Origin of the sequence: Mycobacterium sp. (assembly GCF_035274705.1) — a bacterium.
Taxonomy (GTDB): Bacteria; Actinomycetota; Actinomycetes; order Mycobacteriales; family Mycobacteriaceae; genus Mycobacterium.
This window is the reverse complement of the sequence record NZ_DATENY010000065.1, coordinates 1-55,376: the sequence shown is the minus strand read 5'-3', so window position 1 is coordinate 55,376 and position 55,376 is coordinate 1. Positions and strand designations below refer to the sequence as shown.

Annotated in this window: 60 protein-coding genes and 1 pseudogene (1 of these 61 running past the window's edge); 38 read left to right on the top strand and 23 right to left on the bottom strand. The window is 65.7% G+C overall.

The window, feature by feature from the left end; all coding sequences use genetic code 11:
• The 3 genes from VJV41_RS15400 to VJV41_RS15390 form a co-directional block, all read right to left on the bottom strand.
• A protein-coding gene (locus VJV41_RS15400) for a TMEM165/GDT1 family protein (RefSeq protein ID WP_325335144.1) crosses the window boundary here: on the bottom strand, positions 1 to 579 show its 5' portion. It extends 123 nt beyond the left edge of the window; the window shows 579 of its 702 coding nt (coding positions 1-579); the start codon lies at positions 577 to 579; the stop codon falls past the left edge of the window.
• A 256-nt stretch (positions 580 to 835) separates the two neighbouring features.
• Entirely contained in the window at positions 836 to 1,369 is a 534-nt protein-coding gene (locus VJV41_RS15395) for a peptidase (protein ID WP_325335142.1), read from the bottom strand.
• A 141-nt stretch (positions 1,370 to 1,510) separates the two neighbouring features.
• Entirely contained in the window at positions 1,511 to 1,843 is a 333-nt protein-coding gene (locus VJV41_RS15390) for a S26 family signal peptidase (RefSeq protein WP_414684965.1), read from the bottom strand.
• A 22-nt stretch (positions 1,844 to 1,865) separates the two neighbouring features.
• Here VJV41_RS15390 and sodN point away from each other — a divergent pair, with 22 nt between their 5' ends.
• Complete coding sequence (sodN, locus tag VJV41_RS15385; protein WP_325335140.1) at positions 1,866 to 2,288, top strand: superoxide dismutase, Ni; 423 nt, start codon at positions 1,866 to 1,868, stop codon at positions 2,286 to 2,288.
• A 111-nt stretch (positions 2,289 to 2,399) separates the two neighbouring features.
• Here the strand turns inward: sodN and VJV41_RS15380 are convergent, their stop codons facing one another.
• Positions 2,400 to 2,561: a hypothetical protein gene (locus tag VJV41_RS15380; protein ID WP_325335197.1), complete on the bottom strand. Its 162-nt coding sequence runs from the start codon at positions 2,559 to 2,561 to the stop codon at positions 2,400 to 2,402.
• Positions 2,562 to 2,990: 429 nt separating this feature from the next.
• On the opposite strand from VJV41_RS15380, the gene VJV41_RS15375 reads away from it, so the two are divergent.
• The 3 genes from VJV41_RS15375 to VJV41_RS15365 are packed head-to-tail and all read left to right on the top strand — an operon-like array spanning position 2,991 to position 5,257.
• A complete protein-coding gene (locus VJV41_RS15375; protein WP_325335138.1) occupies positions 2,991 to 3,332 on the top strand; it encodes a rhodanese-like domain-containing protein in 342 nt (113 codons plus the stop codon).
• A gap of 49 nt (positions 3,333 to 3,381) precedes the next feature.
• Positions 3,382 to 4,431, top strand: coding sequence for a DUF4328 domain-containing protein (locus VJV41_RS15370; protein ID WP_325335136.1), 1,050 nt, complete (start codon positions 3,382 to 3,384; stop codon positions 4,429 to 4,431).
• Positions 4,432 to 4,435: 4 nt separating this feature from the next.
• The gene (locus VJV41_RS15365; protein ID WP_325335134.1) at positions 4,436 to 5,257 is read left to right on the top strand and encodes a glycerophosphodiester phosphodiesterase; all 822 of its coding nucleotides are present in this window, start codon (positions 4,436 to 4,438) and stop codon (positions 5,255 to 5,257) included.
• Here the strand turns inward: VJV41_RS15365 and VJV41_RS15360 are convergent.
• From VJV41_RS15360 to VJV41_RS15350, 3 genes are read right to left on the bottom strand one after another with little or no spacing between them, the layout of a single operon-like run.
• Positions 5,254 to 6,444 carry an LCP family protein gene (locus VJV41_RS15360; protein ID WP_325335132.1) on the bottom strand — a complete coding sequence of 397 codons (1,191 nt, stop codon included), beginning with the start codon at positions 6,442 to 6,444 and terminating at the stop codon, positions 5,254 to 5,256. The genes VJV41_RS15365 and VJV41_RS15360 overlap by 4 nt on opposite strands.
• Positions 6,445 to 6,475: 31 nt before the next feature.
• Positions 6,476 to 7,243 (bottom strand): CPBP family intramembrane glutamic endopeptidase, encoded by a 768-nt coding sequence (locus tag VJV41_RS15355; RefSeq protein WP_325335130.1) that lies wholly within the window; start codon positions 7,241 to 7,243, stop codon positions 6,476 to 6,478.
• A 26-nt stretch (positions 7,244 to 7,269) separates the two neighbouring features.
• Positions 7,270 to 8,058, bottom strand: a complete 789-nt coding sequence (locus tag VJV41_RS15350; protein ID WP_325335189.1) for a DUF2470 domain-containing protein — start codon at positions 8,056 to 8,058, stop codon at positions 7,270 to 7,272.
• A 114-nt stretch (positions 8,059 to 8,172) separates the two neighbouring features.
• Between VJV41_RS15350 and pheA the strand changes: the two genes are divergently transcribed.
• Complete coding sequence (gene pheA, locus VJV41_RS15345; protein WP_325335128.1) at positions 8,173 to 9,093, top strand: prephenate dehydratase; 921 nt, start codon at positions 8,173 to 8,175, stop codon at positions 9,091 to 9,093.
• The gene (locus VJV41_RS15340; protein WP_325335126.1) at positions 9,090 to 9,776 is read left to right on the top strand and encodes a histidine phosphatase family protein; all 687 of its coding nucleotides are present in this window, start codon (positions 9,090 to 9,092) and stop codon (positions 9,774 to 9,776) included. The genes pheA and VJV41_RS15340 overlap by 4 nt, the downstream gene beginning before the upstream one ends.
• Before the next feature lie 52 nt (positions 9,777 to 9,828).
• Here VJV41_RS15340 and VJV41_RS15335 read toward each other — a convergent pair whose 3' ends face one another.
• Entirely contained in the window at positions 9,829 to 10,017 is a 189-nt protein-coding gene (locus VJV41_RS15335) for a hypothetical protein (protein ID WP_325335124.1), read from the bottom strand.
• Positions 10,018 to 10,140: 123 nt separating this feature from the next.
• Here VJV41_RS15335 and VJV41_RS15330 point away from each other — a divergent pair, with 123 nt between their 5' ends.
• Complete coding sequence (locus VJV41_RS15330) at positions 10,141 to 11,115, top strand: pirin family protein (protein ID WP_325335122.1); 975 nt, start codon at positions 10,141 to 10,143, stop codon at positions 11,113 to 11,115.
• On the opposite strand, the gene VJV41_RS15325 is transcribed toward VJV41_RS15330, so the two are convergent.
• Complete coding sequence (locus tag VJV41_RS15325; RefSeq protein ID WP_325335120.1) at positions 11,112 to 13,253, bottom strand: FUSC family protein; 2,142 nt, start codon at positions 13,251 to 13,253, stop codon at positions 11,112 to 11,114. The genes VJV41_RS15330 and VJV41_RS15325 overlap by 4 nt on opposite strands.
• 237 nt (positions 13,254 to 13,490) lie before the next feature.
• On the bottom strand, positions 13,491 to 14,057 hold the full coding sequence (locus VJV41_RS15320) for a TetR/AcrR family transcriptional regulator (protein ID WP_325335118.1): 567 nt from the start codon (positions 14,055 to 14,057) through the stop codon (positions 13,491 to 13,493).
• A gap of 166 nt (positions 14,058 to 14,223) precedes the next feature.
• Between VJV41_RS15320 and VJV41_RS15315 the strand changes: the two genes are divergently transcribed.
• The 7 genes from VJV41_RS15315 (at position 14,224) to VJV41_RS15285 (ending at position 20,539) form a co-directional block, all read left to right on the top strand.
• A complete protein-coding gene (locus VJV41_RS15315) occupies positions 14,224 to 14,862 on the top strand; it encodes a TetR/AcrR family transcriptional regulator (RefSeq protein WP_325335116.1) in 639 nt (212 codons plus the stop codon).
• Between the two features lie 114 nt (positions 14,863 to 14,976).
• Complete coding sequence (locus VJV41_RS15310) at positions 14,977 to 15,909, top strand: class I SAM-dependent methyltransferase (RefSeq protein WP_325335114.1); 933 nt, start codon at positions 14,977 to 14,979, stop codon at positions 15,907 to 15,909.
• A gap of 137 nt (positions 15,910 to 16,046) precedes the next feature.
• Positions 16,047 to 17,483 carry an aldehyde dehydrogenase family protein gene (locus tag VJV41_RS15305; RefSeq protein ID WP_325335112.1) on the top strand — a complete coding sequence of 479 codons (1,437 nt, stop codon included), beginning with the start codon at positions 16,047 to 16,049 and terminating at the stop codon, positions 17,481 to 17,483.
• 36 nt (positions 17,484 to 17,519) lie between these two features.
• Positions 17,520 to 18,383 (top strand): SDR family oxidoreductase, encoded by an 864-nt coding sequence (locus VJV41_RS15300; protein WP_325335110.1) that lies wholly within the window; start codon positions 17,520 to 17,522, stop codon positions 18,381 to 18,383.
• A gap of 7 nt (positions 18,384 to 18,390) precedes the next feature.
• Positions 18,391 to 19,353 carry an NADPH:quinone oxidoreductase family protein gene (locus VJV41_RS15295; protein WP_325335109.1) on the top strand — a complete coding sequence of 321 codons (963 nt, stop codon included), beginning with the start codon at positions 18,391 to 18,393 and terminating at the stop codon, positions 19,351 to 19,353.
• A complete protein-coding gene (locus VJV41_RS15290; RefSeq protein WP_325335106.1) occupies positions 19,353 to 20,057 on the top strand; it encodes a haloacid dehalogenase type II in 705 nt (234 codons plus the stop codon). Before VJV41_RS15295 ends, VJV41_RS15290 begins: the two co-directional genes overlap by 1 nt.
• Positions 20,054 to 20,539: a DUF456 domain-containing protein gene (locus tag VJV41_RS15285; protein ID WP_325335104.1), complete on the top strand. Its 486-nt coding sequence runs from the start codon at positions 20,054 to 20,056 to the stop codon at positions 20,537 to 20,539. The genes VJV41_RS15290 and VJV41_RS15285 overlap by 4 nt, the downstream gene beginning before the upstream one ends.
• Here the strand turns inward: VJV41_RS15285 and VJV41_RS15280 are convergent.
• From VJV41_RS15280 to VJV41_RS15265, 4 genes are all read right to left on the bottom strand, one after another.
• Positions 20,533 to 20,706 carry a (2Fe-2S)-binding protein gene (locus VJV41_RS15280; RefSeq protein ID WP_325335102.1) on the bottom strand — a complete coding sequence of 58 codons (174 nt, stop codon included), beginning with the start codon at positions 20,704 to 20,706 and terminating at the stop codon, positions 20,533 to 20,535. The two genes, VJV41_RS15285 and VJV41_RS15280, sit on opposite strands and share 7 nt — an antisense overlap.
• Positions 20,706 to 21,341 carry a fatty-acid--CoA ligase gene (locus tag VJV41_RS15275; RefSeq protein WP_325335100.1) on the bottom strand — a complete coding sequence of 212 codons (636 nt, stop codon included), beginning with the start codon at positions 21,339 to 21,341 and terminating at the stop codon, positions 20,706 to 20,708. Before VJV41_RS15275 ends, VJV41_RS15280 begins: the two co-directional genes overlap by 1 nt.
• 104 nt (positions 21,342 to 21,445) lie before the next feature.
• A complete protein-coding gene (locus VJV41_RS15270; protein WP_325335098.1) occupies positions 21,446 to 22,243 on the bottom strand; it encodes a tyrosine-protein phosphatase in 798 nt (265 codons plus the stop codon).
• Complete coding sequence (locus VJV41_RS15265) at positions 22,243 to 23,466, bottom strand: acyl-CoA dehydrogenase family protein (protein ID WP_325335187.1); 1,224 nt, start codon at positions 23,464 to 23,466, stop codon at positions 22,243 to 22,245. Before VJV41_RS15265 ends, VJV41_RS15270 begins: the two co-directional genes overlap by 1 nt.
• A 78-nt stretch (positions 23,467 to 23,544) precedes the next feature.
• On the opposite strand from VJV41_RS15265, the gene VJV41_RS15260 reads away from it, so the two are divergent.
• Positions 23,545 to 24,006, top strand: coding sequence for a nuclear transport factor 2 family protein (locus tag VJV41_RS15260; RefSeq protein ID WP_325335096.1), 462 nt, complete (start codon positions 23,545 to 23,547; stop codon positions 24,004 to 24,006).
• 55 nt (positions 24,007 to 24,061) lie between these two features.
• Here VJV41_RS15260 and VJV41_RS15255 read toward each other — a convergent pair whose 3' ends face one another.
• The 3 genes from VJV41_RS15255 to VJV41_RS15245 all read right to left on the bottom strand — a co-directional run bounded on the left by VJV41_RS15255 (position 24,062) and on the right by VJV41_RS15245 (position 25,609).
• On the bottom strand, positions 24,062 to 24,304 hold the full coding sequence (locus VJV41_RS15255) for a hypothetical protein (RefSeq protein ID WP_325335094.1): 243 nt from the start codon (positions 24,302 to 24,304) through the stop codon (positions 24,062 to 24,064).
• 163 nt (positions 24,305 to 24,467) lie between these two features.
• A complete protein-coding gene (locus VJV41_RS15250; protein ID WP_325335185.1) occupies positions 24,468 to 25,322 on the bottom strand; it encodes an LLM class F420-dependent oxidoreductase in 855 nt (284 codons plus the stop codon).
• A gap of 65 nt (positions 25,323 to 25,387) precedes the next feature.
• Positions 25,388 to 25,609 carry a hypothetical protein gene (locus VJV41_RS15245; protein WP_325335092.1) on the bottom strand — a complete coding sequence of 74 codons (222 nt, stop codon included), beginning with the start codon at positions 25,607 to 25,609 and terminating at the stop codon, positions 25,388 to 25,390.
• A gap of 184 nt (positions 25,610 to 25,793) precedes the next feature.
• Here VJV41_RS15245 and VJV41_RS15240 point away from each other — a divergent pair, with 184 nt between their 5' ends.
• Both VJV41_RS15240 and VJV41_RS15235 read left to right on the top strand, forming a co-directional pair.
• The gene (locus tag VJV41_RS15240; RefSeq protein ID WP_325335090.1) at positions 25,794 to 26,435 is read left to right on the top strand and encodes a response regulator transcription factor; all 642 of its coding nucleotides are present in this window, start codon (positions 25,794 to 25,796) and stop codon (positions 26,433 to 26,435) included.
• A 1-nt stretch (position 26,436) separates the two neighbouring features.
• Complete coding sequence (locus VJV41_RS15235) at positions 26,437 to 27,645, top strand: sensor histidine kinase (protein ID WP_325335088.1); 1,209 nt, start codon at positions 26,437 to 26,439, stop codon at positions 27,643 to 27,645.
• Between the two features lie 50 nt (positions 27,646 to 27,695).
• Here the strand turns inward: VJV41_RS15235 and VJV41_RS15230 are convergent, their stop codons facing one another.
• The 3 genes from VJV41_RS15230 to VJV41_RS15220 are packed head-to-tail and all read right to left on the bottom strand — an operon-like array spanning position 27,696 to position 31,817.
• Positions 27,696 to 28,835: an acyl-CoA dehydrogenase family protein gene (locus tag VJV41_RS15230; protein WP_325335086.1), complete on the bottom strand. Its 1,140-nt coding sequence runs from the start codon at positions 28,833 to 28,835 to the stop codon at positions 27,696 to 27,698.
• A 6-nt stretch (positions 28,836 to 28,841) separates the two neighbouring features.
• Positions 28,842 to 30,284: a Re/Si-specific NAD(P)(+) transhydrogenase subunit beta gene (gene pntB / locus VJV41_RS15225; RefSeq protein ID WP_325335085.1), complete on the bottom strand. Its 1,443-nt coding sequence runs from the start codon at positions 30,282 to 30,284 to the stop codon at positions 28,842 to 28,844.
• Between the two features lie 3 nt (positions 30,285 to 30,287).
• On the bottom strand, positions 30,288 to 31,817 hold the full coding sequence (locus VJV41_RS15220) for a Re/Si-specific NAD(P)(+) transhydrogenase subunit alpha (RefSeq protein ID WP_325335083.1): 1,530 nt from the start codon (positions 31,815 to 31,817) through the stop codon (positions 30,288 to 30,290).
• A 274-nt stretch (positions 31,818 to 32,091) separates the two neighbouring features.
• Here VJV41_RS15220 and VJV41_RS15215 point away from each other — a divergent pair, with 274 nt between their 5' ends.
• Genes VJV41_RS15215 through VJV41_RS15205 form a run of 3 tightly spaced genes read left to right on the top strand, consistent with a single transcriptional unit; the run spans position 32,092 to position 34,740 of the window.
• Positions 32,092 to 32,955, top strand: a complete 864-nt coding sequence (locus VJV41_RS15215; RefSeq protein WP_325335081.1) for an ABC transporter permease — start codon at positions 32,092 to 32,094, stop codon at positions 32,953 to 32,955.
• Positions 32,952 to 33,977, top strand: coding sequence for a glycine betaine ABC transporter substrate-binding protein (locus tag VJV41_RS15210; RefSeq protein WP_325335079.1), 1,026 nt, complete (start codon positions 32,952 to 32,954; stop codon positions 33,975 to 33,977). The genes VJV41_RS15215 and VJV41_RS15210 overlap by 4 nt, the downstream gene beginning before the upstream one ends.
• On the top strand, positions 33,961 to 34,740 hold the full coding sequence (locus VJV41_RS15205; protein WP_325335077.1) for an ABC transporter ATP-binding protein: 780 nt from the start codon (positions 33,961 to 33,963) through the stop codon (positions 34,738 to 34,740). Before VJV41_RS15210 ends, VJV41_RS15205 begins: the two co-directional genes overlap by 17 nt.
• Positions 34,741 to 34,743: 3 nt before the next feature.
• On the opposite strand, the pseudogene VJV41_RS15200 reads toward VJV41_RS15205, so the two are convergent.
• Positions 34,744 to 34,851, bottom strand: a pseudogene (locus tag VJV41_RS15200) (CAP domain-containing protein); the annotation flags it as partial.
• 143 nt (positions 34,852 to 34,994) lie between these two features.
• Here VJV41_RS15200 and VJV41_RS15195 point away from each other — a divergent pair.
• Complete coding sequence (locus VJV41_RS15195; protein ID WP_325335075.1) at positions 34,995 to 35,651, top strand: TetR/AcrR family transcriptional regulator; 657 nt, start codon at positions 34,995 to 34,997, stop codon at positions 35,649 to 35,651.
• A 102-nt stretch (positions 35,652 to 35,753) separates the two neighbouring features.
• A complete protein-coding gene (locus VJV41_RS15190; RefSeq protein ID WP_325335073.1) occupies positions 35,754 to 37,520 on the top strand; it encodes an acyl-CoA dehydrogenase in 1,767 nt (588 codons plus the stop codon).
• A gap of 138 nt (positions 37,521 to 37,658) precedes the next feature.
• Here the strand turns inward: VJV41_RS15190 and VJV41_RS15185 are convergent, their stop codons facing one another.
• On the bottom strand, positions 37,659 to 38,765 hold the full coding sequence (locus VJV41_RS15185) for an alcohol dehydrogenase catalytic domain-containing protein (protein ID WP_325335071.1): 1,107 nt from the start codon (positions 38,763 to 38,765) through the stop codon (positions 37,659 to 37,661).
• Between the two features lie 35 nt (positions 38,766 to 38,800).
• On the opposite strand from VJV41_RS15185, the gene VJV41_RS15180 reads away from it, so the two are divergent.
• Together VJV41_RS15180 and VJV41_RS15175 are read left to right on the top strand one after the other, a co-directional pair.
• Positions 38,801 to 39,262, top strand: coding sequence for a thioesterase family protein (locus VJV41_RS15180; RefSeq protein ID WP_325335069.1), 462 nt, complete (start codon positions 38,801 to 38,803; stop codon positions 39,260 to 39,262).
• A complete protein-coding gene (locus VJV41_RS15175) occupies positions 39,237 to 39,677 on the top strand; it encodes an SRPBCC family protein (RefSeq protein WP_325335067.1) in 441 nt (146 codons plus the stop codon). The genes VJV41_RS15180 and VJV41_RS15175 overlap by 26 nt, the downstream gene beginning before the upstream one ends.
• A 27-nt stretch (positions 39,678 to 39,704) precedes the next feature.
• Here the strand turns inward: VJV41_RS15175 and VJV41_RS15170 are convergent, their stop codons facing one another.
• Positions 39,705 to 40,397, bottom strand: coding sequence for a GntR family transcriptional regulator (locus VJV41_RS15170; protein WP_325335065.1), 693 nt, complete (start codon positions 40,395 to 40,397; stop codon positions 39,705 to 39,707).
• Between the two features lie 121 nt (positions 40,398 to 40,518).
• Here VJV41_RS15170 and fadD5 point away from each other — a divergent pair, with 121 nt between their 5' ends.
• From fadD5 to VJV41_RS15100, 14 genes are all read left to right on the top strand, one after another.
• Positions 40,519 to 42,162: a fatty-acid--CoA ligase FadD5 gene (gene fadD5, locus VJV41_RS15165; protein WP_325335063.1), complete on the top strand. Its 1,644-nt coding sequence runs from the start codon at positions 40,519 to 40,521 to the stop codon at positions 42,160 to 42,162.
• 212 nt (positions 42,163 to 42,374) lie between these two features.
• Positions 42,375 to 43,172 carry an ABC transporter permease gene (locus VJV41_RS15160; protein ID WP_325335061.1) on the top strand — a complete coding sequence of 266 codons (798 nt, stop codon included), beginning with the start codon at positions 42,375 to 42,377 and terminating at the stop codon, positions 43,170 to 43,172.
• 1 nt (position 43,173) lies between these two features.
• Entirely contained in the window at positions 43,174 to 44,043 is an 870-nt protein-coding gene (locus VJV41_RS15155) for an ABC transporter permease (RefSeq protein ID WP_325335059.1), read from the top strand.
• A gap of 3 nt (positions 44,044 to 44,046) precedes the next feature.
• Positions 44,047 to 45,258 (top strand): MCE family protein, encoded by a 1,212-nt coding sequence (locus VJV41_RS15150; protein WP_325335057.1) that lies wholly within the window; start codon positions 44,047 to 44,049, stop codon positions 45,256 to 45,258.
• Positions 45,255 to 46,286 carry a virulence factor Mce family protein gene (locus tag VJV41_RS15145; RefSeq protein ID WP_325335055.1) on the top strand — a complete coding sequence of 344 codons (1,032 nt, stop codon included), beginning with the start codon at positions 45,255 to 45,257 and terminating at the stop codon, positions 46,284 to 46,286. Before VJV41_RS15150 ends, VJV41_RS15145 begins: the two co-directional genes overlap by 4 nt.
• Entirely contained in the window at positions 46,283 to 47,854 is a 1,572-nt protein-coding gene (locus VJV41_RS15140) for an MCE family protein (RefSeq protein ID WP_325335053.1), read from the top strand. Before VJV41_RS15145 ends, VJV41_RS15140 begins: the two co-directional genes overlap by 4 nt.
• A gap of 4 nt (positions 47,855 to 47,858) precedes the next feature.
• A complete protein-coding gene (locus VJV41_RS15135) occupies positions 47,859 to 49,487 on the top strand; it encodes a virulence factor Mce family protein (protein ID WP_325335051.1) in 1,629 nt (542 codons plus the stop codon).
• A gap of 2 nt (positions 49,488 to 49,489) precedes the next feature.
• Complete coding sequence (locus VJV41_RS15130) at positions 49,490 to 50,632, top strand: virulence factor Mce family protein (protein WP_325335049.1); 1,143 nt, start codon at positions 49,490 to 49,492, stop codon at positions 50,630 to 50,632.
• Positions 50,633 to 50,635: 3 nt separating this feature from the next.
• Entirely contained in the window at positions 50,636 to 52,216 is a 1,581-nt protein-coding gene (locus VJV41_RS15125; protein ID WP_325335048.1) for an MCE family protein, read from the top strand.
• Positions 52,186 to 52,854 carry a hypothetical protein gene (locus VJV41_RS15120; RefSeq protein ID WP_325335046.1) on the top strand — a complete coding sequence of 223 codons (669 nt, stop codon included), beginning with the start codon at positions 52,186 to 52,188 and terminating at the stop codon, positions 52,852 to 52,854. The genes VJV41_RS15125 and VJV41_RS15120 overlap by 31 nt, the downstream gene beginning before the upstream one ends.
• Entirely contained in the window at positions 52,851 to 53,825 is a 975-nt protein-coding gene (locus tag VJV41_RS15115) for an RDD family protein (RefSeq protein ID WP_325335044.1), read from the top strand. Before VJV41_RS15120 ends, VJV41_RS15115 begins: the two co-directional genes overlap by 4 nt.
• A complete protein-coding gene (locus VJV41_RS15110) occupies positions 53,822 to 54,373 on the top strand; it encodes a mammalian cell entry protein (protein ID WP_325335042.1) in 552 nt (183 codons plus the stop codon). Before VJV41_RS15115 ends, VJV41_RS15110 begins: the two co-directional genes overlap by 4 nt.
• Positions 54,340 to 55,023, top strand: coding sequence for a mammalian cell entry protein (locus VJV41_RS15105; protein WP_325335040.1), 684 nt, complete (start codon positions 54,340 to 54,342; stop codon positions 55,021 to 55,023). Before VJV41_RS15110 ends, VJV41_RS15105 begins: the two co-directional genes overlap by 34 nt.
• Positions 55,024 to 55,039: 16 nt before the next feature.
• On the top strand, positions 55,040 to 55,376 hold a 337-nt coding region (locus VJV41_RS15100), incomplete at its 3' end, for a YoaK family protein (RefSeq protein WP_325335038.1).

The window sequence follows — 55,376 nt, the reverse complement described above, 5'->3', positions numbered from 1 at the left end:
CCACTTCAAGCCGAACGCGCTGTCGAAGAGCAACCACAATCCGAATAGCAGAAACAGCACACTGGCCAAGTAGTGAAGGAAGCGCTCAGGCAACCGTTTGTGCATCACCGCACCCACTGCGATAGCCACGCCGTCGGCCAGCACCATGCCCACAGTGGCTCCGATCCACACCCCGGCCCAGTCGTGGTCGCTGGCCAGGGCGACGGTGGCAAGCATCGTCTTGTCGCCAAGTTCAGCCAGGACGAACGAGGAGATGACAGCCAGCAGCACGTGCCGAGGCTCGGCGACGGGCCGAGCCGCATCGTCGCCGCCTTTGTGGCCGTCGCGCCATGTCCACACCGCGAACAGCAAGAAGGCAATCGCGGCGGCGAATGCGATAGGCCGCTCCGGCAGTGTCAGGCCGACGAAGTGGCCGATGGTCACCGAGAGGCCGTGCACCATGAACGAGGCGATACCGACCCCGGAGAGCACCACCCACCAGCGATGGCGGAGCGCGTAGGTCATCGTCATCAACTGGGACTTGTCGCCCAACTCGGCGACAAAGACCACGGAGAGACTGACCAGAGCTGCGGTGAGCATGGAAACGACCTTTCGACGCGTCGCCGACGGGCCAGAAGCTCACGGTCCGTCAGGCTTCGGTCGAAGGTCTCGCCCACCGCGTTGCGGTTCGCCGGCCGGGCTGTACGCCAGTATGTCGACACGACGATTGGGGGCTACTCCCCTTCGCTGACGTCATCGACGATAGCGGCCGTTGAATGCGCGCGCCACTCGGCCAAGCAAGTTCGGGTGCCCGAATCGAGCGTTCCCGAGGTCGAATCAAATGCTTCGAAAAGCCTTATGCCGCAAGCAGCATGGCCAAGATCGCAGTGTCGGGGTGGCTGATGGGGTCGACGCCGACCCGGCTCACCATCGAGGTCACTGTGCCGTCGGATTCAGCCTCCACCCATGCGGCCCGATGTTCCAGGCCCAGGTGCGGCAGGCCTGGCAGCAGCACACAGCCCGATGCAGCGCCCATGCATTCCGGCAGTGACGGCATGGTTTCCGACGGCGGATGCAACATCAACAAGGCGGGCGGCTGGTGATCGGCGAAATAGCCTGGCGGAACCGCAGATTCACCGACTACGGTGCCCTCGGCGACCACCAGCCCGACGGTGCCGGGTTCCGGCTCGTCTGGCAATTCTTCCCGCGCACCGAAAATAGTTGTGGTGGCGAGCAATCCAGGCAACGACGCAACGCGCACGGCGACCATCAACAGCTGCGCCCATTCTTTCGTCGAATTGGGCCACCGGCCGGATACCACGAAACCCTTGAGTGATCCACGTGAATGAAACGGGGCGATCTCAATCGCCCGACCGGACCCCATCTCCATTTCGCCTCCGCGCCATCGGTGTTCGGATTCGTTCCCCCCGACACGCCTGTGGGTCGATTCGCTCAGGATGCGGTAGATGAGGCCTGGCACGCAAGACGACACGAGTGCTAACAGCGAGTTAACGTAGAAGGCCGGGCGGGATTACTGCCCTCGCACGGTCCAGACCACATGGTAGGAGCCGGCCGCAGGCACCCAGCCAAACTGCCGGGAGTCGACGACACCGGGCGCTTGGGGGTTGTCCGAGCGGGCCTCGAATTGCGTGCCGCGACCGGCGCCGCGCACGTCGCCGACGCGCTTGACGAGCCACCTCGAAGGCAGTGTCGGGTCAGGGAACACACGCAACTGACCGCGCCGGGGGGTGCCGCCGCGCAGCGCGAGCAGGCCATCACCGGGGCGCAGCGCCGGACGCATCGAGTCCTCGACGACGGCGAACCGGCGGAGCGGCCAGCCTCGTAGAGGATGGTTGCGGCGCATGCCCAAAGGGTAAGTTAGGGCCATGCTGCATCGACTCTTCGCGAACGCCACCCCTGCCCATGCTCACTGCGACTTGTACTGCGGCGTCTATGACCCCGCTCAGGCCAAGATCGAAGCGCTGTCTTGCCTGAAGACTCTTCAGAAGTACCACGACTCCGACGACGAACATTTCAAGACTCGCGCGATCATCATCAAGGAGCAGCGCGCCGAGGAGGTCAAGCATCACCTGATGGTGCTGTGGGCGGACTTCTTCGCCAAGGACCACTTCGAGCAGTTCCCGAATCTGCACCAGTTGTTCTGGGACGGGGTGCACGGTGCGGGCGATGTCAAGAAGTCGCTCGACGTCGCCGTCGCCGAGAAGCTGCTCAAGACGATCGACGAGATCGCCGACATCTTCTGGCAGACCGACAAGGCCAAGCAGATGGGCGTCTACCCACCTGCCTGAGAACGCCGCCTGAACTCATAACCGTGAAACGGGGTCGCCCAATGTGGCGGCCCCGTTTTGTCGTCTCGATAGGGCGCGTCTGGCGCACTCACCCGGCAGCGTGCAGGGGATTCAGAACAAGACGATCAGCGCGAGGATGCCCAGCAGGATGAGCGCTATAACGCCGGCCCGCATACAAGCCATGAGCTGTCCGCGCGTATAGGCATGCGCGGAGGCGTGCCATTCAGAAGGCGGCAAAGCAGAACCCGGGCCCATCGGATGCGACGCCATCATCAAACGCTCCTGACCTGCAAGATCGATGCCCTACCCCAGTGAGATCCATCACAACGTCTCGTGTGACGGTGATCATAGCCCTTCCTGTGGCCGCGTGAAAATCGGTGCAGGCATGTGCGCGCCGAGCCGAGAACGAATCAGCAAATGCACCGCGCATGTCGGCGCGGGGCTGAAAAGTTAGTCCATCAAGCCATTTCGCTCAGCCAGACCTGCCCTGTTGATCAGCTGGCCGATACGACGCCAGGTTATGCACAGTAAATTTCAGCGACCACACAGATTCAGCGGCTCACGCGGGGTTTCCGCCGATGGCGGCCTGTGGATGAATCTGTGGAAACTGTGGATAGCGCTGCATTGCTGACGGAGCACAGACCGGGCCCTCGCGACCTGCATGCCGGTGTGTTGCCAGTGCCGCCGTGTCAGCATGGGGAGGTGGACGAACTAGAGGTCGTGCAGGCACAGATCGGCGATGTTCCGTCGGCGTTCGACGAATCGGTCGTGCTGCTCGACGTGCGTGAGGACGACGAGTGGCAGCGTGGCCATGCACCGGGCGCGCGGCATATCCCGATGGGCCAGATTCCCTCGCGCCTCGCCGAACTCGACCCGAACGCCATGTTGTTCGTGGTGTGCCAGGTCGGTGGGCGATCGCAACGGGTCGCGCAGTACCTGGCACACAACGGCTATACGCCGCTCAACGTCGTCGGCGGGATGCAAGCCTGGGCGGGCGCGGGGCGTCCGGTGATCACGGATAACGGCGACGCCGGCGTCGTCTGAAGAACCGTCGCTAGGCTGGTCGGATGATCGCGCGCACGCGAGGAGCGAAATGATCCAGGTGTGTTCCGCGTGCCGAACGCGGTGGAACGTGCGGGATCGGCGCCGGGTGTGGTGCCCGCGCTGCAACGGCACACTGCTGCCGCCGTCGGGTCCCGATGCCGGTTCGGAGTGGAGCGCCCGTCCGTCGGCGCCCGCGCTGACCCCGAGTACGCAGAGAACTCCGTCGCGGCTGCCCCCGGGCTACCGCTGGATCGCGGTGCGACCGGGAATGGCTCCGCCGCCGCGCATGCGCCGCCGGCCCCTGGGCCCCACCCCGCGCTATGGCGTGATCCCTCGTTGGGGGTTGAGCGACCACTTCGACACCACCGAACAACCTCAGGCGGCTCCGCGCAATGGGCCGTCGCCGGCGATGGTGCGGGGGACGTTGATCGCGACGATCATGGTGCTCGGCATCGCGGCGCTGGTGCATGTGGTGCGTTACGCGTTGCTCATCGTGAATCGAAGCGTGCTGCTGAACCCGTGGGTGGCCGGTGTGGCCACGTGGCTCGGCGTTGCGGTCAGCGTGCTCGCGGTCTTCACGGTCGTGGCCAGTGCCGTGGTGTTGACGAACTGGCTGATCGCACGACGGGCCGCGGCATTCGCACGCCACGGGCTCGCCGAGCACCGTCCTACTTGGGCCCTGCGCTTGGGATGTCTATTGCCGTTGTCGAACCTGCTGTGGGCACCCGTCTTCGTGATCGAGCTGGCCGGTGTCGAGGGACGCTTGGAATGGCTGCGCCGCTCGATCGTGGTGTGGTGGCTGGTCTGGGTGGCCAGCACGGCGGTGTCAGGGTGGTCGATCGCCACGAGCTTCGCTACCGATTCGCAGGGCATCGCCGACAACACCGTGACGACGATCGTGGCCTACCTGCTGGCGCTGGCTGCCGTGCTTCTGGTCATGAAGGTGTTCCTTGGCTTCGAGCGTCAGCCCGTCGAACGGGCGGCCAAGCGCTGGGTAATCGTCGCCGACGAGAAGGCCACGCCCGCCGAAAATCCACACGTCGCCGAACCGGAACCCGCCGCTGCGGTTGAGTCCGAAGGGCAGAACCCGGCAGCATAGCCGTATGAACTCGGGCGACGGCACGCTCGCCGGCCATCCGTTCGTGGTGGCTCACCGGGGCGCATCGGCCGAACGTCCGGAGCACACGCTGGCGGCGTATGAACTGGCGCTGACCCAGGGCGCCGACGGCGTCGAGTGCGATGTGCGACTGACCCGTGACGGGCACTTGGTGTGCGTACACGACCGCCGGGTCGATCGAACCTCGAGCGGCAGTGGCCTCGTCAGCGAGATGACCCTGGCGCAACTACGCGAATTGGATTTCGGCTCATGGCATCCCAGTTGGCGCGCCGACGGCAGTCAGGGGAACACCGGCCTGTTGACGCTCGATGATCTCGTCGCCTTGGTCCTGGACTGGAGTCGGCCGGTCAAGATCTTCATCGAGACCAAGCATCCCGTCCGATACGGGGCGCTTGTGGAAAGCAAGGTGCTGGCTCTGTTGCACCGGTACGGCATTGCGTCGCCGGCGTCGGCTGACCTGTCGCGTGCGGTGGTGATGTCCTTCTCGGCGGCCGCGGTGTGGCGGATCCGGCGTGCGGCGCCGATGTTGCCGACCGTGCTGCTCGGCGAGACGTCGCGCTATCTGGGCGGCAGTGCAGCCACCACGGTCGGCGCGACCGCCGTCGGGCCGTCGATCGCGACGCTGCGTGAGCACCCCGAGTTGGTCGACAGGGCCGCCGCCCAGGGACGGGCGTTATACTGCTGGACGGTCGATCACTACGAGGACGTCCGCTATTGCCGTGACGTCGGCGTCGCCTGGGTGGCGACGAACCACCCCGGCCGCACCAAGGACTGGTTGCAGAACGGGCTGAAAGGGGCGACTAGCTAGCGTTGCGCAGCGGCGTCGAGCACGTCCTGCGGCACCGGCGAGTCCGACGACAGCGCGCCGAACAACTGTCCTGCGGCATCGCTGTTCCAGACGACGACCGACCCTGAGTCGCTGCCCGTGAATTCGCCGATCGGAACGGTCGTCGTGGTGATGTTGCCCCGCAGTGCCCACGCCAGCCGGGTCAGATCCCAGATGTGGGCGCCCTGATCGACCGCCAGCGCGCCGGTGGCCGCGTGCGCCATCGGGTACCAGCGCAGCGGGTTGAGCAGCACGGCGGGGCCGGCGGCACGATGCAGCAGGGCTGACATGAAGTTCCGCTGATTGATCATCCGGTCGAGGTCGGCACGCGGGGTTGCGCGGGTCCGCACGTATCCGAGTGCGTTGCGGCCGTCGAGTTTCTGGCAGCCGGCCGGCAGATCGATTCCGGCGAGCGGATCGCTGATGGGCTCGGTGGGGCACATGGTCACTCCGCCGACTGCGTCGACCATGACGGCGAAGCCGTCGAATCCGATTTCCGCGTAGTGGTCGAGCCGGATCCCGGTGGCCTGTTCGACGGTCTGGGCCAACAGCGGTGCGCCGCCGAAGGAGAACGCGGCGTTGATCTTGTCCTCGCCGTACCCAGGGATCGAGACGTACGAGTCACGTGGCAGCGACACCATGGTCGTTGGCGTGCTCGACCCGATCGCCGGGACATGCACCAGCAGGATGGTGTCGGTGCGGCCGTTGCCGATGTCCCCGCCCGTGGCGAGTTCCTCTTGCTGCTCAGGCGTCAAGTTCTGACGGCTGTCTGAGCCGACAAGAAGCCATGTGGTGCCCTTGCCCTCCGCCGGGCGTTCCGGGTAGTCGGCCAGCGCCGGGATGCGACGCAGCGACGAGTCCATCCACAGGCCGCCGGCCACGACCGCGACGATGAACACCATGACGACCGCCAACAGGATGCGGCCCCAATGCCGTTTGCGGCGAGGCTTTTTCGCCTGTGGCGGGGTGGCCGGCGGTTGTTGCCGGGGCATCACCGGCGGTGGCCTCGGCGGTGGCGGGGGAGGCGGTGCGGGCCGCCGCGGGGGAGAAGGCGGGTTCGGCGGCCATGCGGGCGGCGGCCGGTAGTTCGGGTCGCGACGGATCACCTGCGACGGCTCCTGGCGTGCCCGGGGGTCGGGCCTCTGGGCACGCGGGCGGTGATCGTCCACAAATGAGAATCTACGTGGCCGAGGGCCGCGATTACGGCAGCCAACTCAGGTGCTCGGCCGCCAGTGCGTACCCGACGAACGCCACCGCGTCGATCAGCCCGTGCGCGATGATCAGCGGCCACAGCCTGCGGGTGCGCAGCCAGACGTAGGCGAAAACCAGTCCCATCGCGATGTTGCCCAGGCCCGCTCCGTAGCCCTGATACAGGTGGTACGCACCGCGCAGGATGCTTGACGCCAGCACCGCGGCCAACGGGTTGACGTTCAATTGGCGTAGCCGCGTGATCAGGAATGCGACGACGATCACTTCCTCAGCCCACCCGTTGGCGAACGCCACTGCGAGCAGCATAGGTATGCGCCACCACGTGTCGGTGAGTTCCGTGGGGACCACCGACACGCTCAACCCCAGCAGCCTCCCGGCCACATAGAGTCCAAGACCGGGCAGTCCGATCAGCGCCGCCAGACCGAGGCCGCCGAGCACGTCGGAGCGCCAGCGCAGCCGACCCAAGCCGATCTGGGCTGGGCCAAAGCCGCTGCGCCACAGCAGATATAAGCCAAGCGAACCCCACGCCAGAAGCTGAAACACCCCGGCAAGGTTCAGGCCCAGATCGATCAGGTCGATCGGCGAGCGCCGCGGGTTCAGCGCGATCTTCTGCCCGGCCAGGCCGAGAATGACCGCTTCGAGCAACTTCAGCAGGGCGGTGTAGGCCGACAGGCCGAACGTGACCGCGAGGACGACGTAAACCTCGATCCGCAGCCCACGCCGCTGCGCAACAGTCAGCTCGTCGGGCGCCACGGTCACCGGAGATACGGTAGCGGGCGGTCGTTCTAGAGGCGGCGCGCGCGCAAGCCGTTGAGGAACGGACAGCCCATCAGCACGCGGATTGCCTGGCTGAGCCCGGTCACATCGTCGACCGGTTTTGCGAACGGCAGCCGCACGTCGTGGTCGCCGTCATCGTTTTCCACTCGCAGCCGTACGCCGTAGCGATCCAGGCCCAGCGGCCAGACTCGACCGCGGCGCAGCGACGCCGGTAAGCGCGACGCGAGCCGGTCGACCACCTCGCGGTGCGCGGAGTCCAGATGCTGCAGCCAGCAGGACTCCATCGCGCAGAACGGGTCCGGCTGCGCTCCCAGCAGCGTGCCCACCGCGACCGACTCGGCACCAGTGGAATCTGCGACCACCACCGACCCGATCTCTAGCCGCATCAGCGTGTAGCGGACGTCTTCGTCGGACTGGGCGGGTCCTGAATTGACTTGCAGAAGCGCGGGATTGGGATCTTCCTTGGCGATCAGGTCGAGCAGGGCAGCGACCTCGTCGAGGGGGACGGTGTGCAGGTGCCCGCGGATCCACACCAGCGAACGCACGGGCTCACGCACCGGCACAGGCGCGTAGTCGGTCATCTCGAGCACCGCCTGTACGCCGGTGCATCCCGCGTCAATGACCATGTCGGCCAGCGCCGTGTCGGGTGGGACGGTGATCGCGAACGAGCCGTCGTCGAGTAGGTGGTGCACTGGCGTGGCGGTCGGTTCCGCACCCTCGACGACGAGCATCGCACCGGACGCCCGCACGCATGCACTGCGGATCCGCTCAGCCGTCGTCGGTGCCGCTGCAGTGATCAACGCCGCCTCCTTAAAAGTAGGTGAGCCTAAGTTAACTTCAGACGCGGCGAAGCGCAAGGCTTCCCGAAGCGATGACCGGGGCGGGGCGCCGACACCCGATAGGGTTGAAATGTGCCCCGCATCGCCTACCTCGGCCCGGAAGGGACCTTCACCGAGGCGGCCATGCTCAAGATGTCGGCGCACGGTCTGATTCCGACCGAGCCGGCGACGATCACGCCGATCCCGACCGAAAGCACCCAGTCCGCACTCGCCGCGATCCGGTCCGACGACGCCGACTACGCCTGCGTGCCGATCGAGAACTCCATCGAGGGGTCGGTGGTACCGACGCTGGACACGCTCGCGAGCGGGACGCCACTGCAGATCTTCAGCGAACTGACCCTCGACGTGTCGTTCACGATCGCCGTCCGGCCGGGCACGTCGGCCGCGGACGTCAAAACGGTCGCGGCATTCCCGGTCGCGGCCGCGCAGGTGCGCAACTGGTTGGCACACCATCTGCCGAAGGCGCAACTCGTACCGGCGAACTCCAACGCGGCGGCAGCGCACGACGTGGCCGACGGCCGCGCTGACGCGGGGGTGAGCACCGCGCTGGCCGCCGAACGCAACGGCCTGACCGCACTGGCGACCGACGTCGTCGACGAACCCAACGCGCGCACGCGGTTCGTCTTGGCCGGGCCGCCGGGGCCGCCGCCGGAGCGTACAGGCGCTGACCGCACATCTGTCGTCTTGCGCCTCGACAACGTACCCGGCGCGCTGGTATCGGCGCTGACCGAATTCGCCATCCGCGACATCGACCTCACCCGCATCGAATCTCGGCCCACACGAACCGAATTAGGCACCTACGTCTTCTTCCTGGACTGTGTCGGGCACATCGACGACGACGCGGTCGCCGAGGCACTCAGAGCGCTGCATCGTCGTTGTGTAGATGTGCGATATCTGGGGTCGTGGCCAACCGGGTCGGCGGCGGGTGCAACGCCGCCGCCTCTGGACGAAGCGTCGCAATGGCTGGACCGGCTGAGGAAGGGAAAGCCGTGAGCGGACGGCTGGTGCTGGTCCGGCACGGACAAACACACGGCAACGTCGAACGCCGGCTCGACACGCGGCCCCCAGGCGCGCAGCTGACCGACCTTGGCCGTGACCAGGCCCGCACATTCGCCCGCGAACTGCCGCACCGCCCCGCGATGCTCGTCCACTCGGTCGCGGTCCGCGCCGCCCAGACCGCCGCAGAAATCGGCGAGGAACTGGGGCTGCAGACCCACGAATTCGATGGCATTCATGAAGTCCAGGTGGGCGATCTCGAGGATCGCAACGACGATGACGCGATCGCCGAGTTCGAGACGGTCTACCAGCGTTGGCACGAGGGCGATCTCGGTGTGCCGATGCCCGGCGGGGAAAGCGCCGACGAAGTGCTCGACCGCTATGTACCGGTGCTGACACAACTGCGCATGCGTCACCTCGACGACCACGAGTGGCATGGCGACATCGTGGTGGTCAGCCACGGCGCGGCGATCCGGCTCGTGTCGGCGGTGCTGGCGGGCGTCGAGGGCAGCTTCGCCCTCGACCATCACCTGGCCAACGCCGAGACCGTCGTGCTGGCACCGATCACTGACGGGCGGTGGAGCTGTGTGCAGTGGGGAACACACATGCCGCCGTTCTACCCCGAGCCCGACGTACACCCGGTGGAAGATGCGCTGCAGTCCGCCGACCCGATGGGCTGAACTCAAATAGCGACGAGGGCCGAGCCCTCAAATAGCGACGAGGGCCGAGCCCTCAAATGGCGAGAGCGACGACGTCGCCGCATGTGCAGCCGATCGCGTCGCAGTCGATGACGAACGCGTGCACCACTTCGGGGGAGACGCAGTCGTCCTCGGTGCATTCCGTGCGATATCGGGTGTGGTGAATGACGGTGCCGTGGCAGTGCTCGAGCCCCGCCAGGCACTCGCGGCATTCACTGCTCATGGCCCGTTCATAGCACCGGCCGGAGGCAAAGCGTGGTTGCCGCGCCTACACGGAGCGCGCCAAAGGAATAATCGGACCACGGTCCGGTTATACGAGGTGGCTCTGGATACATGGGAGGTACCGATGCCAGCAGTAACCGCCAAAACACTCACACTTCCGCGGATAGGGCTGTCCGCGCCGTCCGAGACGGAACGCCCGGTCCGGTCGATCACCACCGGCCCCCGCGGTTATGAGGGCGAAGGATTCCCCGTCGTCCGCGCGTTCGCCGGAGTCGGCACCGCCGACCTCGACCCGTTCGTCCACATGGACCAGATGGGGGAGGTCGAGTACCAGCCCGGCGAACCAAGAGGTACCGACTGGCATCCGCACCGCGGATTCGAGACTGTCACCTACATGATCGACGGTCGCTTCGCGCACCAGGACTCACACGGCGGCGGCGGGCTCATCACCGACGGCGCAACGCAATGGATGACCGCCGGGTCGGGCATTCTGCACATCGAGACACCGCCCGCCGAGCTGGTGGAGAGCGGTGGGGTGTTCCACGGCATCCAGCTGTGGGTGAATCTGCCCCGGAAGGACAAGTTCGCGGCACCGAGGTACCAAGCGATCGAAGGCAACCAGGTCAAGCTGCTGTCGTCGGACGACGGTGGAGCGCTGGTCCGCATCATCGCCGGCGAGATCGACGGCCATCAGGGTCCCGGCGCAACTTATAGCCCAATTGCATTGGTGCACACAACGATTGAGCTCGGCGCCCGTTTGAACATGCCGTGGAACCGCGAGTTCAACGCGTTGGTGTACGTGTTGTCCGGTCACGGCACCGTCGGACCCGTCGATCATCCGATTCATCAGGGCCAGCTGGCCGTGCTCGGCCCCGGCGACCGGATCAGCGTGGCCGCCGACCGCGGTCAGGACTCGAACCGGCCCACGCTCGAGGTGCTGATCCTTGGCGGCAAGCCGATCCGCGAGCCCGTCGTCCACTACGGGCCGTTTGTGATGAACACCAAGTCCGAGCTGATCCAGGCACTCGACGACTTCAATGCCGGCAAGTTCGGTGTGATCCCGCCGAATGCGCTGATGCCGCACCGGCCGATCGGCTAGCCCGCTGCCAATGCCTTGCCGCCCTTCGGATAGAGCAGCTCCAGTTCGCCGACGTTGGCCGCAACCGTGACCAGTGGCAGTGCCGCAGAAATCGCCAAGTCGCCACCGGTGGCCTCGGCGCGTAGCGCGAGAACGAAGTCGTCGCTGATCGGCGGCAGGGCTTGGCCGGCGCCGGTACCGAGCAGCCGCTCACATACCGCCTCGGTATGTGTCTCGAGCACTTCGCGTGTCTTGGCATAGACCGCGAGGGGCGGTGGGACGACGTCGGCGATCAACTCCGCAGCCGCCCGCAACCGGATCGCACGGTTGGCCGCAGTGATCACCGGCGCACGGAAGTCCGTCTTGCCGCCGCTTTCCGAAAGATACTGGCGCACTGCGTCATCCACCGTGCGTGACGCCTCGAGCGCGGAGTGGCTCAACGCGATGACGCGGTCTGTCGCCTCCTCCGAAGCGCCACGCGTCACTCGCCGCACCGCCGCCTTCAAGAACGTTGCGCCGACGGTGCGGGCATTGGCGATCGCCTTGGATACCAACGCCGTCGCGCCGCGCGGCCACAGCAGCATCGACACGATCACCCCGACCAGCGCGCCGACCAACACGTCTTCCACGCGGATCAGGCCAACACTCCAGCCCGTCGGGACGATCAGGTTGAAGTTGATCAGGACCATCATGGTGAACGCAGCCTGGCCGGCGATGAATGACGCGACCTCGGGAACAAACGCGGAACCGAACGCCACTACTGGCAGCAACATCCACATGACGATCGGGTCCACACCGACCAATTCGATGACGACGACACCCAACAGGAACCCGATCACCGTGCCCGTCACGGCCCGAAGCACCCGCGTGCCGGTCGTCAATGCACTGCTGCGCAGCACCGACATCGCCGCCAGCACCACCCAGAAGCCGTGCTGAACCGGAAACAGGTGCGTGACGGCGACGGCGACCGCGAGGCCGAAACCGGTGCGAAAGCTGTTGCGTAGCACCACTGCTCGCGTGGCAAAGAAGCCCTTGGTGATCGCGGCTACGGCCACGGTTTCCGGCATCACCCAGTCGGCGGTGCCGGTTTCCGGCAGGCGGCGGCCGAGCACGCGCGCCCATACCGGACGCGCGTCGGCGGCCGCGGCGTTACGGATCAGACGACCGGTCACTCCGACAGTGGCGGAAAACGTACGTCGGCCCAATAGCTTTCGACCGACCGCGACCGCGGCGTCGTCGTCACCTTCATTGAGGATCTCGACGATGTCGTCGCGGTACCGGCCCTGCGCGATGACCCGCAGCTCGGTCAGAGCGGCGTTCAAATCGACCGCACCGGCCGCGCGTTGTGTGACGTTCGGGCTGACCAACACCGCGGCCGAATCACGCAGCACTCGAACGATCGGCGCCTGCATATCCCCGAGTAGGCGACTGCTCTCCCCGGTGATTCGGTCGGACAACCAGCCGAGGTCGTCGACCACGCGCACCAATGCGCGGCTTCCCGCCGTCAGCGCGACAGGCCGGTAGTCGGCGCCGATGAAGTTGTCCCACAACGCGTTCATCGCGCGCGTGACGTCCTTCGGCGTCGCGGCGCCCTCCAGACTGTCCGCCAACGCGCGGCATACCGCGGCCGCGTGCTGGCGGAGCTCATCGTGGTGGCGAGGCGCCAGCAGGAACAACGCCGCGGGAACGCACACCGCCAACGCGATGGCCCAGCCCAGTAGCCGTTCGGGTATGGGGCCTGCCGGCGTGCACGCGGGCAGCACGAACAGCAGCAGTGTGGCCCGCTGGCCGGCGGCGATGATTTCGCTGAGAACCCCGGCGAACGTCACCGCGACTCCGAGCACGAACATCGCTGCGACGCTCACCCACGGATAGGGCGCCACCAGAGTGCCGACGGTGATCAGCACGGCGCCGTTGATCGCCAGCCCGCCGTACGCCAGCGCGCGGGCAGGGCGGTTTCCCGGGAAGTCCACCAGGATCAACAGCGCCACCGAGCCGAAGATCGTGAACAACGGCGTCTGCGAGCCGCCTCCGACCGCGAAGCTCACCGCGGCCGCGATCGGCAGCACGATGGCGGCCCGTGTGGCGCGACGCAGGGCGTCGTGTTCCGGGTCGCGTTGTTGGACCCGGTTCGCCACTCGGTGCCATAAGCCGGTCATGTCAATGCGCAATGATCTTGACACCCACCACGACGACGCCGACGCCGATCAGACCCGCGACCGTGATCGCTTGCTGCCACCACGACAGGTGGGTCCGGCGCACTGCAAGTAGTGCGATGACGCTGAGCTCGCCGGGTGGCCAAGCAGGAGATCGCTCCGTAGAGCCGTTCGCGCAGCAGTGAGACGACGTGATCGACCGGGTCGTGGTCGTGGTCGTGGTCGGTGTCGCCTGCCGCGCTAGTCACCGGTGGGCACCGAAGCGAATCGGCCGGAGTCGAGCGCGTCGAGCAGCTGTCCCGCGATCCATTCCAGTGCATCGGTGTCGCGCGGCAGGGTGGCCTGCTCGAAGCCGACGAGCAGATAGACGCCCCACGCCGCGAACAGCTTTGCCTGCTTCTTGTGCTGCAGAATCTCGAAGGCCGACTCGTACATGATGTCGAAGCGCTGCTGGTCCACCACGGCCTGAATCCCGTACACCTGGGGGTCCACCGAGCTCCACACGCGGATCGCCGCCTCCGCGCCGTGCGGCAGGGTCAACCCGGCCTGGATGAGCGAGTCGATGCGGCGGCGCGGATCCGGCTCGGCGCGCACCGCCTCGATCACCTGCACAGTGCGGGCCTGCATCCAGTGCGCGACGAGTTCGGAGGTGTAGGCCGGCCAGCCGGAGAAGTAGTGATAGAAGGAGCCGGTGGTGACGCCGAGCCGATTGCACACCTCGGCCAGCTTGAGGCCGCCGTAGCCCAGATCCGACAGCACGTCGAGGCCGGTCTCGAAATACGACTCACGCGAAACGACGCCCGCCATGGGTTTGCACCCTAGTTCGACGTCGCCGACGGCTGTGCGCGGAGTCGCGAAGCCGGGCGAGGATTCTTGTCCGCGTGGAGCGTTGTCGTTTGCTGAAACGACATGCCGACGTCGTTGCGGGTGCCCACCTCCCTGACGGCCCAGTGAGCTGTGGCACAATTTGACCGTGCCGCAACACACGGCGAGTCGTGGACCCGGGCGTCCTCCTGCAGCGAAGGCTGCCGAGACGCGCGAGCGCATCGTACAAGCCGCTCGCGAGGTGTTCAGCGAACTCGGATACGACGCTGCCACGTTTCAGGCGATCGCGATCCGCGCCGATCTGACCCGACCGGCGATCAACCATTACTTCGCGAGCAAGGGCGTTTTGTGGGCCGAGGTCGTGGAGCAAACCAATGCGATGGTAGTTAGCGCGGGCAAGGCGCGGGCGGAGAGCGAGACCAGTTTGATCGGCCGGCTGTCGGCGTACTTCGCTGCCACAATGCAGGCTGACTCCGAAGATCGTTCTGCAGCAGCCTTTCTCGTCACCTCCGTGCTGGAGTCGCAGCGTCATCCCGAGCTCAGCAACGATGAGCACGACTCCTTGACGAACTCGCGTGACTTCGTTACGTGGGCGGTCAAGGACGCAATCGAGCGAGGCGAGCTAACCACCGACACCGACGTCAACCATCTCGTTGAGATGTTGGTGGCGGTGATGTGGGGCATGGGCTTCTACGCGGGCTTCGTCGGTGACCATGACGACCTCGGCGCTGTTGTGCACAAATTCGAGCTGTTGATGGCAAACAAGCTCTGGCAGCTGCACCAATAGGCACCGTGAACTAGCGCACATTTCATGTAGCTATACTAACTTTTTCGGTAGCATTGCGAACGGAATGTTCGATTTGACTGTGCTGCCGCGCACGCGGCTGGATGGAGAGCTTCGATGAGCTCGTTGCGTACCGACGACGACACCTGGGACATCGCCACGAGCGTGGGATCCACCGCAGTCATGGTGGCCGCGGCCCGCGCCGCCGAGACCGAGCGGCCCAACCCGCTGATCCGTGACCCGTACGCCAAGGTGCTTGTGGCCGGCGCAGGCACCAGCGCGTGGGAGTTCATGCTCGACGACAAGTTCGTCGCCAAGCTCGCCGACGCCGACACCGAAGCCGCCGCGGTCTTCGAGCACATGGGCGCCTATCAGGCGGTGCGCACTCATTTCTTCGACGCCTTTTTCACCGATGCCGTCACGGCGGGTATCCGCCAGATCGTCATCCTCGCTGCCGGCCTGGACTCGCGTGCTTACCGCCTGCAATGGCCGGCGGGCACCACGGTCTACGAGATCGACCAGCCAAAGGTGCTGGAGTACAAGTCGGCCACATTGGATGAGCACGGGGTGGCTCCGAGGGCAGTGCGTCGCGCGGTCCCGATGGATCTACGCTTCGACTGGCCGAACGCCCTGCAGCAGGCCGGTTTTGACGCAAGCGCGCCGACGGCCTGGTTGGCCGAAGGCCTGCTGATGTACCTGCCCGCAGAAGCACAGGATCGGCTCTTCGAGCACATCACCGCGCTGAGCGCGCCAGGCAGCCACATCGCGGCGGAGACCATGGGTGTGCAGTCCGACGAACGACGCGCGCAGATGCGGGAGCGGTTCGAACGGATCGCGGCACAGTTCGGCATGGAAAGCACGCTCGATGTGCAGGAGCTCATGTACAGCGACCCGGACCGCGCCGACGTCGCGGCTTGGCTTGCCGAACACGGATGGGCCTCGATGGCGACCTCCTCACGTGAAGAGATGGATCGCCTCGGCCGTGCGGTCGAGATTGCGCAGACCGACGGCGACCCGTTTTCGACGTTCGTCACGGCGGTGAAGCGCTAGAGGTGCTTGAGGTTCAAGCCTGCTGACGTTCGTCACGGCTGAAAACACGCATTTCGCTCCGCTCAAGTTGGGCCTTCTGGGCGACCCAACCGGTTGGTTACGATCGGTTATTCCTCGGGTCAGGAAGGACACCAACCATGACCACCGAATCTCTGTCCAATGTCGCCGGCCAAGCGGCTCCAAGCCCTCACGAGCCCGTCATTGCCACGCCCGACATTGCAGGCATCGTTCGGCGGCTGCGGGAAACCTTCGCCACGGGCCGCACGAAGAATCTCGACTGGCGCAAGCAGCAGCTGCAGGCGCTTGAGAGAATGATGCTCGAGAACGAGGCGGCCGTCGCCGCGGCGCTCGAGCAGGATTTGGGCCGCAAGCCGTTCGAGGCATGGTTGGCCGACATCGCCAGCACCGCGGGCGAGGCCAAGGACGCCGCTAAGAACGTCCGCAAGTGGATGCGCCGCAAGTACCGCTTGCTGGAGATGTCACAGCTGCCCGGTCGGGGCTGGGTCGAGTATGAGCCCTACGGCACGGTGCTGGTCATCGGTGCGTGGAACTTCCCCTTCGTGTTGACGCTGGGACCCGCCGTTGGTGCCATCGCTGCAGGCAATGCCGTCGTCCTCAAGCCCTCGGAGGTATGTCCGGCCTCGTCGGCCCTGATGGCCGAGCTGGTGCCGCGCTACCTCGACAACGACGCAATCGCAGTGGTCGAGGGTGACGGCTCAGTCAGCCAGGAGCTCATCGCGCAGGGATTCGACCACATTTGTTTTACGGGTGGCACCGAGATCGGCCGGAAGGTTTACGAAGGCGCCGCACCGCACCTGACCCCGGTGACCTTGGAGCTCGGCGGCAAGAGCCCGGTGATCGTGTCCGCGGACGCGGACATCGACGTCGCGGCCAAGCGAATCGCCTGGACCAAGCTGATGAACTCCGGCCAGATTTGCATCGCACCGGACTACGTGCTGGCCGACGCGAAGATCCGTGACGAGCTCGTCGACAAGATCAAAGACGCCGTAACGACGTTCGAGTCGCAGAATTCGGGCGGCAAGCGGATCGTCAACCAGCGGCACTTCGACCGGCTGACCACCTCCCTTGCGGCGACCAAGGGTGAGGTCGTCATCGGCGGCGGTTCGGACGCGTCGAAGATGTCCATTCAGCCCACCGTCGTCGTCGATCCCGACCCCGCCGAACCGTTGATGACCGACGAGATCTTCGGTCCGATTCTGCCGATCATGACAGTCCAATCCCTCGACGACGCAATCGGTTTCGTCAACTCGAGGCCGAAGCCGTTGGCCGCCTATCTGTTCACGAAGACCAAGAGCATTCGCGAACGGGTCATCAAAGAGGTGTCGGCAGGCGGCATGGTGATCAACCATCTGCTGTTCCAATTTTCGACCAACAAGTTGCCGTTCGGCGGCGTCGGGCCGTCGGGTATGGGTGCCTACCACGGCAGGTTCGGCTTCGAGCAGTTCAGCCACAAAAAGTCGGTGATGACCAAGCCAACCCGACCCGACCTCGGCGCCTTCATCTATCCCCCGTATACAGAGAAGGCGTGGAAGCTGGCGCGCAAGCTGTTCTGACCCCAAGCGCCGGCCCGATTGAGGAGAGGAACACCAGTGCCAGGAGTGCAGGATCGTGTCATCGTCGTCACCGGGGCCGGAGGCGGGCTGGGGCGCGAGTACGCGTTGACGCTCGCCAAAGACGGCGCCAGCGTCGTCGTCAACGACCTCGGCGGTTCACGTGACGGTACCGGCGCCGGACATTCGATGGCCGATGAGGTGGTCAACGAAATCAAGGAAGCCGGTGGCCGGGCGGTGGCCAACTACGACAGCGTGGCCGAGTCCGACGGTGCGCAGAACATCATCAAGACCGCTCTGGATGAGTTCGGCAAGATCGACGGCGTGGTTTCCAACGCGGGCATCCTGCGCGACGGCACGTTCCACAAGATGGAGTTCGCCAACTGGGACTCCGTGCTGAAGGTGCACCTGTATGGCGGCTACAACGTCATCCGCGCCGCCTGGCCGCACTTCCGCGAGCAGAGCTACGGCCGCGTCGTCGTCGCCACCTCCACCAGTGGGCTTTTCGGCAACTTCGGTCAGGCCAACTACGGCGCTGCCAAGCTGGGGCTGGTTGGCCTGATCAATACGCTGGCGTTAGAAGGCGCGAAGTACAACATCAAGACCAACGCGCTCGCGCCGATCGCTGCGACCCGGATGACGCAGGACATTCTGCCACCTGAGGTGTTCGAGAAGCTGACGCCGGAGTACGTCGCACCAGTGGTGGGCTACCTGATGAGCGAGGAAGTGCCGGACAGCGCGTCGGTGTTCATCGTCGGTGGAGGCAAGGTGCAGCGCACCGCGCTGTTCCAGAACGAGGGTGTGACGTTCGATCACGTGCCAAGCGTCGACGACGTCGCGGCGAAGTGGGCCCAGATCGACGACCTGTCGGCTGCGCAGCAGGCCACCTTCAGCCTCGGCTGACTCGTAGATGAAAGCGCTTGTCGCGCAGGAGCTTTCTGGGCCATCGGGGCTGGTCTACACCGACGTCGATGATGTGGGCGGCGATGACGTCATCGTCGTGGATGTCGGTGCCGCCGGGGTCAGCTTCCCCGACCTGCTGCTGCTGCGGGGTGAGTATCAGCTGCGGCTCGAGCCGCCGTTCATCCCCGGTATGGAGGTCGCCGGGGTGGTGCGATCGGCGCCGTACGAGTCGGAGTTCAAACCGGGCCAACGGGTGACGGCGCTCTCGATGCTCGGCGGGTGGGCTGAACAAGTGGCGGTGCCGTCGGCCAGCCTCAAGCACACGCCGGATGACGTCGACGACGCCGAGGCCGTCGCGCTGCTGGGCAACTACCAGACGATGTATTTCGCGCTGGCCCGCCGTGGCGCGCTGCGCCCGGGGGAGACGGTACTGGTGCTGGGATCGGCGGGCGGCGTTGGCACTGCGGCCATCCAGATCGCGAAGGCGTTGGGCGCCAAGGTGATCGCGATGGTGCACCGGCCGCACGCGACAGAGTTCGTGGAGTCGCTGGGCGCAGACGTTGTGCTGCCGCTTACCGACGGTTGGCTCGAGGCGGTGAAGGAACACACCGGCGGCCACGGCGTCGACCTCGTCGTCGATCCCATCGGCGGCGAGGCGTTCGACGACGCGATCCGGGCGCTGGCAACCGAAGGCCGGCTGCTGGTCATCGGCTTCGCTGCCGGTGGAATCCCGACCGTCAAGGTCAACCGGCTGCTGCTGCGCAACGTCGCGGTCGTCGGCGTCGGATACGGGGAGTACGTCAACCGCAAGCCGGGGTCCCAGTCGGTGTTCGAGTTCGGAGTCACCGAATTGGTCAAAGCCGGGCTGCGACCGCCTCCGCCGGTGCGGTTTCCGTTGGCGAAGGGCGCGGAAGCGTTGGAGACGCTGGCCAGCGGTGGCGTGCAGGGCAAGATGGTCCTGGAGCCGTAATGACTGCGCGGGCGTTGGCCTTCGACGTGTTCGGCACCGTCGTCGACTGGCGATCCAGCATCACCGGCGAGCTCGAGGAGTTCGGCCGAAGCCATGGCGTGCAACAGGATTGGCCCACATTCGCCGACGACTGGCGGGCGGGATACGCCCCGGCGATGGACCGAGTGCGTCGCGGTGACCTTCCGTGGACAAGGATCGACGACCTGCACCGGATGATCCTCGAGGAGCTGCTGGGCGCGGCCGGTGTCACGTCGATCTGCAGTGAGGAGGTCGACGAGCTCAACCGCGCCTGGCACCGGCTCGACCCATGGCCGGACTCGGTCGCCGGCCTGACCCGGTTGAAGAAGCAGTTCCTCATCACGACGCTGTCGAACGGCAACGTGTCGCTGCTGACCAACATGGCCAAGCGGGCCGGATTGCCGTGGGACTGCGTCATATCCGCGGAGCTGTTCCGCCATTACAAGCCGGACCCCGAGGCTTACCTCGGTTGTGCCGACCTGCTCGACGTCGCGCCGGATGAACTGATGCTCGTCGCCGCGCATCCCAGCGACCTCAGGGCGGCCCGTGATGCGGGCCTGATGACCGCGTACGTCGCCCGGCCGCTGGAGCACGGTCCCGGCCGTCGGCCACCCAGGGTCGAGAATGGCGAATTCGACTTCGCCGCAAGTGATTTTGTCGACCTCGCCGAACAGCTCGGCGCGTGAGCACCGGCGGGATCGTCCTGGTCGCGGTCGCCATCGCCGTGGGCCTGATCGGCATCGTGGTCCCGCTGCTGCCGGGAAGTCTGTTGGTGTTGGGCGCGATAGCGGTCTGGGCCATCGTCGAGAACAACGTCACGGCCTGGATAACGCTCGGTGTGGTGACGGCGCTGCTCGGGTCCACCACGCTGATCAAGTATTTGTGGCCGGCGCGGCGGATGCGGGCGGCCGAGGTAGGCACGTGGAGCCTGGTGGCCGGTGGCGTGCTCGGCATCATCGGCTTCTTCGTGATCCCGGTGCTCGGGTTGGTGATCGGATTCGTGCTGGGCATCTATTTGGCCGAGCTGTCCCGACACCGAGATCAGCGGGTGGCGTGGACGTCGACCGTGCACGCTTTGAAAGGCGTTGCGCTATCTGTGGGTGTGGAACTGGCGGGTGCGCTGATGGCCACCGTCGTATGGGTGGTCGGCGTCTACCTGACTCAGTAGTCCTTCGGTGTGAACGAGTCGATGATCGCGCGTACGGTGCGCCGGCACCGGCCGCACTGCGACCCGGCTCCGCACACGTCGGCAACTTGTTTGGACGTCGACGCCCCAGCCTCCACCGCCCGCCTGACCGTGTCGCTGGTGACGCCGAGGCACAGGCACACATACATCAGGCGTCGTCCCGGCCGGCATCGTCGATGCGCATCGCGTGCGCGAGCCTGCCGACGAACACCGGCGGATAGGCGCCGACACCCGCATCGGAGAGCCATTCGGCGGCAGTCTCGGGCCGGTGCAGCCAGCGCTGAGCGCTGTCCTCGTCGGCAAGCTCCTGCAGAAACATGATCTCGTGGGCATCGTCGAAGGCTTCGAACATCATTACCCGGCGAATTCCCGCCTTGCGGAACAACTCTCGCGTGTTGCGAATATGGAATCGGAACCTGTCCGGATCATCGACGACGGTGAAGCCGACGATGACGACACCTGGCGGAGCGGAGCCATCAGCCGTGATGTCGAACCGTTCGATCAGCTCACCCGCGAACACCGCGGGCAGGTCGTCGACACCGACGGCATCGAACCAGCCGAAGAACGTGCGAGACCTCAACAGTTCGGCAACCGGCTCGCGGGTGTGCAACGCGATTGTCACCAATACGCGTTCGGGATCGGTGGTCGAGGTGTAGACGAACACGTGGTGCGCCCCGAGCGCGGCAAGACCGTCACGTCGCCGATTCAGCAACGGCCATACCCGCGTCGGGTCCGGCACGCGGTAGTCGGTGGTCAGCACGAGCGAGTGCGATTCGTGATTCATCGTCGGTGAACGAGGCTACGCATCATCGCGCGAAGGCACCTTCATTTTTGTACGCCTAACGAGCGACAACTTGCCTGTCGCTGGCTAGCCGGACAAAATGCGAACTATCCCAGGAGCGCCGTGCGCACCCGCGCGACATCGTCAGCTGCCACCCCTGCGGCTTCGAGGTAATTGCGCAGCGAGCCGTAGTTCTGCTCGATCGACCGGCGCGCGGCGTCGAGGTAGTCCACTTGCACGCCAAGCACCGCGTCGGTCAGGCGTGCTTCTGCGAAAGTAACCACTTCAGGCGTCTCCGAACGGTCGCGGACCGACTCCAGGATCTGCTCCCGAAGCTGTGGCACCGCGGCATTGCTGCGCAGGAAGTCGGCCATGATCGCGTCGCGGTCCACGCTCACCGCCTCGAGCACTGTGGCCACGGTGAACCCGGTGCGGTCTTTGCCCGCGAAGCAATGTGTGATCACCGGCCGATCAGCGGCGAGCAGCGAAATGACTTGGCGCACAGCGCGTTGCGCACCACCAAGCGTCGGAAACCGCAGATACTCCTCGGTCATGAACCGCCTGGCGGCCACCGAGACGTCCTCGTCGTCGGGCTTCTCGCTCATCATCTTCTGGAAGGTGGCCTCATGCGGCGCCTCACCGTCGACGGCCGACACATCCGGAAACGGCAGCAGGTGCACCGCAACCCCGTCGGGCACCTGCCCCGGGCCACGACGCTCCACTTCCCGCGGAGAGCGAAGGTCCGCCACATCGGTGATGCCGAGGCGGCGAATCAGCTCACGACCTTCGTCGGAGAGTCGACTCAGCTCGCTTGACCGGAAGAAGCGGCCCGGCCGCACACCCGTCTCCTCCGCGACATCGCGAAAGTTCCACGCCCCCGACAGTTCCCCGAGCCCGACAGCCACTAATGCGTCCCTTGCGTCACGGCGCGCGCGAAGGCGCTCTTCTCTTTTCCGACCTCTGCGCGGGCGACGGTGCGCATGTGCACCTCGTCGGGGCCGTCGAACAGCCGCATCGCACGGTGCCAGCTGTAAAGCCGCGCCAGCGGGAAGTCGTCGCTGACACCCGCGGCGCCGTGCACCTGGATGGCGCGGTCGATGACATTGCAGGCCACCTGCGGGGCGACGGCCTTGATCTGGGACACCAGCAGGTGTGCCTCCTTGTTGCCGTGCTGATCGATGGTCCACGCCGCCTTCTCACACAGCAGTCTGGCCTGGTCGATCTCGTTGCGCGACCGGGCGATCTGCTCGCGCACCACGCCCTGTTCGGCCAGCGGCTTGCCAAACGCCACCCGCTTCTGCACCCGGTCGACCATCAACGCCAGCGCCCGCTCGGCTGCCCCCAAAGCGCGCATGCAGTGGTGGATACGGCCAGGGCCCAGCCGCGCCTGGGCGATCGCGAAGCCCGCGCCTTCCTCACCGAGCAGGTTCCCCACCGGCACTCGTACGTTGTCGTAGACGATCTCGGCATGCCCGTGCTGGTCTTGCCAGCCGAACACGGGTGTCGACCGCAGAATGTTCACACCCGGGGTGTCAATCGGCACCAACACCATCGACTGCTGTTGATGGCTTGCGGCGTCGGGATTGGTGCGGCCCATCACGATCAGGATCTTGCAGCGCGGGTCGGACGCCCCAGTCGTCCACCATTTGCGCCCGTTGATCACGTAGTCGCCGCCGTCGCGAGCGATCGTCGTTTCGATGTTGCGGGCGTCGCTGGAGGCGACCGCCGGCTCGGTCATCGAGAACCCGCTGCGGATCTCACCCGCCAGCAGGGGCTCGAGCCACTGCTTGCGCTGGGCCTCGGTGGCGAACAGATGCAGGGTCTCCATGTTGCCGGTGTCGGGCGCCGCGCAGTTGGTCACCTCGGGCGCGATCTCCAGGCTCCAGCCGGTCAGCTCGGCCAGCGGCGCGTACTCCAAATTGGTCAGCCCCGATTCAGCGGGCAAGAACAGGTTCCACAGCCCCCGCTCCTTGGCCAGGGCCTTGAGCTCCTCGACGATCGGCGGCACGGTGTGGTCGTTCGGCCCGGCCTCTTGGCGGTAGCGGTGATATTCCGCCTCGGCGGGGAAGACGGACTCGGTCATGAAAGCGGTCAGCCGCTTGTGGTAATCCTGCGCCTTGGCCGACATCGCGAAGTCCATGCCTGCACGATATGACACCTGTCGAAGGCCGGAACAACGCCGCCGTCTCAAGCGTAGATATTGGACATGACCGAAAGTCGTCCCCCATTTCCGCCGTTCACACTCGAGACCGCCAAGCAAAAGGTCCAGGCCGCCGAGGACGCCTGGAACACCCGTGACCCGCAGCACGTCAGCCTGGCCTATACGGTCGATTCGCAGTGGCGTAACCGGGACGCGCACGTCGTCGGCCGCGACGCGATCGTGGCGTTCTTGACCCGTAAGTGGCAGCGGGAGCTCGACTATGTGCTGAGAAAGAGCCTGTGGGGTTTCCGCGAGAACCGCATGGCGGTCCGGTTTCAGTACGAATGCCGCGACGCATCGGGGCAGTGGTACCGCAGCTACGGCAACGAACTGTGGGAGTTCACTCCTGAGGGGCTCATGGCACGGCGTGAGGCCAGCATCAACGACGTGAAGATCGACGAATCGGAACGCCGCTATTTCGGCCCGCGGCCCGAATCGGAGTACGGGGTCGACATTCCGTTGTGGTGACATAGCGAGGCCCTCCCGGGATACGCCGCCTGGGAGGGCCTCTGTGGAGGGTGGACTATTCGCCGCCGCCAAAATCGACGTTGCCGTGGTGGCGGTGCCAATTCCCGCCCGGGTAGACCAGGACCGGCGGCTGCGCCTTGACGTTCGGCGTGGCGACGATGCCGGGACGCGGCGACGGATCGTGGGTGGGGTAGGTGCCAGCGTTGGCCATGCCGGCCAGTCCGAGCGCGGCGCCGCCGAGGATTCCGGCTGAGATGGCCGGCAGGGCGATGTAGCGCGCGAAGCGGGTGGTGTTCATCTGAGTTCTCCTGTGTCCGTTGACGTTTGATGTCTTGCGCCGGTGTGTTCTGGCGATGACTCAAGACTGCCGCTTCGCAAGCGGTTTGTATGTCGGGCGACTGGAGGGTGCACAGGATGAACCGCCTGTCCCCCGATCGGGGGAAGGCGCAGTGTTGCGGGCCCTACAGCTGGGCGACCGCTTGCAACACGGACAGGTGGTCGTCGACCGTGCGCAGGCCCGCGCCCATGGTGTTCACCGACACATGGGTGGCGCCGGACTCGGCCCACTGGGCGAGTTCGTCGGCGACCTGCCTCTTGTCCCCCCGCCAGATGACTCGGCCTTCCATGCCGAGCGCGGACGGATCCCTGCCAGCCGCGTCGGCCGACCGTGCCACGATCTCGCGAGCTTCGTCGAGTTGCGGTCCCGGCGACATCATCGGAAACCATCCGTCCGCCAGCCGGCCCGCCCGCTCCAGCGCCGGTCGCGACGCGGCGCCGATCCACACCGGTATCGGCCGCTGCACGGGAAGCGGAGCCAGCCCCGCCCCGGTCACTCGATGGTGCTTGCCGTCGAACGACACGGTCGGTTCGGTCCACAGCCGGCGCATCACGTCGATCTGCTCGCCCAGCCGCCTACCCCGGTTGGTGAATTCCTCGCCGAGTGCCTCGTACTCGACGGCGTTCCATCCGAGCCCGACGCCCAGGCGCAGCCGGCCCTCGCTGAGCAGGTCGACCTCCGCGGCCTGTTTGGCCACCAGCACCGACTGGCGTTGCGGAAGGATGATGACCCCCGTCACGAGCTCCAGCGTGGAGGTGACCGCCGCCAGGTAGCCGAACATCACCAGCGGCTCGTGGAAGGTGGTGTGCACGTCGTACGGGCCGGCCCAACCGGCGTGAACCGCGGGGTCGGCGCCGACTACATGCTCGTAGGCCAACAGATGGGTGAATCCGAGTTCCTCTACGCGTTGGCCATAGGCACGCACTGCTGAGGCGTCGCCGCCGAGCTCTGTCTGGGGGAATACCACTCCGATTCGCATACCTTGGGCCAACGCATTGAGGCCCTCCCCAAATTCCATTCGGGGGGACCTCAATGTCTGGGGTGTCAGCGGGTGTAGCCGGGCTCGAAGTCGGCGAGGTGGTGCATACCGTGGTGCCAGTGCCAGCCCGACTGCGCGTCGGGCGCCGGGTGGGCCTTGACGCCCGGCGTGGCCACGATGCTCGGCGACCGCACGTCGGTGGTAGCCGCGCTGGCCGCGCCGGCCAGGCCGAGGGCGGCGCCGATGATGCCGGCCGAGAGGACCAGCAGGATGAGGTAGCGAGCCATAGGGCACATGTGAGTTCTCCTGTCTGCGTTGACTTTTGGTGTCTTGTGCCGGTCTGTTCCGGCGTTGGCTCAAGAGTGCTGCAGCCGGGCGCTTTGTATGTCGGGCGACCGGAGGGTGTACCGGATGAACCGTCTGTCCACCAATTGGGGGAAACCGCGCGCCCGCTGTGCGAGGCTTGGCGTTATGACCAGCGAAAAGGTTCGTGTGGTGGTCGGCGACGACCATCCGCTGTTTCGCGACGGGGTAGTCCGCGCGCTCACGTCGAGCGGCTCCATCGAGGTGGTTGCCGAAGCCGACGACGGCCGGACCGCGCTCGAGGCGATCAGGATCCACGAGCCGCAGGTGGCGCTGCTCGACTACCGGATGCCCGGCCTGGACGGGGCCGAGGTCGCAGCCGCCGTCAAACGCGACGAGCTGCCGACCCGTGTGCTGCTGGTTTCGGCGCACGACGAGTCGGCGATCGTGTACCGGGCGCTGCAGGAAGGCGCGGCGGGATTCCTGCCGAAGGAGTCGTCTCGAAGCGAATTGGTCAACGCCGTGCTGGATTGCGCGAAGGGCCGCGACGTCGTGGCACCCAGCCTCGCGGCCGGACTGGCCGGTGAGATCCGCAAGCGCGCCGAACCCGAGGGGCCGGCGCTGTCTCCGCGCGAGCGCGAGGTGCTCAAGCTGATCGCATCAGGCAGCAGCATTCCCGCGATGGCCAAGGAACTCTTCCTGGCACCGTCGACGGTAAAAACCCATGTGCAACGCCTTTACGAGAAACTCGGCGTCAACGATCGTGGCGCCGCGGTCGCCGAGGCGATGCGGCGCAAGCTTCTGGATTAGCGTGGATCGCACCTTTCAGCGGATCGCCGACTATTTCGTGGCCGAACCCGTACGGGTCTCGGCGATCCTGCGGCTGCCCCTCATCGGGTTGATCGCGGTCCTGGTGTGGATCTGGGAGGTCGATCACTGGTTGCCCGGGTTGTACGCGGTGATCCTCGGGGCGTACGCGGCGGCGGCGGTGTTGTGGCTCCTTGCGGTATTTCGCGGCCCGGTGCCGCGGTGGGCGGATTGGGCCTCGACGGGCGTCGACCTGCTGGTGATCATCACCCTTTGCCTGGTATCCGGCGGTGCGACAGCGGCGCTGCTGCCGGTGTTCTTCTTGCTCCCGATATCCGTCGCATTCCAGGATCGGCCCGCGTTGACGGCGATCATCGGAACCGTAACGGCGCTCGGCTATCTCGCGGTCTGGATCTTCTACTCCAAGCGCGACGACAAGGTCGGCCTGCCCAATATGGTCTACACCCACTTCGGGTTCCTGTTGTGGCTGGCGGTCGCCATGACCGCGCTGTGCCTTGTGCTGGCACGGCGATCGATGCGCGTGAAGGCGTTACAGGAGATGCGGCGCCAACTCGTCTCGGAGGCCATGGCCTCCGACGAGCGTCGTAACCGCGAAGTCGCCGAACATCTGCACGATGGTCCGTTGCAGACACTGCTGGCCGCGCGGCTGGAACTGGATGAAGTGCGTGAGCGCCATCCCGACCCGGCGCTCGACATGGTGCACGCGGCATTGCAGGAGACCGCGAAGGGACTGCGCCTGACCGTGACGGAGCTGCATCCGCAAGTGCTCGCTCAGCTCGGTCTGACCGAGGCGGTGCGAGAGCTGGTGCGCCAGTTCGAGAGTCGCTACGACGTCGCCGTCGAGGCCAATCTGGACGATGTCGGCAAGCCGCAGTCACAGTCGCTGCTGTACCGGGCCGCGCGCGAGCTACTGGCCAATATCGGCAAGCACGCCGAGGCGACGACGGTGCGAATCAGCTTGTCGTGCAAGGGCGATCGCATCATCCTCACCATCGCCGACGACGGAATGGGTTTCGATCCGGATATCGTGGGCCAGTACGTCGCCGACGGGCACATCGGCTTGGGATCGCTGCTGGCGCGGTTCGATTCGATGGGCGGTGCGATGGATATCAATTCGCAGGCCGGTTACGGTACTCAAGTGACGATGACGTCGCCGCCGGAGCCCGTCCCTTCTCCGCGCGAACAGACGTAAAACTGCCCTAAAGCGCCGAGAAAAGGGCACCTTTACGTCTGCTCGCGCTGTTAGGTGACCAGCCCCCGCGAAATGACCAGCCGCTGAATCTGATTGGTGCCCTCGAAGATCTGGGTGATCTTGGCTTCCCGCATGTATCGCTCGACGCGGTAGTCGCGGGTGTAGCCGACGCCGCCGAACACCTGTACCGCGTCGGTGGTGACCTTCATCGCGGCGTCGGTGGCAACCAGCTTCGCCACGCTGGCCTGCTGTGAGTACGGCATGCCCAGATCGCGTCGACGGGCGGCGTCCAGATACGTGGCCCGCGCGCTCGCCACCGCGGCGGCCATATCGGCCAACACGAAACCTAGGCCCTGATGGTCAATGATCTTGCGGCCGAACGTCGTTCGCTCGTTCGCGTACTTCACGGCCTCATCCAGCGCCGCCTGCGCCAACCCGACCGCGACCGCGGCGATACCCAGCCGGCCCGAATCCAGGGCCGAGAATGCGATCTGCAGGCCCTGGCCTTCCGCGCCGATCAACCGGTCGGCGTCGAGAAGGGCGTTGTCGTAGAACGCCGCTGTCGTCGGGACCGCGTGCAGGCCCATCTTCTCTTCTGGCTTGCCGAAACTCAGCCCGGCCAGATCGCCGGGCACGAGGAAACACGAAATGCCACGCGAGCCTTCACCGGTGCGCGCGAACAACGTGTAGAAATCCGCGCGCCCGCCGTGGGTGATCCACGACTTGGCGCCGTTGAGCAGATACCCATCGGCCGTCGGCGTTGCCTTGCACTGCAGCGCCGCCGCATCCGAACCGGCCTGCGGCTCGGACAGGCTGTACGCGCCGATCTGCTCGCCCGACAACATGTCTGGCAGCCAGCGGCCCTTCTGCTCGTCGGTGCCGAACGCCAGCAGCGGATGCGACGACAGGCTGTGCACGCTGACCGCCACAGCGACCGCCGCCCATCGCGCCGCGATCTCCTCGAGCACCTGTAGATAGACCTCGAAGGGCTGCCCGCCGCCGCCCCATTCCTCCGGCTGCGGCAGGCTCAGCAGCCCGGCCGCACCCAGCTGCGCGAAGACACCCTCCGGATAGGTCTCGGCCTTCTCGTGCGCGTCGACGATCGGGTCGAGCACCTTGTCGGCGATATCGCGGGTGAGCGCGATCAGGTCGACGGCATCGTCAGAGGGCAGCAGCCGGTCGACGGGCACTGGCGTTTAGACCTTTTCGGGGACGGACAGCGCCGAGTTGATCGCGTCGACCCGGTCTTTGGCGTCGCCGAACAGCATCTGGGTGTTCTGCCGGAAGAACAGCGGGTTCTGCACGCCCGCGTAACCCGAGGCCATGGACCGCTTGAACACGATGACGTTGTTGGCGTTCCATACCGTGAGCACCGGCATGCCGGCGATCGGGCTGCCAGGGTCCTCTGCGGCCGCCGGGTTGACGGTGTCGTTGGCGCCGATGACCAGCACGACGTCGGTGTCGTCGAAGTCGTCGTTGATCTCGTCCATCTCGATCACGATGTCGTAGGGCACCTTGGCCTCGGCCAGCAGCACGTTCATGTGGCCGGGCAGGCGGCCCGCGACGGGGTGGATGCCGAACCGGACGTTGACGCCGCGGGCGCGCAGCTTGCGGGTGAGGTCGGCGACGCCGTACTGGGCTTGGGCCACAGCCATGCCGTAGCCCGGCGTGATGATCACCGAACTCGCCGATTCGAGCAGCTCGGCGGCACCCTCAGCGGTGATCTCGCGGTGCTCGCCATAATCGACATCGGAACCGGCCCCAGTGCTTTCCATCCCAAAACCACCAGCTATCACCGAGATGAACGACCGGTTCATGGCCCTGCACATGATGTAGGACAGGTATGCACCCGAGGAGCCGACGAGCGCGCCGGTGACGATGAGCAGGTCGTTGGAAAGCAGGAAGCCCGACGCCGCCGCGGCCCAACCCGAGTAGCTGTTGAGCATCGACACCACGACCGGCATATCGCCGCCGCCGATCGAGGCGACCAGGTGCCAGCCGAGCAGCAGCGCCAGCACGGTGACCACCGCAAGCAGCCACAGGTGCGGGTCGATCACGAACCAGATGGTGAGCGCGGCGAAGACGACGAGCGCGCCGACGTTGAGGAAGTTCTTGCCGGGCAGCATCATCGGCGTGGACTTGATGCGGGCCGAGAGCTTCAGGTTGGCGACGATCGAACCGGTGAACGTCACGGCGCCGATGAAGACCCCGATGACGACCTCGGCCGAGTGGATGCCGAGCATGCCCTCGTGGTGCAGCAGCGCGGCCTCGGATCCGGCGAGATCACGTTCGACGTGCAGGTAGCCGTTCCAGCCGACCAGCACGGCGGCAAGGCCGACGAACGAGTGCAGCAGCGCGATCAGCTCGGGCATGCCGGTCATCTCGACCACCTTGGCGCGCCACAGCCCGATGGCCGCACCGATGGCCATGGCGCCGACCAACAGTGCCGCACCCAGTGGCTCGATGTGCCGTGCCAGTGCCAGCGCGATGGTCGCGATCAGGGCGACGGCCATGCCGGCTATGCCGAAAGTGTTACCCGCCCTGGACGTTTCATGCTTGGACAGTCCGGCAAGCGCCAGGATGAACAGCAGGGCCGCGACGACGTACGCCGCGGTTGCGGTGGTCTCTATGGTGAACATGGTCTAGCTCCTCGAGAACATCGCCAGCATGCGGCGGGTGACGGCGAAGCCGCCGAAGACGTTGATGCTGGCGAGCAGGATCGCCAGGGTCGCCACCGCGGTGATGGCGACGTTGCCGTGCCCGATCTGCAGCAGCGCACCGACGACGATGATCCCGGAGATTGCGTTGGTCACCGACATCAGCGGGGTGTGCAGCGCATGGTGCACGTTGCCGATCACGTAGTAGCCGATCACGATGGCCAACGCGAACACGGTCAGGTGCACCTGCAGCGTGGCAGGCGAGAGCGCGATCAGCGCGAAGAGCACCGCCGCAGCGGCGAAGGTCAACCCCAGCCGGCGCGCAATCGTCATCGGTTGCTTGGCCGGCTTGGCCTCGACCGGAGCCGCGGCGGCAACCGGTGCCGCCGACACCTGCACAGGCGGCGGCGGCCACGTGACCTCGCCGTCGCGGACCACCGTCACCGAGCGCTGAACCACATCCTCGAAGTCGAGGATGAGCTTCCCGTCTTTCTCGGGGGTCAGCAGTTTGAGCAGGTTGACCAGGTTGGTGCCGTACAGCTGTGACGCTGTGGCGGGCAGCCGGCCCGCCAGATCGGTGTAGCCGATGATCGTCACGCCGTTGTCGGTGACGATCGCCTGGTCCTTGACGGTGCCCTCGACGTTGCCGCCGTTGGCCGCAGCCATGTCGACGATGACGCTGCCGGACTTCATCGAGGCCACCATGTCAGCGGTGATGATGCGCGGTGCCGGCTTACCGGGGATCAGCGCGGTGGTGATGATGATGTCGACGTCCTTGGACTGCTCGGCGTAGAGCTGCGCCTCACGGGCTTTGTAGTCGTCGTCCATCTCCTTGGCGTAGCCGGTGGCTGATACTTCAGCCTCCGCTGACTCGATCGAAAGATATTCCCCACCAAGAGATTTGACCTGATCTCCGACCTCGGGCCGGGGATCGGTGGCACGCACGATGGCGCCAAGGCTGCCTGCCGCACCGATAGCCGCCAGCCCGGCCACGCCGGCGCCGACGACGAGCACCTTGGCCGGCGGAACCTTGCCCGCCGCGGTCACCTGTCCGGTGAAGAACCGGCCGAACTTGGTGGCGGCCTCGATGACGGCGCGGTAGCCCGCGATGTTCGCCATCGACGACAGCACGTCCAGTGACTGGGCCCGGGAGATACGCGGAACAGCGTCCATGGCGAGCACCGTGATCGGCCGGGTGGCCAGCTGCCCGACGAGCTCCGGCTTGAGCGCGGGGGAAATCAGGCTGATCAGGGTGGCGCCGTCGCGCAGGGCGGCGATCTCCGCGTTGTCCGGCGCGTTCACCTTGAGCACCACGTCGGCCGTCCAGACCTGCTCGGCGGACCCAATATCGGCACCGGCCTCAGTGAACGCCACATCGGAGAAGCTTGAGGCGGCGCCCGCGCCGGCCTCGACCACCACCTCGTACCCCAGCTTGATGAGTTGGCCAACCGTCTGCGGCGTCGCGGCTACGCGCGTTTCGCCAGGCAGCGACTCTCTCGGGATCCCGATGATCATCGATTTCGATCCGATCTAGGTTTCTGTCACGGTCCGGTCGGGGCGCGAGAAGGCCCTCCCGACACAGCTCGTCGTGGGACGGGTGGAATACGTCAGTCTAGGAGTCGGGCCAAATTATCCGCGCGCCGTGTGGTCCACGTGGCGGGAATGCGGTGCTCCAGCGAGGTCAGTCCCCGAGGTCGCCGGGAAGCTCAATCGCTCTGACGCTGAGGGCAATAAACTCGCGCTGAGCGCAGACCTTCACCGAACGGTCTCATCCCGGTACCAATACCGGGTGTCCGTATTCGTCGATATCGCACCCGACGAGTCGCTCGTTGACTCGCCGACGGCCGTTGTGCCATCAGGCAAATGGCTCGGCCGGCTGACGAGAGCCGCGCTTCCGCTGCTCTCGCTCGTCGTGTTCTTCGTCGTGTGGCAGCTCGTTGCGGCAAGTGGCATCTGGAATCAGACGTTCGTGCCGTATCCCAGCACGGTCTGGCGTGCCTTCCTCGACGTCTCGACCACACACGACGGCACCCGCGGCTACGCCGGTTACCTGCTGGCCGAGCACCTCTATATGACGCTGCGCCGGGTGTTCGCCGGCGTCGTGATCGGCGTCGCGCTCGGCGTCCTGCTTGGCCTCGTCATGGGATCGATCAGCTGGGTGCGCAGCGTGCTCGAGCCCTGGCTGACGTTCCTGCGCGCGCTACCGCCGCTGGCCTACTTCTTCCTGCTCGTGATCTGGCTGGGCATCGACGAGGCGCCCAAGATCACGCTCCTCGCGCTCGCCGCCCTGCCGCCCGCCGCGGTCGCCACCACCGCCGCTGTGCTGGCCGCGCCCGTCGGGCTCACCGAAGCGGCCCGCGCACTGGGCGCTTCCCGTAGCGAAGTCATCCGCGACGTCGTCGTCCCGTCCGCGCTGCCGGAAACGTTCACCGGCATCCGGCTCGCCGTCGGTATGGCGTACTCGTCGGTGGTCGCCGCCGAGTTGTTCAACGGGTTGCCCGGCATCGGCGGCCTGGTCAAAGACGCCAGCAACTACAACAACACCCCCGTCGTGCTGGTCGGCATCTTCGCGATCGGAATCTCGGGCCTGGTCATTGACGGTCTGCTTCGCGCCATCGAACGGCGCGCTGTCCCCTGGAGAGGAAACGTATGAGACTCAAGACTCTGATCGCGACGCTTGCCGCGACGCTGGCGTTGGCGGGCTGCTCCGTCGACCGGTCAGGCGACCAAGCCGACAAGCCGACGATTCGCATTGGCTACCAAAGCTTTCCGTCCGGCGACCTGATCGTGAAGAACAACAAGTGGCTCGAAGAGGCGCTGCCGAACTACAACATCAAGTGGACGAAGTTCGACTCCGGCGCCGACGTCAACACCGCGTTCATCGCCAAGGAACTCGACTTCGGTGCGCTCGGCTCGAGCCCCGCCGCGCGCGGTCTCTCGGCGCCGCTGAACATCCCCTACAAGGTCGCATTCGTGCTCGACGTCGCAGGTGACAACGAGGCGCTGGTGGCCCGTAACGGCAGCGGCATCAACACGATCGCCGATCTGAAGGGCAAGCGGATCGGCACGCCGTTCGCGTCCACCGCGCACTACAGCCTGCTCGCCGCGCTATCGCAGAACGGCTTGTCCGCCAAGGACGTTCAACTCGTGGACCTACAGCCGCAGGCCATCCTGGCGGCGTTCGACCGCGGCGACATCGACGCGGGCTACTCCTGGCTGCCCACGCTCGATCAGCTGCGCAAGAACGGTAAGGACCTGATCACCAGCCGCCAGCTCGCCAAGAACGGCAGGCCGACGCTGGACCTCGGCGCTGTATCCGACGAATTCGCCAACGCACACCCAGACGTCGTCGACATCTGGCGTCAGCAGGAAGCCCGCGCGCTCAAGCTCATTCACGATGATCCCGCCGCCGCGGCCAAGGCCGTCGCCGCCGAGATCGGGCTGAGCCCCGACGACGTGGCGGGTCAGCTCAAGCAGGGCGTTTACCTGACACCGGACGAGGTCGCTTCACCGGAATGGCTTGGCGCCGAGGGTAAACCAGGCAACATCGCGGTCAACCTGCAGAGCGCGTCGCAATTCCTCGCCGACCAGAAGCAGATTCCGTCGGCGGCCTCACTGCAGACGTTCCAGAACGCGATTTACACCAAGGGCCTGCCCAGTGTCATCACACAGTGACGGCACCATCCGGGTAAGCAACGTCAAGCACCGCTACGGCCGCGGCCGCAGCGAGGTCACCGCGGTCGGGCCGGTCGACCTGACCGTCGACCCGGGATCGTTTCTGGTCCTGGTCGGCGCGTCGGGCTGTGGCAAGAGCACGCTGCTGCGGCTGCTCGCCGGCTTCGAGTCACCCAGCGAGGGCTCGGTCGCGGTGTCCGGTTCGGCTCCGACGCCCGGCGTGACCGCGGGTGTGGTGTTCCAGCAGCCTCGGCTGTTCCCGTGGCGCACCGTCGGCGGCAATGTCGACCTGGCTCTCAAGTACGCGAAGGTGCCGCGGGAGCGACGGGCGCGGCGACGCGATCAGCTGTTGGCCCGCGTCGGCCTCGAGGGCACGGCTGACCGCAAGATCTGGGAGATCAGCGGCGGCCAACAACAGCGCGTCGCGATCGCGCGGGCGTTGGCGGCCGAGACACCGCTGTTCCTGCTCGACGAACCGTTCGCGGCGCTTGATGCGCTCACTCGTGAGCGGCTGCAGGAAGATGTCCGTCAGGTCACGGCCGAGTCCGGCCGCACGACGGTGTTCGTCACGCACAGCGCCGACGAAGCGGCGTTTCTCGGCTCGCGGATAGTGGTGCTGACGCAGCGGCCAGGACAGGTGGCGCTGGATCTGCCGGTGGACCTGCCCCGCACCGGCGTGAACCCCGACGAACTGCGTCGCTCGCCCGAATACGCCGAACTGCGCGCCGAAGTCGGGCGCGCAGTGAAGGCAGCTGCCGCTTAGCGGTTAGACCGGCGGATAGGCCGGCGGTGGGTACACGCCGCGAAGGATCCACGCGAACCAGTTGGCGCCGTACTCGATCTCGTCGCTCGCGTCATAATCCGGGTTCGGATCCATGTGCTCACCCTCTCGCGTAACCGCTGGTTCTCGGTGAAGTCTAGACCCGCCGCCACGGCCGCGACAGCCCGAACATTTAAACTGTCCAACCAGTTGATTGATCCTCGGGCAGCGCCCGGGCCTGCATATAGTGAGTCGCCATGTCCGAAACCGGTACGACCAACGGGATGTCCCGACGTGAGGAGCTGTTGGCGGTCGCCACCAAGCTGTTCGCCGCACGGGGCTACCACGGCACCCGGATGGACGACGTGGCCGACGCCGTCGGACTCAACAAAGCCACGGTGTACCACTACTACGCCAGCAAGTCGCTGATCCTCTACGACATCTACAAGGGCGCCGCGGACTTCACCGTCGACGCGCTGCACGACGATCCGACGGCGTCGGCGCGCGAGACCATCTACCACTTCACCCGACGGCTGCTCGTCGGCATCGCGGGCAACATCGAGCGCGCGGCCGTGTATTTCCAAGAGGGCCCCTACATCACCGAGTGGTTCACCGAGGACCAGGTGGCCTATATCCGCGAGAAGGAAACCCAGGTCTACGAGCACGTGCGCGACGTCATCGACCGCGGGATCGCCAGCGGCGAGTTCTACGACTGCGACTCGCACGTGCTGGCTCTGGGGTACATCGGCATGACGCTCGGCTCATACCGCTGGCTGCGGCCACACGGCCGGCGCACCGCTCAGGAGATCGCCGTCGAGTTCAGCACCGCGCTGCTGCGCGGTTTGATTCGCGACGAGGCGGTGCGGGTGGAGTCACCACTTGGCGTGGACGCCCGTCAACTACCGACGGGCTGACGCCCGACGCCGCGAAACTGCTGAGGGATCGTCGAATCGGCGATTTTCGCGATCTCCCTGGGCCCACGCGAGGCCGGGGGCAGTCTGGGCGAAGATGGAAATGTGAAGTCCACGCTGTTGTCGAGGCGCGACATCGACTTCCTGCTGTACGAATGGCTGCGGGTCGACGAGCTGACCAAACTGGAACGGTTCGCCGACCACTCCCGCGAGACGTTCGACGGCGTCCTGGACCTGTCCGAACAGCTGGCGATTCGGTACTTCGCACCGCACAACAAGAAGAGCGATGCGAACGAGCCCAGCTTCGACGGGGACAAGGTCACCGTCATCGACGAGGTCAAGGAGGCTCTCGACGCGTTCGCCCAGGCCGACCTGATCGGCATGGGAATGGACCACGACCTCGGGGGCGCGCAGCTGCCCGCGACCGTCGCGCAGGCCGCCTTCGGGTGGTTTTCCGCCGCGAACATCAGCACGACGGGCTACCTGATGCTGACCATCGCCAACGCCAACCTGCTGGCCAAGTTCGGCAGCCCCGACCAGATCGACACGTTCTTGCGGCCGATGCTGGCCGGGCGATTCACCGGCACGATGGCCCTGTCCGAAACCCAGGCGGGCTCGTCGCTCGCCGATATCACCACGCGCGCCGATCCGCAGGACGACGGCTCCTACCGGCTGTTCGGATCGAAGATGTGGATCTCGGGCGCCGAGCACGAACTCACCGAGAACATCGTCAACCTGGTGCTGGCGAAGATCCCCGGCGGGCCGCCCGGGACAAAGGGCATCTCGCTGTTCATCGTGCCCAAGTACCTAGTCAACGCCGACAGCTCCGTGGGTGAACGCAACGACGTGGTGCTCGCCGGACTCAACCACAAGATGGGCCAGCGCGGCATCACCAATACGGTGCTGAACTTCGGCGAAGGCAAGTTCCGACCTGGCGGAAAGCCCGGTGCCCTCGGGTATCTGGTCGGCGAGCCGCATCGCGGTATCACCTACATGTTCCACATGATGAACGAGGCGCGCCTCGGCGTCGGGATGGGCGCGGTGTCGCTGGGCTACACCGGCTACCTCAAGTCATTGCAATATGCCCGCGAACGGCCGCAAGGCCGGCCGGTGACCGCGAAGGATCCGTCGACGCCGCAGATCCCGATCATCGAGCATCCGGACATCAAGCGAATGCTGTTGGCGCAGAAGGCCTATGTCGAGGGCGGCATGGCGTTGGCGCTGTACTGCGCCAAACTCGTCGATCTCGGTGACAGCGGCGACTTACTCGACATCCTCACGCCGGTGGCCAAGAGCTGGCCGTCGCAGTGGTGCCTGGAGGCCAACAATCTCGCCATCCAGGTTCACGGTGGCTACGGCTACACCCGCGAATACGACGTCGAACAGCACTACCGCGACAACCGGCTCAACCCCATCCACGAGGGCACTCACGGCATTCAGAGCCTGGACCTGTTGGGCCGCAAGGTGACTCAGCGTGGCGGTGCCAGCCTGGCTGCTCTCGGCAACGCGGTGGCGGAGACGATCAGCTCTGCCAACGCGGCCGGTGGCGAGCCGAAGGAGCTTGCCGCGCAGCTGGACGCGTCGTGGCAGCGTCTTGTCGGTGTCACCGCGACGATGTTCGGCTCCGGCGACATCGAGGCCGCGATGGCCAACAGTGTCATCTACTTAGAAACATTCGGCCACATCGTCGTGGCGTGGATCTGGCTGGACCAACTGCTGGCTGCCCATGGGCATACCGGCGACTTCTACGACGGCAAGCGTCAGGCCGCGCGGTATTTCTTCCGCTACGAGCTGCCCAAGACGGCATCGCAACTGGATCTGCTGGAAAGCCTGGACCGCACGACCCTAGAGATGCGCGACGGCTGGTTCTAATACGGAAAAGGTATCGGCCGATGCCATATCCGACTTGGACAGGTATCGCGGACGCTCCTTAGTTTGTCGGGCGCGAACTCCGGTCGCTCGTCGTTTCGGGGTTGCGTCGCGCCGACATTGCGACGTCCGGCGCCGTGTCTAGTCGAAGCTGATGAGTTGCCGGACGGCCTTACCGTCGGCCAATTGATCCATGCCGGCGTTGATGTCGTCGAGCGGGATCGTCGCGGAGACGAGCGACTCCACAGGCAGTCGGCCCGCCCGCCACAGCTCAATCAAGTGCGGGATGTCATGCGACGGCACGGAAGAGCCTAGATAGCTGCCGATCAGTGATCGGCCCTCGGCCACGAAACCCAAGGGCGACACGCTGATTCGTGCGTCCGGCGGGGGTAGGCCGACGGTGACGGTCCGGCCCCCCGGCGCCGTCAGGTCGATCGCGGTCTCCAGGGCCAGCGGATGCCCGACTGCCTCGATGACCACGGCAGCCTTCAGGCCGCGCTCGCGCGCCTCGTCAGGTGTGTACGTCTCATGGGCGCCCATTGCTCGGGCCCGGTCCAGCTTGTCGGGAAGGCGATCGACACCGATGACGCGAACATCGTTGTGCGCCAGCGCTGTCAGGATCGCAGCCATGCCCACGCCGCCCAGGCCGACAACGACAACAGTCTGACCAGACTGCGGTTGCCCCGCGTTGACTACGGCGCCGCCGCCGGTGAGAACCGCGCAGCCGAGCAGCGACGCGACGACCGGCGGCACGTCGGCGGGCACGGGCACGACGGAGGTGCGGTCGACGACGGCGTAGCTGGCGAACCCGGAGACGCCGAGGTGGTGCTGGATCGGTTGTCCGTCGCGGGAGAGCCGTCTGCTGCCGCCCATCAGCGTGCCGGCGGCGTTGGCGGCGCTGCCAGGTTCGCACGGTGTGAGCCCGTTGGTGGCACACGCCGCGCAGTGGCCGCATCGCGGCAGGAACGTCATCACCACGCGTTGCCCGACAGGCAGGTCCGATACGGCTGGTCCGGCGTGTTCGACGACTCCGGCGGCCTCGTGGCCGAGCAGCATCGGCACGGGACGGACTCGATTTCCGTCGACCACTGACAGATCGGAATGGCACAGGCCCGCGGCCTCGATACGGACCAGTAGTTCGGTGTCGCCAGGAGGGGCCAGGTCGAGTTCGCCGACCGTGAGCGGTTTCGACTCGGCATAGGGCCTCTTGCGGCCGATCTCTTCGAGCACGGCGCCGCGAATTCTCATGGATACCAGCCTGCCGTCACTGGGAGACTGCTGCCATGGGCATCGCCGAGAAATCACTGACCAGCCGAGACTTTCCGGTGCACTGGCCGGTGCTGACCCGGTGGACGGACAACGACATGTTCGGTCACCTCAACAATGCGGTGTACTACGAACTCTTCGACACTGCGATCAACGCGTGGATCAACACCAATTGCGGAATAGACCCCCTCGCCGTGCCGTGGCAGGGCGTGGTCGCGGAGTCCGGCTGCCGATACTTTTCCGAACTGAAGTTTCCCGATCCGCTCGTCGTCGGGCTTGCGGTGACCCGCCTGGGGAACAGCAGCGTCACATATCGCTTGGCGCTTTTCCAGGCCGATCGTCCGCTCGCGGCAGTGGGCCACTGGGTGCATGTCTATATCGACCGAACCACCCGACGGCCGGTGCCCATGCCGGAGGGGATTCGGTCGCTGCTCGACTCGATATGCTCGCCCAATGCCGCTCGTCAGCAAGACCGTTGAGGTTGAAGCCCCTGCCCATTCGATCATGGCTATCGTCGCCGACTTCGAGTCCTATCCGCTGTGGAACGAGGAGATCAAGGGCTGCTGGGTGCTGGCCCGTTATGCCGATGGAAGGCCCAGCCAGCTGCGTCTCGACGTCGTGGTCCAGGGCCAGGCGGGCACCTTCATCACCGCGGTTTACTACCCGGGCGACAACCAGATCTACACCGTGTTGCAGCAGGGCGACCACCTCGAGAAGCAGGAGCAGAAGTTCTCGGTGGTGCCGATCGGTGCGACGTCGCTGCTGACCGTCGACCTCGACGTCGAGACGAAACTGCCGATTCCGAAGCAGATGGTGAAGAAGGCGATCGGCGATACGCTCGACTATCTGGCCGACAACCTCAAGGCCCGCGCCGAACAGTTGGCGGCTTCATAGTCTTAGATTGGTCGCCGTCGGCGGTGCTTAGCTCCAGAGCCCGATTTCGTCCAGCCGCGCGATCAACCGCGCAGCCCCGTCGGTGAACTGTCCGCTGGTCAGTCGCACCACGGTGTCGACGTCGTGCCGGCGCAGCGCCGAGATCAGCTCACGGTGGCTGGCCACGGTGTTGACGCCCCAGCCCTGGTCGCCGGCGTAGATGTGCGGCGGCAGGTAGCGCGCCACGTGCAGCAGGAACCACGCCAGCTTGATCCGGCCGGTCGACCGGTTGAACGCCCGGTGGAACGCGAACTCCGCCGCGGCGATCTCCTCCGGGTCGCCGTGATCAACGGCGGCGGCCAGCCCATCGTTGAGCCGTTCCAATTCCTCTATCTCTGTATCGGTGATCCGCTCTGCCGCCGTCGCGGCGAGCTCCTTGGCGATGGTGGCTTGCAGCCAGAAGATGTCCTCGATGTCTCCGCGCGTCAGCGGCACCACAACATGTCCCCGATGCGGCTCGAGTTGCACCATGCCCTCGCCCCGCAGCGTCCGCAGCGCCTCGCGCACCGGGGTGATGCTCACCCCCAACGCGGCGGCCGTCTCGTCGAGGCGGATGAACGTGCCAGGGCGCAGCGCGCCGGCCATGATGTCGGCCCGCAAACGGGCCGCGACCTCGTCAGACAGCTGCTCGCGACGCACTGGACCCCGCGGCCGGAGCCTGGCTCTGGCGGGTGCATTCATTGCGTTCTCCGGTCCATCTGGCGGGGGGTTGTCCCCGAGCCGCCGAGGCCATAGTGTGACCGGGGCAACACCATGTTTGATCAAATATCAACAACGTGCAACCCACGCAGATGGAGCCGGATTGTTGACAGAGCCGTACTCCACCGAGCAGCCGTATCTCGCGCGCCGGCAGAACTGGACCAACCAGCTCGCACGGCACGCTCTGATGCAGCCCGGCGCCACGGCGATGCGGTTCCTCGGCCACACCACCACCTGGGGTGAACTCGACGACCGGGTAACAAGGCTGGCCGGTGCGCTGGCTCGTCGCGGTGTGGCGTTCGGCGACCGCGTGCTGATCCTGATGCTCAACCGCACCGAGTTCATCGAATCGTCCTTGGCGGCCAACAGGCTCGGTGCCATCGCGGTGCCGGTCAACTTCCGCATGACCCCGCCCGAGATCGCGTTCCTGGTCAGCGACTGCCAGGCCCGCTTGGTGATCACCGAACCCGTGCTCGCCAAGGTCGCCACCGCGGTCCGCGACATCGATCCGACGCTGGCCACGGTCGTCGTCGCCGGCGGCACCACCGACGACGACGTCATCGGCTACGACGACCTGCTCGCCGAGGCCGGGGAACACCCTGAACCGGTTGATATCCCCAACGACTCGCCTGCGCTGATCATGTACACGTCCGGCACCACCGGTCGGCCGAAGGGCGCTGTACTCACCCACCTCAACCTCGCCGGGCAGGGTATGACCAACCTGTTCACCGTCGGCGCCGACATCAACAACGACGTCGGCTTCGTCGGTGTCCCGCTGTTCCACATCGCCGGCATCGGCAACATGATCAGCGGGCTGATGCTCGGCCTGCCGACCGTGCTCTACCCCCTCGGTGCGTTCGACCCCGGCGCGCTGCTCGACGTGCTCGAAGCCGAGAAGGTGACGTCGATCTTCCTCGTCCCCGCCCAGTGGCAGGCCGTCTGCGCGGCGCAGAAGGCCAAACCCCGCCAGCTGCGGCTGCGGGTGCTGTCATGGGGCGCCGCGCCCGCATCGGACACGTTGCTGCACGACATGTTCGAGACCTTCCCCGGAACCCAGATCTTCGCCGCGTTCGGGCAGACCGAGATGTCGCCGGTGACGTGTATGTTGTTGGCGCAGGACGCAATTCGTAAGCTCGGCTCGGTCGGCAAGGTGATACCGACAGTCGCGGCGCGTGTCGTCGACGAAAATATGAACGACGTTCCCGTCGGCCACGTCGGCGAGATCGTGTACCGGGCGCCGACGCTGATGGCCGGCTACTGGAACAACCCGAAGGCCACCGCTGAGGCGTTTGCAGGCGGCTGGTTCCACTCCGGCGACCTGGTCCGCCAGGACGAGGAGGGCTACGTCTGGGTAGTCGACCGCAAGAAGGACATGATCATCTCCGGCGGCGAGAACATCTATTGCGCCGAGGTCGAGAATGTCCTGGCTGGTCACCCGGCGATCGCGGAAGTCGCGGTGATCGGGCGGCCGGACGAGAGGTGGGGCGAGGTGCCGGTCGCCGTAGCGGCGTTAGCCGCTGTCACGCATTCAGATCTTGAACTCGCCGATCTCGACGAATTCCTCACCGGACGGCTGGCGCGCTACAAGCATCCGAAGGCTTTGGAGATCGTCGACGCACTGCCCCGCAACCCCGCTGGCAAAGTTCTGAAAACGGAACTGCGGGCTCAATTCGGCGTCGCAAGAACGATTGACGCTCGCGAAAGTTCCACTCCGCCAACGTTTTCTGCTGCGGCACAAGACATTTAACGGACGGGGGCGAGTTTGCTAACGGTTACGGGCACAATCCTGCCGATGCGGTGCACACGCGCGTACCGATCGGGTACAGTCCTGTGGTCCGTCTTACTACCGACCAGTAGGGAGACGGCGGTCACACAGACGGGGTTGGGGCAAGGAGGGGGCGTGCGACACGGGCTGCCGCTGCGCCACGACAGTCGCCGTTTCGTCGCGGGAGCGCACCAGTGACGGCGTCGACCGGTGTCGTCGGATACGTCCGCGACCAGACCAGGCCGGCGCTCACAGCCGTCGGCGGCTTCGTCCGGATGTGTGTGCTGACGGGCAAGGCGCTCTTCAAGCCGCCGTTCCAATGGCGCGAATTCATCTTGCAGAGCTGGTTTTTGATGAGGGTGGCGTTCCTGCCCACTCTCGCGGTGTCCATCCCGCTGACTGTGCTCCTTATCTTCACGCTGAACATCCTGCTCAAGGAGTTCGGTGCGGCCGACGTCTCGGGGGCGGGCGCCGCGATCGGAGCCGTCACCCAGCTGGGCCCGCTGGTTACGGTGCTCGTCGTCGCCGGTGCGGGGTCCACCGCCATCTGCGCGGACCTGGGCGCCCGGACCATCCGCGAGGAGATCGACGCCCTCGAGGTGCTCGGCATCGATCCGATCCACCGTCTCGTGGTGCCGCGCGTTGTCGCATCGACATTCGTCGCTGTCCTGCTCAACGGCGCGGTGATCACCGTCGGCCTGGTCGGCGGCTTCATCTTCGGCGTGTACCTGCAGAACGTCTCCGCCGGTGCGTACGTTTCGACGCTCACCCTGATCACGGGCCTGCCCGAAGTGCTGATCTCCATCATCAAGGCCGGTACGTTCGGCCTGATCGCGGGACTGGTCGGGTGCTACCGCGGCCTGACGGTCGCGGGTGGCGCCAAGGGCGTGGGAACCGCGGTCAACGAGACGCTCGTGCTCTGTGTCATCGCTCTGTTCGCGGTCAACGTGGTGCTGACCACGATCGGCGTCAGGTTCGGAACGGGGCGCTGACATGTCGACCATGGCCGTCCTGCGCTCTCGGTACCCGCGGGGATATGCCCGCACGCAGAAGGTCGTCGGCGCGCCTGCCCGCGGCCTCGACAGCATCGGCCACGTTGCGTGGTTCGTCGTTACCGCGGTCGGCTCGATCGGACATGCGCTGCGCTACTACCGCAAGGAGATGCTGCGGCTGATCGCTGAGATCGGCATGGGCACCGGTGCGATGGCCGTCGTCGGCGGCACCGTCGCGATCGTCGGCTTCGTGACGCTGTCCGGGTCGTCATTGGTCGCGATCCAGGGCTTCGCGTCGCTGGGCAACATCGGCGTCGAGGCGTTCACCGGGTTCTTCGCCGCACTGATCAACGTGCGCATCGCCGCGCCTGTCGTCGCGGGCCAGGCCTTGGCAGCCACGGTCGGTGCCGGCGCGACGGCCGAGCTGGGCGCCATGCGGATCAGCGAGGAGATCGACGCCCTGGAAGTCATGGGCATCAAGTCGATCTCGTATCTGGTGTCCACCCGGATCATGGCCGGCTTCATCGTCATCATCCCGCTCTACGCGATGGCGATCATCATGTCGTTCCTGTCCGCTCAGGTGACGACGACGTTCTTCTACGGACAGTCCATCGGCACGTACGAGCACTACTTCCGCACGTTCCTGCGCCCGGAGGATGTGTTCTGGTCATTCGTTCAGGCGGTCATCATCTCGGTGATCGTGATGCTCAACCACTGCTACTACGGCTACTTCGCCAGCGGCGGACCGGTCGGCGTCGGCGAGGCCGTGGGCCGGTCGATGCGCGCCTCGCTGGTCGCGATTGTCTGTGTGGTCCTGTTGGCATCGTTGGCGCTCTACGGCGTCGACCCGAACTTCAACCTGACGGTGTAGCCAATGACCGCGCCGCTGAACACATCCCGCACCCCGCCGTACAAGATTGCGGGGCTGGTGCTGGCATTGTTGACCATCGCCGTCGTCGTGGTTGTCTACTACTTCTTCCGCGGCTACAACTTGCAGCGCGACCAGCTGACGATGATGTCGGGGCGTGCCGGCTTGTCGATGGATCCCGGCTCGAAGGTCACCTACAACGGCGTCGAGATCGGCACGGTGGGCAAGATCGACGAGGTCAATGTCGGAGGGCAGCCACAGGCGAAGATCACCCTCGAGGTGAATCCCAAGTATCTGGACCTGATTCCGAAAAATGTACAAGCCGACATCAGCGCGACGACGATCTTCGGCAATAAGTACATCTCCTTCACGTCGCCGAAAAACGCTGCGAAGGAACACATCACACCCTCCGACGTGATCGACGTGACCAAGGTGACCACCGAGTTCAACACGTTGTTCGAGACGGTGGTGAACGTCGCTGAGCAAGTCGACCCGATCAAGCTGAACCAGACCTTGAGCGCCACAGCGGAAGCCCTCGACGGGCTGGGGAATCGGTTCGGGCAGTCGATCGTCCAGGGCAACGAGATCCTGGCCGACATCAACCCGCAGATGCCCCAGATCCGTTATGACAACCAGCGTCTGGCCGATCTCGGTGAGGTGTACGCGAATGCCGCACCGGATCTGTTCGCCGGTCTGGATAACGCGGTGACGACCGCGCGCACGCTCAACGAGCAGCAGGGCAATGTCGATCAGGCGTTGATGGCCGCGGTCGGATTCGGCAATACCGGCGGCGACGTCTTCGAGCGCAGCGGTCCGTACCTCGTCCGCGGCGCCGCAGACCTGATTCCCACCTCCCAACTGCTCGACGAGTACAGCCCTGCGCTGTTCTGCACGATCCGCAACTTCCACGATGTCGAGCCGAAGGTCGCAGCATCGTTGGGCGGCAACGGATACTCGCTGCGCACCACCTCTGAACTCATGGGTGCCGGTAACCCTTATGTCTATCCGGACAACCTGCCCCGGGTAAACGCCAGAGGCGGTCCCGAGGGTAGGCCCGGCTGCTGGCAGCCCATCACGCGCGATCTGTGGCCGGCGCCCTATCTGGTGATGGACACCGGTGCCTCCATCGCTCCGTACAACCACTTCGGGCTCGGCCAGCCGATCTTGATCGAGTACGTCTGGGGACGTCAGATCGGGGAGAACACGATCAACCCATGAAGATCACCGGAACAGCCATCAAGCTCGGCATCTTCTCACTGGTGCTGTTGCTATTCACCGCGATCATCATCGTGGTGTTCGGTCAGATGCGGTTCGACCGCACGACCGGCTATTCAGCGATCTTCTCCAACACCAGCGGCCTTCGGGCAGGTCAGTTCGTTCGGGCCTCCGGCGTCGAGGTCGGCAAGGTCTCCAAGCTCGAACTCATCGACGGCGGGTCGAAGGTCAAGGTCGATTTCAGCGTCGACCGTTCACTGCAACTGTTCGACGGCACCACCGCGTCCATCCGGTACCTGAACCTGATCGGCGACCGGTACCTGGAGCTCAAGCGTGGAGACAGCGACAAGCGCCTACCCGCCGGCGGCACCATCCCGGTGCAGCACACCGAACCGGCACTCGACCTTGATGCTCTGATCGGTGGCTTCCGGCCGCTGTTCCGGGCGCTGGACCCCGACAAGGTCAACAACATCGCGCAGTCGATCATCACGATCTTCCAAGGCCAGGGCGGCACCATCAACGACATCCTGGACCAGACCGCATCACTGACATCCGCTCTGGCCGATCGGGACCAGGCGATCGGAGAGGTGATCCGCAACCTGAACACCGTGCTGGACACGACCGTCAAACATCAGCAGCAGTTCGATGAAACGGTGCAGAACTTCGAGGCGTTGATCACTGGCCTGAAGAACAGGGCCGATCCGATCGCAAGTTCGGTCGCCGACATCAGCGACGCGGCGGGCACGGTCGCCGACCTGCTTGCCGACAACCGGCCGCTGCTGCAGAGCACCATTGGGCACCTGGAGGTGCTGCAGCAGCCGCTGGTGGATCAGAAGGATCAACTCAACGACATCCTGGTGCGGCTGCCTACGGCGTTCAAGATCATCGGCCGTGCCGGTGGCATCTACGGCGACTTCTTCAACTTCTACGCGTGCGATATCTCGTTGAAGCTCAACGGTTTGCAGCCAGGAGGACCGGTTCGCACGGTGAAGATCACCTCACAGCCCTCGGGTAGGTGCACGCCGAAATGAGAACGCTCGAGGGGTCGAACCGCGTCCGAAACGGGTTGATGGGCATCGTCATCCTGATCATCGTCATCGGTGTGGGACAGAGTTTCGCCAGCGTCCCGATGCTGTTTGCAACGCCTACCTACTACGCCCAGTTCTCCGACACCGGCGGCATCAACAGGGGTGACAAGGTGCGTATCGCCGGTATGGATGTCGGCGTGGTGCGTTCAACCGAAATCGACGGCGACAAGGTCAAGGTCGGCTTCTCATTGCAGGGAACCCAGATCGGGACCGAGAGCCGGGCGGGTATCCGCACCGACACCATCCTGGGGCGCCGCAACATCGAGATCGAGCCGCGCGGTTCGAAACCGTTGCGCGCCAACGGTGTTTTACCGCTCGGGCAGACCACCACGCCGTACCAGATCTACGATGCGTTCTTCGACGTGACCAAGGCGGCCTCGGGCTGGGACACGCAGACCGTGAAGCGGTCGCTGAACGTGCTGTCGGAAACCATCGACCAGACCTATCCGCATCTGTCCGCGGCGCTTGACGGTGTCGCGCGGTTCTCCGACACCATCGGCAAGCGCGACGACCAGATCAAGCAGCTGTTGGCCAACGCCAACAAGATTGCCGGCATCCTGGGTAGCCGCAGCGCGCAGATCAACCAGCTGTTCGTCAACGCCCAGACGCTGCTGGCCGCGATCAACGAACGCAACTACGCGGTGAGCGTACTGCTCGAGCGGGTGTCCGAATTCTCCGACCAGGTCAAGGGATTCATCGACGACAACCCCAATCTCAACCACGTGCTGGAGCAGCTGCGCGCCATCAGCGATGTGCTGCGCGACCGCAGGTTCGACCTGATGGACACGCTGAGCACGGTAGCCAAATTCGTTGCGTCGCTGGGTGAAGCGGTCGCATCGGGCCCCTACTTCAAGGTGATGTTGGTCAACCTGCTGCCGTACCAGATCCTGCAGCCATTCGTCGACGCCGCGTTCAAGAGGCGTGGCATCGATCCTGAGAAGTTCTGGGGAGATGCGGGTCTGCCGGCCTGGCGATTCCCGGATCCGAACGGGCAGCGGTTCCCGAACGGTGCTCCGGCGCCGGGTCCGTCGATTCTGGAGGGCACGCCCGAACATCCGGGGCCTGCGGTGCTCAAGGGCTCGCCGTGCTCGTACACGCCGCCAATCGACGGCCTGCCGCGACCAGGTGACCCGCTGCCGTGTTCGCACCTGAGCGTCGGTCCGTTCGGGGGGCCGGAATATCCGCCGCCGGACGTCATCACGTCCGCCCCGAACCCGAATGGTCCAGGCTTCACGCCGGGTGTTCCCGCCGCGGCGATCCCGGGTCAGATGCCGCCGGATATGCCGGGCGTGGCCGTACCGATCGCACCCGGCCCGCCGGGGGCGCGCACCGTGCCGGTGGGTCCGCTGCCGCCGCAGCCGCCAGACTTCACTCCGGGCATCGCGCCGCTACCGCCGGCGTTGACGGGTCCGCCGCCACCACCCGGACCGGGTCCGGACGCGGGTCCGGCCGGCGTGCCACCGCTGCCAGGCAACCCGCCGTACCTCCCGCCCGGATCGCAGGAGGGCTGAACCGATGTCGACGATCTTCAACGTCCGAAACCTCAAGCTGCCAGGCGTATCTCGCACATCGGTGATCATCGGCACCCTGGTCGTGATCCTGGCCTTGGTGGCCGCCATCGTCGGATGGAACCTGTACAAGAAGCTGACCACCAACACCGTCGTCGCCTACTTCACCGACACGCTTGCGCTGTATCCCGGCGACAAGGTGCAGATCATGGGCGTGAAGGTCGGCTCGATCGACAAGATCGAACCCGCCGGCGACAAGATGAAGGTGACGTTCCACTACGAGAACAAGTTCAAGGTTCCCGCCAACGCCACCGCATCGATCCTGAACCCCAGTCTGGTCGCGTCGCGCAACATCCAGCTGTCGCCGCCCTACACCGGCGGTCCGGTGATGGACGACGACGCGGTCATCCCGATCGACCGCACTCAGGTGCCCGTCGAGTACGACGAGCTGCGCGACTCGATCAACCGGATCCTGACCGACCTCGGCCCGACAAAGGAGCAGCCGAAGGGTCCGTTCGGCGACATCATCGAATCCGCCGCCAACGGATTCGCCGGCAAGGGCGAGCAGTTCAACAAGACCCTCAACGGGCTCTCCGAAGCGCTGTCCACCCTCAACGAGGGACGAGGCGACTTCTTCTCGGTGATCAAGAGTTTGGCCCTGTTCGTCAACGCGCTCTACAAGAGCGATCAGCAGTTCGTCGCCTTGAACAACGATCTCGCGACGTTCACCAACGCGTTCACCAACACCAACCGCGAGGTGTCCAACGCGCTGCGCGACCTCAACCAGTTGTTGACGACCACGCGTCAGTTCATCGGCAAGAACGGTGAGGTACTCACCCACGACATCGACAACCTCGCCGACGTGACCAACGCGATCGTGCAGCCGGATCCGCGAAACGGCCTGGAGACCGCGTTGCACGTCTTCCCCACGCTCGGGGCGAACCTGATGAACATCGTGTCGCCGGTGACCGGTGGTGTCATGGGCATTCCGGTGGTCAACAACTTCGCCAACCCAATGCAGTTGGTGTGTAGCGCGATTCAGGCCGGCAGTAGGCTGGGCTACCAAGAGTCCGCGGAGATGTGCGCGCAGTACCTGGCGCCGATCCTGGATGCGATCAAGTTCAACTTCCCGCCGTTCGGCGTGAATCAGTTCACCAGCGCGATGACGCTGCCCAAGCAGGTCGCGTATTCCGAGCCCCGGCTGCAGCCGCCGGCTGGATACAAGGACACCACCGTGCCGGGTATCTGGTCGCGTGACACGTTGTTCTCGTTCGGCAACCACGAGCAGGGCTGGGTGACCGCTCCCGGCATGCAGGGTGTCGACGTGCAGCCGTTCACCGCGAATATGCTGACGCCGGAATCACTTTCAGAGCTGATGGGCGGACCTGACGCGCCGATTCCTGGAGCACCGCCGACGTTCGGCGGTCCGCACCAGGCTGGGCCGCCGAACGCCTACAGCGAGAACAGCCCGCTGCCGCCGCCGTGGTACGTGCAGCCCGCACCGCCGCCTGGTCCGGCGCCCGGCGTGCTGGCGGGCGATCCGCTCGGTGCGATGTCGGCACCCGCCGCACCAGGACCCGGACCCGCTCCCGCGGCACCGGCAGGACCGGCGCTGCCCGCTGAGGCAGGTGGATAAAGATGCGTAAGTGGAGTCGGATTGCACGGCGCGCCGCGGCGCTCGCCGTGGTCGCGGTGGTGCTGACCTCGTGCGGGTCGTGGAAGGGCATCGCGAACGTTCCGTTGCCGGGCGGCCCCGGCACGGGATCGAACAAGATGACGATCTACGTGCAGATGCCGGATACGTTGGCGCTCAACGTCAACAGCCGCGTCCGGGTGGCCGACGTATATGTCGGGCGGGTGCGTTCGATCGAGCTGAAGAACTGGGTTGCGACGCTGACCCTTGACCTCGAGCCCGATATCAAGCTGCCGTCCAACACGCTCGCCAAAGTCGGCCAGACCAGCCTGCTGGGGTCGCAGCACGTGCAGCTCGACTCGCCGCCCGACCCGCAGGGTCAGCTGCGCAACGGCGACACCATTCCGCTGAAGAACTCCTCGGCATTCCCCACCACCGAGCGGGTGCTGGCCAGCATCGCCACCATCCTGCGCGGCGGCGGCATCCCGAACCTCGAGGTGATCCAAACCGAGGTCAACAACTTGTTGACCGGGCGGGCCGATCAGATCCGCGAGTTCCTCAACAGGCTCGACACCTTCACTGACGAGCTGAACAAGCAGCGCCAAGACATCACGCGCGCAATCGATTCCACCAACCGGTTGCTGACTATTGTCGCGCAGCGCAATGACACGCTCGACCGGGTGCTGACCGAATTCCCTCCGCTGATCAAACATTTCGCTGACACCCGCAACTTGTTCGCCGACGCGGTGGAGGCGCTCGGGCGGATCAGCAGGGCCTCCGACGCCGCACTGGCTCCGTCGAGCGACAACCTGCACACGAACTTGGCCAACCTCCAGCGGCCGCTCAAGCAACTCGGCCGGGCGTCGCCGTACCTGATCGGCGCGCTCAAGCTGATGCTGACGGCGCCGTTCTCGATTGAGAACGTGCCGAAGGTGGTTCGCGGCGACTACCTCAACGTGTCGCTGATGGTCGACCTGACGTTGTCGGCTCTGGACAACGGCGTCCTGTCCGGTACCGGCGTCTCGGGCATGCTGCGCGCACTCGAGCAGGCCTGGGGCCGCGATCCCGCGACGATGATCCCGGATGTGCGGTTCACGCCGAACCCGCATGACGTGCCGGGCGGACCGCTGGTGGAAAGGGGTGAGTGAGCAGTGCTGACACGTTTCATCAAATTTCAGCTGGTGCTGTTCACCATCCTGACGATCATCGCGATCGTCGTGCTGGGCTGGTATTACCTGCGGGTGCCCAGCCTGGTCGGCGTCGGGCAATACAAGCTGTATGCCGACCTGCCCCGGTCCGGCGGCCTGTATTCGACCGCCAACGTGACATATCGCGGCACCCAGATCGGCAAGGTGACCTCTGTCGAGCCCACCGAAAACGGTGCGCGCGCCGAGATGAGCATCGACAGCCGCTACAAGATTCCGGCCGACGCGACCGCGAACGTGCACTCCGTGTCGGCGATCGGCGAGCAGTACCTCGACCTGGTGTCGACGGGCAATCCCGGGCAGTACCTCAGTGCAGGACAAAACGTCGGCAACATCTCGGAGAACAAGGTGCCCAGCGAGGTGGGCCCGGCGCTGGACTCGGCCAATCGAGGTCTGGCCGTGCTGCCGAAAGAGAAGATCGACACGCTGCTGACCGAAACGTCAAAGGCGGTAGGCGGTTTGGGCCCTGCGCTGCAACGACTCGTCGATTCGACGACCAATATCGCGCAGGGCTTCAAGGAAAACCTGCCGCAGGTCGACGACATCATCGCGCACTCGGCGCCGATTCTGGACAGCCAGGTCAACTCCGGCGACAACATCGAACAGTGGTCGCGCAACCTGAACATCATCGCCGCGCAGGCCGCCGAACAGGACCCGGCGCTGCGCAGCGGTCTTCAGCAGGCGGCGCCCACTCTGGACCAGACGAACCAGTTGTTCAGCGGCATACGTGATTCACTGCCGCAGACGTTGGCCAACCTCGAGATCGTCATCGACATGCTCAAGCGCTACCACAAGGGGCTCGAGCAGACGTTGGTGCTCCTGCCGCAAGGCGCTGCCGTCGCACAGGCGGGCACGCTGTTCAAGGATCTGGGCCAGCTTCCGTTGGCCCTGTCGATCAACCAGCCGCCGCCATGCCTGACCGGGTTCCTGCCGGCATCGGAATGGCGATCACCGGCCGATACCAGCTCGGCGCCGCTGCCGTCGGGCACGTACTGCAAGATCCCGAAGGACTATCAGGGCAACGCGGTTCGTGGTGCCCGCAACTACCCCTGCGCGGATGTCCCGGGCAAGCGCGCGGCCACTCCGATGGAGTGCCACAGCACCGAACCGTACGTGCCGTTGGGCACCAACCCGTGGTACGGCGACCCGAACCAGATCCTGTCGTGCCCCGCGCCGGCGGCCCGATGCGACCAGGGCGTGAATCCCGGGCGGGGGGTCGTTCCCGCTCCGACGGTCAACAACGGGCTCAACCCGCTGCCTGCGGACCAGTTGCCACCGCCGGAGCAGGGGATGAGCGCCCCCACGAGCGATCCGCTCAGCCCGCCAGGAACTGGGTCCGTGCAGTGCAGTGGACAACAGCCCAATCCGTGTACGTACACTCCGGCACCAGGGCCACCTGGGTCCACCGCTATCTACAGCCCGACCAACGGCCAGGTGGTCGGACCTGACGGCGTGAAGTACAACGTCAGCAATTCGAGTAACTCAGGAGACGACGGATGGAAGGAGATGCTGGCACCCGCCAGCTGAACCCCACCGATGCTGATGCCGCGCCCGATGATGCTCACGCAAAGCCGGAAGAGTCGTTAGCAGTATCCACGGACGAACAGACTGAACAAGCAGCAGAACCAGCCGAGGAGTCGCCCGAGTCAGTCGAGCACCGCCGCCCGTCGCGGCTGGGCGTCGGTGCGGTGGCAGGCATTTGCGCCGCGCTTGTGATGCTGGCGGCCGGCGCCGCGGTGGGCGGGTACTTCGCGCTGAAGACCAACGACGAGAGCAAAGCGCTTGCGCGCGCCGATGCGACGGCCCTTCAGGCGGCCAAGGATTGTGTGGCCGCCACGCAGGCGCCCGACACCGCTGCCATGATCGCCAGCCAGTCCAAGATCATCGAATGCGCGACGGGCGACTGGGGTGTGCAGGCTCCGCTGTACAGCAGCGTATTGGCCGACGCCTACCAGGCGGGCGGCGTCAAGGTGACTGTGTCGGATCTGCGTGCGGCGGTGGAACGGCACAACGACGACGGTTCCATCGACGTGCTCGTCGCGGTGCGGACCAAGCGGACGAACTCCGAGACGGCCGATGTCGAACAGGGCTACCGGCTGCGCGTCACGATGGCGCCCGACGCGGGCACCTACAAGATCGCCAAGCTGGAACAGGTCGGCTCGTGACGGCTGTGCTCGACACGACGCCCGACGCACCGACCATGGACTCCGGACTCAGCGACCAGCTCGCATCCTGGGCGGCACGCGCCGGCGCGTTCTCGCTGGACGTACTGCTGGGCGTCGCGGTGATCGCGACGATGGCCCTACTGACTCTGAGCGCGCCGGCGCAGGGACTGCTGTGGTGGGTGTTCACCGCGGTGGCGGCGCTGGTTCTGATACTGATGGCCGTCAACCGGTTGGTGCTGCCGACGATCACGGGCTGGTCGCTGGGTCGCGCCGTGGTCGGCATCGCCGTTCACAAGCCCGAAGGCTCCGATGTCGGCTTATGGCGGCTGGTGGGCCGCGACCTTGCGCATCTGCTGGACACCGCTGCGTTGCTGATCGGCTGGTTGTGGCCACTCTGGGACCGCCGTGGGCGCACGTTCGCCGACCTGCTGTTGCGCACCGAGGTGCACAAGGTCGAGCCGCCGCAGCGCGATGCGCGCAGGCCGGCCGCCATGGTGCTGATCGCCGCGGTACTGCTGTGTGCCGCGGGAGTGGGCCTGAGTTATCTGGTGGTGTACCGGCATGACCGTGCGGTCGACGATGCGCGTGCGCATATCGCGTCGGACGGGCCGCACATCGTCGAGCAGATGCTGAGCTACAACGTCGACACGCTGCAGCAGGACTTCTCGCACGCCCAGTCGCTGACCACCGACGCATACCGGCCCCAGCTGATCGCGCAGCAGCAGGCGGTACAGAAGGCGGGGGCCACCTCCAACGAATACTGGGCAGTGAGTAGCGCGGTGCTGTCCGCGTCAGCGGATCGCGCGTCGATGCTGCTGGCGATGCAAGGGCAGCGCGGCACGGATGCCAAGGACCTCAAGTTCATCACCGCGACGGTGCGGGTGGACTTCGAGAAGTCACGTGACGGGCAGTGGCGTATCGCGAACCTCACCGTGCTGAAGAAGCCACAGATGAATCAGGGCGGCCAGTGAGTCCGCGGCGCAAACTCGACACCGACGAGCGCGATTTCTTCGACGTGGTGCCCAAGCCGCCGCGCCGGTGGGGACTGCCAGTGGTGGCCGTTGTCGCGGCGCTGCTGATCGTCGCTGCGATCACGGCGAGCACCTTGATGCTGATCGGTCACGAAACCGATCGTCGTGCGTCGGTGAAGGAAGCCGCCGCGCTGGGCTACGTGCGTGAGTTCATGACCGCCTACACCACGCTGGATCCGTTCCACGCCAACGACTATGCCGACCGGATCCTGGCACAGGGCACCGGTGACTTCGCGAAGATGTTCAAGGAGAAGCAGAACGAAATCGCCATTCAGGTTGCTCGCGCAGAGCCCACCACAGGCACGGTGCTCGAGGCCGGCGTGCAGCGGTGGAACGACAATGGCAGCGCCGACGTGCTGGTGGCCACGAAGGTCGCCACCAAGTCACCCGATGGGAAGTCGACGATCGAGAGCGGAAACCGTTGGGTGGCAACGGCTATCAAGGAAGGACAGCAGTGGAAGATCAGCCAGCTGATTCAGGTGATCTGACCACCGATGCTGAGGAAGCCGCCGAGGAGCCGAGACGCACACCGGTGGGCAAGGCCGGGCGTGCGTCGAAACCCGTCGTCGAGCAGGAGCCTGAAGAGGCCACCGACGCCGACGTGATTCTGGTGCCGCACAAACCGGCAGGAAAGCGGCTGAAGATCGCGGCCGTCGCCGCCGGAGTTCTCTTCGTGGTGGCGACGGCCTTCGCCGGCGCGATGGTGCAGCCGTATCTGGCCGACCGCGCGCTCGTGCACACCAAGCTCGACGTGGCCCGAACGGCTCGCGACGCCATCACCACGTTGTGGACGTATACGCCGGACAACATGGATTCGCTGCCCGATCGCGCCGAACGCTATCTGGGCGGCGACTTCGCGAACGAGTACCGCAAGTACATCGACGCGATCGTCGCGCCCAACAAACAGGCTCAGGTGACCAACACCACCGAGGTGCTGGGCGCCGCGGTGGAATCGATCGGCCCCACGGAGGCGACGGCGCTGGTCTACACCAACTCGGTGGCGACGAGCCCAGTGACGAAGAACATTCCATCGCTGCGGTATCTGTCGTACCGGTTGACGATGGAGCGCCGAGACGCCAAGTGGCTGATCACCCGTATGTCGACGGTCACGTCGTTTGATCTCACGCCGCAGCTGTAGGGCGCAGACGTAACGCATGGCGGTCGTGTCTCCGGTCTCGGACCGACTGACAGTCATCAGCCTGCTGCTGCTGACGTTCGCAACCGGCGTCGTCGACGCGATAAGTGTGCTGGTGCTGGGTCACGTCTTCGTGGCGAACATGACCGGCAACGTGATCTTCCTCGGCTTCTGGTTCGTGCCGCATTCCGGGGTGGACCTGACCGCCGCTATCGTCGCGTTCGTCAGCTTCCTGACCGGCACGGTGCTCGGCGGCCGGCTGGCCCGCCATCTCGACTACGAAGTCCGTCACTGGCTGGCCGTGGCGCTTGGCGTGGAAGTCGTTGTGTTGGTGATGCTTTCGATACTTGCTGGCA

What these genes read in the sequence shown, in the direction of transcription:
- VJV41_RS15210 (WP_325335079.1), top strand. Translation starts at nt 32,952, where the DNA reads ATGAGACTCAAGACTCTGATCGCGACGCTTGCCGCGACGCTGGCGTTG.
- VJV41_RS15290 (WP_325335106.1), top strand. Translation starts at nt 19,353, where the DNA reads ATGACTGCGCGGGCGTTGGCCTTCGACGTGTTCGGCACCGTCGTCGAC.
- VJV41_RS15240 (WP_325335090.1), top strand. Translation starts at nt 25,794, where the DNA reads ATGACCAGCGAAAAGGTTCGTGTGGTGGTCGGCGACGACCATCCGCTG.
- VJV41_RS15140 (WP_325335053.1), top strand. Translation starts at nt 46,283, where the DNA reads ATGAGAACGCTCGAGGGGTCGAACCGCGTCCGAAACGGGTTGATGGGC.
- VJV41_RS15380 (WP_325335197.1), bottom strand. Translation starts at nt 2,561, where the DNA reads ATGATGGCGTCGCATCCGATGGGCCCGGGTTCTGCTTTGCCGCCTTCT.
- VJV41_RS15155 (WP_325335059.1), top strand. Translation starts at nt 43,174, where the DNA reads ATGTCGACCATGGCCGTCCTGCGCTCTCGGTACCCGCGGGGATATGCC.
- VJV41_RS15305 (WP_325335112.1), top strand. Translation starts at nt 16,047, where the DNA reads ATGACCACCGAATCTCTGTCCAATGTCGCCGGCCAAGCGGCTCCAAGC.
- VJV41_RS15180 (WP_325335069.1), top strand. Translation starts at nt 38,801, where the DNA reads ATGGGCATCGCCGAGAAATCACTGACCAGCCGAGACTTTCCGGTGCAC.
- VJV41_RS15275 (WP_325335100.1), bottom strand. Translation starts at nt 21,341, where the DNA reads ATGAATCACGAATCGCACTCGCTCGTGCTGACCACCGACTACCGCGTG.
- VJV41_RS15325 (WP_325335120.1), bottom strand. Translation starts at nt 13,253, where the DNA reads ATGACCGGCTTATGGCACCGAGTGGCGAACCGGGTCCAACAACGCGAC.
- VJV41_RS15280 (WP_325335102.1), bottom strand. Translation starts at nt 20,706, where the DNA reads ATGTATGTGTGCCTGTGCCTCGGCGTCACCAGCGACACGGTCAGGCGG.
- VJV41_RS15370 (WP_325335136.1), top strand. Translation starts at nt 3,382, where the DNA reads ATGATCCAGGTGTGTTCCGCGTGCCGAACGCGGTGGAACGTGCGGGAT.
- VJV41_RS15310 (WP_325335114.1), top strand. Translation starts at nt 14,977, where the DNA reads ATGAGCTCGTTGCGTACCGACGACGACACCTGGGACATCGCCACGAGC.
- VJV41_RS15265 (WP_325335187.1), bottom strand. Translation starts at nt 23,466, where the DNA reads ATGTCGGCCAAGGCGCAGGATTACCACAAGCGGCTGACCGCTTTCATG.
- VJV41_RS15220 (WP_325335083.1), bottom strand. Translation starts at nt 31,817, where the DNA reads ATGATCATCGGGATCCCGAGAGAGTCGCTGCCTGGCGAAACGCGCGTA.
- VJV41_RS15330 (WP_325335122.1), top strand. Translation starts at nt 10,141, where the DNA reads ATGCCAGCAGTAACCGCCAAAACACTCACACTTCCGCGGATAGGGCTG.
- VJV41_RS15390 (WP_414684965.1), bottom strand. Translation starts at nt 1,843, where the DNA reads ATGCGCCGCAACCATCCTCTACGAGGCTGGCCGCTCCGCCGGTTCGCC.
- pntB (WP_325335085.1), bottom strand. Translation starts at nt 30,284, where the DNA reads ATGTTCACCATAGAGACCACCGCAACCGCGGCGTACGTCGTCGCGGCC.
- sodN (WP_325335140.1), top strand. Translation starts at nt 1,866, where the DNA reads ATGCTGCATCGACTCTTCGCGAACGCCACCCCTGCCCATGCTCACTGC.
- VJV41_RS15170 (WP_325335065.1), bottom strand. Translation starts at nt 40,397, where the DNA reads ATGAATGCACCCGCCAGAGCCAGGCTCCGGCCGCGGGGTCCAGTGCGT.
- VJV41_RS15395 (WP_325335142.1), bottom strand. Translation starts at nt 1,369, where the DNA reads ATGGAGATGGGGTCCGGTCGGGCGATTGAGATCGCCCCGTTTCATTCA.
- VJV41_RS15295 (WP_325335109.1), top strand. Translation starts at nt 18,391, where the DNA reads ATGAAAGCGCTTGTCGCGCAGGAGCTTTCTGGGCCATCGGGGCTGGTC.
- VJV41_RS15260 (WP_325335096.1), top strand. Translation starts at nt 23,545, where the DNA reads ATGACCGAAAGTCGTCCCCCATTTCCGCCGTTCACACTCGAGACCGCC.
- VJV41_RS15150 (WP_325335057.1), top strand. Translation starts at nt 44,047, where the DNA reads ATGACCGCGCCGCTGAACACATCCCGCACCCCGCCGTACAAGATTGCG.
- VJV41_RS15175 (WP_325335067.1), top strand. Translation starts at nt 39,237, where the DNA reads ATGCCGCTCGTCAGCAAGACCGTTGAGGTTGAAGCCCCTGCCCATTCG.
- VJV41_RS15130 (WP_325335049.1), top strand. Translation starts at nt 49,490, where the DNA reads ATGCGTAAGTGGAGTCGGATTGCACGGCGCGCCGCGGCGCTCGCCGTG.
- VJV41_RS15135 (WP_325335051.1), top strand. Translation starts at nt 47,859, where the DNA reads ATGTCGACGATCTTCAACGTCCGAAACCTCAAGCTGCCAGGCGTATCT.
- VJV41_RS15145 (WP_325335055.1), top strand. Translation starts at nt 45,255, where the DNA reads ATGAAGATCACCGGAACAGCCATCAAGCTCGGCATCTTCTCACTGGTG.
- VJV41_RS15250 (WP_325335185.1), bottom strand. Translation starts at nt 25,322, where the DNA reads ATGCGAATCGGAGTGGTATTCCCCCAGACAGAGCTCGGCGGCGACGCC.
- VJV41_RS15245 (WP_325335092.1), bottom strand. Translation starts at nt 25,609, where the DNA reads ATGGCTCGCTACCTCATCCTGCTGGTCCTCTCGGCCGGCATCATCGGC.
- VJV41_RS15195 (WP_325335075.1), top strand. Translation starts at nt 34,995, where the DNA reads ATGTCCGAAACCGGTACGACCAACGGGATGTCCCGACGTGAGGAGCTG.
- VJV41_RS15335 (WP_325335124.1), bottom strand. Translation starts at nt 10,017, where the DNA reads ATGAGCAGTGAATGCCGCGAGTGCCTGGCGGGGCTCGAGCACTGCCAC.
- VJV41_RS15365 (WP_325335134.1), top strand. Translation starts at nt 4,436, where the DNA reads ATGAACTCGGGCGACGGCACGCTCGCCGGCCATCCGTTCGTGGTGGCT.
- VJV41_RS15320 (WP_325335118.1), bottom strand. Translation starts at nt 14,057, where the DNA reads ATGGCGGGCGTCGTTTCGCGTGAGTCGTATTTCGAGACCGGCCTCGAC.
- VJV41_RS15185 (WP_325335071.1), bottom strand. Translation starts at nt 38,765, where the DNA reads ATGAGAATTCGCGGCGCCGTGCTCGAAGAGATCGGCCGCAAGAGGCCC.
- VJV41_RS15120 (WP_325335046.1), top strand. Translation starts at nt 52,186, where the DNA reads ATGGAAGGAGATGCTGGCACCCGCCAGCTGAACCCCACCGATGCTGAT.
- VJV41_RS15255 (WP_325335094.1), bottom strand. Translation starts at nt 24,304, where the DNA reads ATGAACACCACCCGCTTCGCGCGCTACATCGCCCTGCCGGCCATCTCA.